Source organism: Dysosmobacter acutus, assembly GCF_018919205.1.
In the GTDB taxonomy this organism is placed as follows: domain Bacteria; phylum Bacillota; class Clostridia; order Oscillospirales; family Oscillospiraceae; genus Oscillibacter; species Oscillibacter acutus.
In genome coordinates this window covers 1,425,199-1,482,869 of the sequence record NZ_JAHLQN010000001.1, presented here as the reverse complement: position 1 = coordinate 1,482,869, position 57,671 = coordinate 1,425,199, and the positions used below count along the sequence as shown (strand labels likewise).

General features: G+C 59.9%; 47 protein-coding genes and 1 tRNA gene (2 of these 48 only partly in view). 24 read left to right on the top strand and 24 right to left on the bottom strand.

Annotated features, from left to right (window positions below):
* The 10 genes from KQI82_RS07135 to polA all read right to left on the bottom strand — a co-directional run.
* Positions 1-2,686, bottom strand: partial view of an S-layer homology domain-containing protein gene (locus KQI82_RS07135; protein ID WP_241426646.1) — the 5' portion only. It extends 581 nt beyond the left edge of the window; 2,686 of the gene's 3,267 nt are visible here — the first part of the coding sequence; its start codon is at positions 2,684-2,686; its stop codon lies beyond the left edge, outside the window.
* Between the two features lie 64 nt (positions 2,687-2,750).
* Positions 2,751-3,674, bottom strand: coding sequence for a DUF3991 domain-containing protein (locus tag KQI82_RS07130; RefSeq protein ID WP_241426645.1), 924 nt, complete (start codon positions 3,672-3,674; stop codon positions 2,751-2,753).
* Positions 3,675-3,788: 114 nt separating this feature from the next.
* A complete protein-coding gene (locus tag KQI82_RS07125; RefSeq protein WP_241426644.1) occupies positions 3,789-4,220 on the bottom strand; it encodes a translation initiation factor 2 in 432 nt (143 codons plus the stop codon).
* Between the two features lie 185 nt (positions 4,221-4,405).
* On the bottom strand, positions 4,406-4,603 hold the full coding sequence (locus tag KQI82_RS07120; RefSeq protein WP_216632155.1) for a hypothetical protein: 198 nt from the start codon (positions 4,601-4,603) through the stop codon (positions 4,406-4,408).
* Positions 4,604-4,613: 10 nt separating this feature from the next.
* A tRNA-Thr gene (locus KQI82_RS07115) sits at positions 4,614-4,689 on the bottom strand.
* A gap of 89 nt (positions 4,690-4,778) precedes the next feature.
* On the bottom strand, positions 4,779-4,997 hold the full coding sequence (locus tag KQI82_RS07110) for a hypothetical protein (protein ID WP_216632154.1): 219 nt from the start codon (positions 4,995-4,997) through the stop codon (positions 4,779-4,781).
* 430 nt (positions 4,998-5,427) lie between these two features.
* On the bottom strand, positions 5,428-6,435 hold the full coding sequence (gene tsaD / locus KQI82_RS07105; protein ID WP_216632153.1) for a tRNA (adenosine(37)-N6)-threonylcarbamoyltransferase complex transferase subunit TsaD: 1,008 nt from the start codon (positions 6,433-6,435) through the stop codon (positions 5,428-5,430).
* 13 nt (positions 6,436-6,448) lie between these two features.
* Positions 6,449-7,051: a GNAT family N-acetyltransferase gene (locus KQI82_RS07100; RefSeq protein WP_216632152.1), complete on the bottom strand. Its 603-nt coding sequence runs from the start codon at positions 7,049-7,051 to the stop codon at positions 6,449-6,451.
* Positions 6,996-7,490, bottom strand: coding sequence for a ribosomal protein S18-alanine N-acetyltransferase (rimI, locus tag KQI82_RS07095; RefSeq protein WP_216632151.1), 495 nt, complete (start codon positions 7,488-7,490; stop codon positions 6,996-6,998). The genes KQI82_RS07100 and rimI overlap by 56 nt, the downstream gene beginning before the upstream one ends.
* Positions 7,491-7,502: 12 nt before the next feature.
* Positions 7,503-10,160 (bottom strand): DNA polymerase I, encoded by a 2,658-nt coding sequence (gene polA / locus KQI82_RS07090; RefSeq protein WP_216632150.1) that lies wholly within the window; start codon positions 10,158-10,160, stop codon positions 7,503-7,505.
* Positions 10,161-10,340: 180 nt separating this feature from the next.
* Between polA and KQI82_RS07085 the strand changes: the two genes are divergently transcribed.
* Positions 10,341-10,850 (top strand): helix-turn-helix domain-containing protein, encoded by a 510-nt coding sequence (locus tag KQI82_RS07085; RefSeq protein ID WP_216632149.1) that lies wholly within the window; start codon positions 10,341-10,343, stop codon positions 10,848-10,850.
* 409 nt (positions 10,851-11,259) lie between these two features.
* Here the strand turns inward: KQI82_RS07085 and KQI82_RS07080 are convergent, their stop codons facing one another.
* From KQI82_RS07080 to KQI82_RS07070, 3 genes are all read right to left on the bottom strand, one after another.
* A complete protein-coding gene (locus tag KQI82_RS07080; RefSeq protein WP_338148958.1) occupies positions 11,260-11,736 on the bottom strand; it encodes a COG2426 family protein in 477 nt (158 codons plus the stop codon).
* A complete protein-coding gene (locus KQI82_RS07075) occupies positions 11,733-12,269 on the bottom strand; it encodes a phosphatase PAP2 family protein (protein ID WP_216632148.1) in 537 nt (178 codons plus the stop codon). Before KQI82_RS07075 ends, KQI82_RS07080 begins: the two co-directional genes overlap by 4 nt.
* A gap of 284 nt (positions 12,270-12,553) precedes the next feature.
* Positions 12,554-13,282, bottom strand: a complete 729-nt coding sequence (locus tag KQI82_RS07070) for a MerR family transcriptional regulator (protein WP_216632147.1) — start codon at positions 13,280-13,282, stop codon at positions 12,554-12,556.
* A gap of 260 nt (positions 13,283-13,542) precedes the next feature.
* Between KQI82_RS07070 and KQI82_RS15640 the strand changes: the two genes are divergently transcribed.
* From KQI82_RS15640 to KQI82_RS06985, 18 genes are all read left to right on the top strand, one after another.
* Positions 13,543-14,490, top strand: a complete 948-nt coding sequence (locus tag KQI82_RS15640; protein WP_241426643.1) for a leucine-rich repeat protein — start codon at positions 13,543-13,545, stop codon at positions 14,488-14,490.
* A 16-nt stretch (positions 14,491-14,506) separates the two neighbouring features.
* On the top strand, positions 14,507-15,853 hold the full coding sequence (locus tag KQI82_RS07065; RefSeq protein WP_241426642.1) for a vWA domain-containing protein: 1,347 nt from the start codon (positions 14,507-14,509) through the stop codon (positions 15,851-15,853).
* Between the two features lie 17 nt (positions 15,854-15,870).
* Complete coding sequence (locus KQI82_RS07060) at positions 15,871-17,379, top strand: ATP-binding protein (protein WP_216632145.1); 1,509 nt, start codon at positions 15,871-15,873, stop codon at positions 17,377-17,379.
* A gap of 256 nt (positions 17,380-17,635) precedes the next feature.
* A complete protein-coding gene (locus KQI82_RS07055) occupies positions 17,636-19,891 on the top strand; it encodes a coiled-coil domain-containing protein (RefSeq protein WP_216632144.1) in 2,256 nt (751 codons plus the stop codon).
* Between the two features lie 25 nt (positions 19,892-19,916).
* On the top strand, positions 19,917-22,019 hold the full coding sequence (locus KQI82_RS07050) for an efflux RND transporter permease subunit (RefSeq protein ID WP_216632143.1): 2,103 nt from the start codon (positions 19,917-19,919) through the stop codon (positions 22,017-22,019).
* Between the two features lie 202 nt (positions 22,020-22,221).
* The gene (gene acpP / locus KQI82_RS07045; RefSeq protein ID WP_216632142.1) at positions 22,222-22,452 is read left to right on the top strand and encodes an acyl carrier protein; all 231 of its coding nucleotides are present in this window, start codon (positions 22,222-22,224) and stop codon (positions 22,450-22,452) included.
* A 54-nt stretch (positions 22,453-22,506) separates the two neighbouring features.
* The gene (locus KQI82_RS07040) at positions 22,507-22,917 is read left to right on the top strand and encodes an acetyl-CoA carboxylase biotin carboxyl carrier protein (RefSeq protein ID WP_216632141.1); all 411 of its coding nucleotides are present in this window, start codon (positions 22,507-22,509) and stop codon (positions 22,915-22,917) included.
* 2 nt (positions 22,918-22,919) lie between these two features.
* Positions 22,920-24,308 carry an acetyl-CoA carboxylase biotin carboxylase subunit gene (gene accC / locus KQI82_RS07035; RefSeq protein ID WP_216632140.1) on the top strand — a complete coding sequence of 463 codons (1,389 nt, stop codon included), beginning with the start codon at positions 22,920-22,922 and terminating at the stop codon, positions 24,306-24,308.
* Positions 24,305-25,165: an acetyl-CoA carboxylase, carboxyltransferase subunit beta gene (gene accD / locus KQI82_RS07030; RefSeq protein WP_216632139.1), complete on the top strand. Its 861-nt coding sequence runs from the start codon at positions 24,305-24,307 to the stop codon at positions 25,163-25,165. The genes accC and accD overlap by 4 nt, the downstream gene beginning before the upstream one ends.
* Complete coding sequence (locus KQI82_RS07025; protein ID WP_216632138.1) at positions 25,162-25,977, top strand: acetyl-CoA carboxylase carboxyltransferase subunit alpha; 816 nt, start codon at positions 25,162-25,164, stop codon at positions 25,975-25,977. The genes accD and KQI82_RS07025 overlap by 4 nt, the downstream gene beginning before the upstream one ends.
* On the top strand, positions 25,974-26,921 hold the full coding sequence (locus tag KQI82_RS07020) for a beta-ketoacyl-ACP synthase 3 (protein ID WP_216632137.1): 948 nt from the start codon (positions 25,974-25,976) through the stop codon (positions 26,919-26,921). The genes KQI82_RS07025 and KQI82_RS07020 overlap by 4 nt, the downstream gene beginning before the upstream one ends.
* Positions 26,922-26,969: 48 nt before the next feature.
* Complete coding sequence (locus KQI82_RS07015) at positions 26,970-27,902, top strand: nitronate monooxygenase (protein WP_216633651.1); 933 nt, start codon at positions 26,970-26,972, stop codon at positions 27,900-27,902.
* Entirely contained in the window at positions 27,899-28,834 is a 936-nt protein-coding gene (locus KQI82_RS07010; protein ID WP_216632136.1) for an ACP S-malonyltransferase, read from the top strand. Before KQI82_RS07015 ends, KQI82_RS07010 begins: the two co-directional genes overlap by 4 nt.
* Positions 28,831-29,574, top strand: a complete 744-nt coding sequence (fabG, locus tag KQI82_RS07005) for a 3-oxoacyl-[acyl-carrier-protein] reductase (protein WP_216632135.1) — start codon at positions 28,831-28,833, stop codon at positions 29,572-29,574. Before KQI82_RS07010 ends, fabG begins: the two co-directional genes overlap by 4 nt.
* 11 nt (positions 29,575-29,585) lie before the next feature.
* The gene (gene fabF, locus KQI82_RS07000) at positions 29,586-30,827 is read left to right on the top strand and encodes a beta-ketoacyl-ACP synthase II (protein ID WP_216632134.1); all 1,242 of its coding nucleotides are present in this window, start codon (positions 29,586-29,588) and stop codon (positions 30,825-30,827) included.
* Between the two features lies 1 nt (position 30,828).
* On the top strand, positions 30,829-31,284 hold the full coding sequence (fabZ, locus tag KQI82_RS06995; RefSeq protein WP_216632133.1) for a 3-hydroxyacyl-ACP dehydratase FabZ: 456 nt from the start codon (positions 30,829-30,831) through the stop codon (positions 31,282-31,284).
* A 39-nt stretch (positions 31,285-31,323) separates the two neighbouring features.
* On the top strand, positions 31,324-31,776 hold the full coding sequence (locus KQI82_RS06990) for a MarR family winged helix-turn-helix transcriptional regulator (RefSeq protein ID WP_216632132.1): 453 nt from the start codon (positions 31,324-31,326) through the stop codon (positions 31,774-31,776).
* A gap of 141 nt (positions 31,777-31,917) precedes the next feature.
* Positions 31,918-32,610 (top strand): polysaccharide deacetylase family protein, encoded by a 693-nt coding sequence (locus tag KQI82_RS06985; protein WP_216632131.1) that lies wholly within the window; start codon positions 31,918-31,920, stop codon positions 32,608-32,610.
* 159 nt (positions 32,611-32,769) lie between these two features.
* Here the strand turns inward: KQI82_RS06985 and KQI82_RS06980 are convergent, their stop codons facing one another.
* The 4 genes from KQI82_RS06980 to KQI82_RS06965 form a co-directional block, all read right to left on the bottom strand.
* Positions 32,770-34,203 carry a recombinase family protein gene (locus tag KQI82_RS06980; RefSeq protein WP_216632130.1) on the bottom strand — a complete coding sequence of 478 codons (1,434 nt, stop codon included), beginning with the start codon at positions 34,201-34,203 and terminating at the stop codon, positions 32,770-32,772.
* Positions 34,203-34,346 (bottom strand): hypothetical protein, encoded by a 144-nt coding sequence (locus KQI82_RS06975; RefSeq protein ID WP_216632129.1) that lies wholly within the window; start codon positions 34,344-34,346, stop codon positions 34,203-34,205. The genes KQI82_RS06980 and KQI82_RS06975 overlap by 1 nt, the downstream gene beginning before the upstream one ends.
* 81 nt (positions 34,347-34,427) lie before the next feature.
* Positions 34,428-35,609 carry a YibE/F family protein gene (locus KQI82_RS06970; RefSeq protein ID WP_216632128.1) on the bottom strand — a complete coding sequence of 394 codons (1,182 nt, stop codon included), beginning with the start codon at positions 35,607-35,609 and terminating at the stop codon, positions 34,428-34,430.
* Positions 35,610-35,752: 143 nt separating this feature from the next.
* Positions 35,753-44,032: a phosphodiester glycosidase family protein gene (locus tag KQI82_RS06965; protein WP_216632127.1), complete on the bottom strand. Its 8,280-nt coding sequence runs from the start codon at positions 44,030-44,032 to the stop codon at positions 35,753-35,755.
* Positions 44,033-44,263: 231 nt separating this feature from the next.
* Here KQI82_RS06965 and KQI82_RS06960 point away from each other — a divergent pair, with 231 nt between their 5' ends.
* From KQI82_RS06960 to KQI82_RS06945, 4 genes are all read left to right on the top strand, one after another.
* Positions 44,264-44,491, top strand: coding sequence for a hypothetical protein (locus KQI82_RS06960; RefSeq protein WP_216632126.1), 228 nt, complete (start codon positions 44,264-44,266; stop codon positions 44,489-44,491).
* Between the two features lie 137 nt (positions 44,492-44,628).
* Positions 44,629-44,982 (top strand): cyclic-di-AMP receptor, encoded by a 354-nt coding sequence (locus tag KQI82_RS06955; protein WP_216632125.1) that lies wholly within the window; start codon positions 44,629-44,631, stop codon positions 44,980-44,982.
* A 219-nt stretch (positions 44,983-45,201) separates the two neighbouring features.
* Entirely contained in the window at positions 45,202-46,494 is a 1,293-nt protein-coding gene (locus tag KQI82_RS06950; protein WP_216632124.1) for a cation:proton antiporter, read from the top strand.
* 52 nt (positions 46,495-46,546) lie between these two features.
* Entirely contained in the window at positions 46,547-46,990 is a 444-nt protein-coding gene (locus KQI82_RS06945; RefSeq protein ID WP_216633650.1) for a low molecular weight protein-tyrosine-phosphatase, read from the top strand.
* Between the two features lie 56 nt (positions 46,991-47,046).
* Here KQI82_RS06945 and KQI82_RS06940 read toward each other — a convergent pair whose 3' ends face one another.
* The 5 genes from KQI82_RS06940 to KQI82_RS06920 all read right to left on the bottom strand — a co-directional run bounded on the left by KQI82_RS06940 (position 47,047) and on the right by KQI82_RS06920 (position 54,936).
* Positions 47,047-50,010: an EAL domain-containing protein gene (locus KQI82_RS06940; protein ID WP_216632123.1), complete on the bottom strand. Its 2,964-nt coding sequence runs from the start codon at positions 50,008-50,010 to the stop codon at positions 47,047-47,049.
* Between the two features lie 43 nt (positions 50,011-50,053).
* Positions 50,054-51,487: an extracellular solute-binding protein gene (locus KQI82_RS06935; RefSeq protein ID WP_216632122.1), complete on the bottom strand. Its 1,434-nt coding sequence runs from the start codon at positions 51,485-51,487 to the stop codon at positions 50,054-50,056.
* 182 nt (positions 51,488-51,669) lie between these two features.
* Positions 51,670-52,530 carry a prephenate dehydrogenase gene (locus KQI82_RS06930; protein ID WP_216632121.1) on the bottom strand — a complete coding sequence of 287 codons (861 nt, stop codon included), beginning with the start codon at positions 52,528-52,530 and terminating at the stop codon, positions 51,670-51,672.
* 264 nt (positions 52,531-52,794) lie between these two features.
* The gene (locus tag KQI82_RS06925) at positions 52,795-53,814 is read right to left on the bottom strand and encodes an ornithine cyclodeaminase family protein (protein ID WP_216632120.1); all 1,020 of its coding nucleotides are present in this window, start codon (positions 53,812-53,814) and stop codon (positions 52,795-52,797) included.
* Between the two features lie 30 nt (positions 53,815-53,844).
* Positions 53,845-54,936, bottom strand: a complete 1,092-nt coding sequence (locus tag KQI82_RS06920; protein WP_216632119.1) for an NAD/NADP-dependent octopine/nopaline dehydrogenase family protein — start codon at positions 54,934-54,936, stop codon at positions 53,845-53,847.
* Positions 54,937-55,327: 391 nt separating this feature from the next.
* Between KQI82_RS06920 and KQI82_RS06915 the strand changes: the two genes are divergently transcribed.
* The gene (locus KQI82_RS06915; protein WP_216632118.1) at positions 55,328-56,200 is read left to right on the top strand and encodes a MurR/RpiR family transcriptional regulator; all 873 of its coding nucleotides are present in this window, start codon (positions 55,328-55,330) and stop codon (positions 56,198-56,200) included.
* A gap of 183 nt (positions 56,201-56,383) precedes the next feature.
* Here KQI82_RS06915 and KQI82_RS06910 read toward each other — a convergent pair whose 3' ends face one another.
* Together KQI82_RS06910 and argB are read right to left on the bottom strand one after the other, a co-directional pair.
* Positions 56,384-57,547 (bottom strand): acetylornithine/succinylornithine family transaminase, encoded by a 1,164-nt coding sequence (locus tag KQI82_RS06910; RefSeq protein WP_216632117.1) that lies wholly within the window; start codon positions 57,545-57,547, stop codon positions 56,384-56,386.
* Positions 57,528-57,671, bottom strand: the end of a protein-coding gene (gene argB / locus KQI82_RS06905; RefSeq protein ID WP_216633649.1) for an acetylglutamate kinase. It continues 738 nt past the right edge of the window; the window shows 144 of its 882 coding nt (coding positions 739-882); the start codon falls outside the window, past its right edge; it ends in the stop codon at positions 57,528-57,530. Before argB ends, KQI82_RS06910 begins: the two co-directional genes overlap by 20 nt.

The following is a 57,671-nucleotide window of genomic DNA, read 5'->3' as shown; positions in this document are numbered from 1 at the left end:
CGCGGGTCATGCTGTGGCTGGGGCCGAAGGTGCCGTCCGTGTAGCCGACGATGTAAACGCCGTGGCGCTCGGTCTGCTCCACTTCGGGGACGGTCAGCTCACCGTTTTTGTCGGTCTTGCCTGCGGCAGACTGGCCGAGATCACCCTTGACCGTAACATTTTTGCCCTGCTGGGGAGCCTTCTTGTGGTCGGCCACGATGACCGTCACCTGATGCTTGGCGTCCAGATCTGTGCCGTCCGGCAGATTCACCGTGATATTGCCGGTCTTGCCGATGGACACTGCACTGCCGGAGATGGGGCGCTTCGTGTCCGTGCGGATGACCTTGACGGTCAGCGTCCAGCGGTCGCCGTCCGCATCCTCATAGCCAGTAGTGACCTTGCCGTCCTCGTTGGTCTTACCGCTGCCGGTGGGGACGGTGATCTGACCTGCCTTGTTCGTTTTGTCTGCGGCATAGTTGTCGTTCTTGTCCGTGACAGCGATGCTCATGTCCGGCACAGCGGACTTGTCCTTGACAAGCTGCACGGTCACGGTGGTCTGGTCATCGTAGTCCAGCAGGCGGCTATTGGGCAGGCGGATGGAGATGCTGTTATCCTTGTGGAGCGCAACGGCGGCGTTTGCCACGGGATTTTTGGTGTCGGTATCGGTGACGGTCACAAGGTATCCGCCCACAATGGCCTCACCCTTACTGTCCGTGGTGGCGCTGTTGTAGATTTTCTCAATGGGCTGCGCCTCCAGCTTTTCACCGCACACGGTACACTCCTTGTGCTTGCTGCCCTCGGAATCGGTAGTCGGCTCCTTGTCGATGATCCAGTCGCCGGGTTTATGACCGGCAGGCTCGGTATAGTCGGTCTTGGTAGTGTCGCCACAGCGGGTGCAGGTGTTGGTGGTGTAACCCATCTCGGTGCAAGTAGGGGCGGTCACTTCGGACTTGTAATCGTGTCCCAGCGCGTTTTTCAGCACTGCGCCGCAGCGGGTGCAGAGCTGGGGTTCCGTGCAGGTAGCAGGAGCGCCGGGGATGTGGCCATCCGCGGGGTCGGCATCCAGACGGTGATAGCCGCAGCGGGTGCAGCGGTATTCCATCACGCCCTCGCCGGTGCAGGTGGCGTTGGTGACAAGCGTACCCTCGTCCCAGCTATGCCCCAGCGGAGAAGTGTAATCCGTGACAAAGCTGCTGCCGCAGCCGTCACAGCGGTGGATGGTCTTGCCGCCGTTTTCGCAGGTGGCGGAAATCACATGGGATTCGTAATTGTGAGGCAGCGCCGCCGTGATGTCCTCAATGTGACGATCCCCGCAGACGGAGCACTCGCGGACGGTGTAGCCGGGATTGGTGCAGGTGGCGGCCACGGTGTAGGTCTCATAGGTATGCTCGCCCTTGGGGGTGGCAGTCTGCTTCATCTGTCCACAGCGGGCGCAAAGTTCCAGCAGTTTGCCGTCCGTTTCGCAGGTGGCGTCACGGATGACGGTGCTCTGCCATGCGTGACCCAGAGAGTCCACATAGTCACGCTTTTCGATCTTACCGCACTCCGTGCAGAGATAGCGGTCATAGCCCAGGGTGGTGCAGCCGGCTTTGGTGCTGTCCAGCAGAATATACTTGTGGTTTTCACCGCAGCCCTTGTCGGTGCAGCAATTTCCGTTGCAATGCTTGTTCTGACAGCCACAGTTGGGGTTAGAGCAGCCACAGCCGCAGTTGCCGTTTTCATCTATGGTATCATCCCGCAGCCAGACATAGGCCACACCGTTTTCCGTCATATCCACACCGTCACAGGTGTAGGTGATCTCGTAATAGACAGTGTACTGACCCTCGTCCGTATAGTTGGGTGCGGTGGTCATGGTGCAACTATCTGCGGTATTGCCGTAGCGGATGGCGGTACGGACACCGGACTCGGACAGATCCGTGACGCTGATGGTATGGGGCTGTCCGTCTACCACGCCGTAGTAGCTGGCAACAACGGCCTTGGCCGCCGTGTAGTCATAGCAGGTATAGTCGCACAGGCGGCACTTCTCCACGGCAGCGAAACGGCCATGAGCGGGCTGGGGCAGAGTCTCTGTTTCCATATCATGCCGTTCCAGCACAGAGGATTTCTCGTAATTCGTACCGTAACAGAAGCAGCAGTAGGTGCCGCCCTTGGTGACAGTGCGGTGGTACTTGCTGTCTACATATTCATGGGTAACGGTCTCCGGCAGACCCAGATAAAATTTGGCGGCGCAGTCATGCAGAACGTAGATGTTCTTGTCCCATGCGTAGGGGGCGCCGTTGGTCTCGTTACTGTTCCAGTCTCCACAGCGGCTGCATACGGATTTGGTCCAGTGGTAGCCGGTGTAATAGGCGTTCTCGCCGGGGACACCGGCATCCAGACTACCTACCGTTACTTCGTCAATACACATCCCGTTGGAATACTTGACGTTGCGGTTCAGGGCCGTCTCACCGGAGCGAGTATACTCCGGAACACGCCAGACGGTGAAATCCGTGTTTTCCCGGCAGGTGGCGCAGTAGAAGGTCTCATGGGTGACGATGGCGTTGACATCCAGTTCATTCGTCCGGTTGCTGGCCTGCTGCCAATGCTCGACGGGATCATGGTAGCTGTTCTGCTGGGCGGCTGATGCCGTGGGGATCATGCCAAGGCACAGGGCCAGTGTCAGAAGCATGGCCAGTACACGGTGAGAAAAGAAATATTTTTTATTCAAATGCGAACTTCCTCCTTATATTTTCCGAATAGGTTTCTTTGGATCTTTCTTGTTGATTACTTGGTTACCGCCCCCTCTCAGGTGTTTTTCTTTTTTGCAGATACTCATTCCAGTCCTTGCCGCTGCGGGGTTCCTCCACGGTCACGGCGTAGCCCAAGGCTGCGTATTTGTCCTGTAATTGCCGAGCCGCCTCCCGTCCCGGCCCATCTGCGTCCAGGCACAATTCGATCCGTTTGATCTGCGGATGATCTGCCAGATAGGCTTGCAGCGCGCCGTCATAAAGGCCGCAGAGGGCCAGCGCGTTCGGTGTGTTCCGGTGGAGTGTGAGATAGCTCATCAGGTCGATGGGCGCCTCGAATACGAAAACCTGATCTGAGCTGCGGTCATACGGGAGTGCGAAGCCAACGCGTTTATCGCTGCCTGCCACATCTCCGCGGAAGCCCTTGCCATCCCGGTCATAGGTTCCACGCAGAGCCGCGTATTTTGCCTGCCCCGCGCTGTTCTTTCCGACGAACACGCAGTTGTGATGCTCGGCGTCCTCATACACCAGGCCGCTGTTCAAAAACTGGCGGATCACCTGTGGGGCGATGCCGCGCTTGTGCAGGTAGGCAAACACCCTGCGGTCATCCGTATTCCGGGGCGGCAGGGTAAAGGGCTTTTGCACCTCGTCCCGCTTGACGGAAGACGCCGCTTTGGCGGGGGAGTCTCTTGCCCTGCCGTGAAAGGCCAGTAGGTACTCCACAGCCTCCGAAAAGCTCTTGCCGCAGAATTGCTGCAGGAAGGTAATGGCGTCCCCGCCGGTATTCTGCGAGTACCGAAACCACTTGCGGCGGTCCTTGATCCGCAGGCTGTCCATTTCCGCTGTGGTATGGTATCTGCCGATCCGCCGCACCTGATAGCCCAAATGGGTCAGCAGCTCCGGCAGATCCGTTTCCTTGGCGATCTGCATTTCTGTGTCTGTAAAGCGTCTTTTGATCTCGCTTGCCATGGTGATGACCTCCTTTCTGGCGAAACGCAAAAAGCCACCCAGGGCATCCGAGGTTCGGATGCCCTGGGTGGCTTTTCCCTAAATCGTGTTCTTTTGTTTGGCTTTCGTGCGGGCTTACACGGCGTTATCTTCGTTGGGGGTGTCCGTGTTCGCTGGAGCGGTCACGTCGGCCACACGGGGCGCGACAGGGGCCTCAGTGGGGGTGTTCTGCTCCGTGGCGTTCTCAGTGTCCGCTTCGTCCAGCGCCTGCGTGATCAGGTTCAGCACGAAGTCTCGCTGGGTGAGCTTTTTGCCGGTTCGGAGCGTCTCGCGCTCCAGATGACGCTTGATGCGCTGGAAGAGTTCTTCGGGGATCTGGAATGCCATGGTTCTGCCTTTTTCAGTCATTTGAATGCCGCCTTTCTGATTTTTCATCATGTTGTAATAGTCTTGGATGAGGTTGGCGATGTACTCGCTGGTGGTCTGGCCCAGCCGTTCCCGTTCTTCGCTGACCCGCTCATGCAGATCAATGGGGATCTGAGCGCACAAATTTTTGGTGGTTGCCATTCTCGGATACCTCCTTCGTATTTTTGTAACGCAAGCATACCCGAAAGGTTATGAGAAAGCTATTACCAACACCACCAAGGAATGATAGACAAACAAGGCGAAAGCAACATAAGCACCAATGTAACGAAAAAGGCCGCCGTTCTCTCCCACATGGGGAGCCGAACGGCGGCCTGCCTTCTTATGCTTTATTCTTTTTTAGCCTCGGTGTTCAAGTCACACCAGTCCATAAGAGCGCTCTGCTGCATCTCTGAAATGTCGCCTCTCGCGTGGAAAAACTGATTTTCCGAAAAACTCGTTTTTTCTAACTTTTCCGCCAGAAAAAGCCTGTAAAGATGCAAAAACACCGCACTTTCGTGCGGCGTTTTCTGTGCTGCATCTTTCATCAACACATTTTGGAGCTACTGATGTGACTCGAACACACGACCTGCTGATTACGAATCAGCTGCTCTACCAACTGAGCTACAGTAGCATATAAACTTATTCGCGGCGGAGGACGATCGGCCGTAAATCAACCGTTCTGACACAACGCAGCTTGTGCCATGGGAAAACACAACTCTATCACACGGGTGTCATCATACCATATTTTTGCTGCAACGTCAACACCTTCTCTTGGAAAGTCAAGGTATGCAATCCGCCCGTATAATACGGATTGTATTTTCGCAATCCCTCCTGCAAAACGAAATTCCAAATTCGACCGATCCTGCGGATATTCTCTGTTTTTTCTGCAGGCGCCGCATCGGCCTTTTCCCTTTTTCTTCTCCTTTTTTCGACAAACATCAAATTTCCACAACGTTTCTCTCCTTTTTTTCACTCAAACAAACTTTCTCTTTATTTTTACATAATTCTTTCCATAACTTATCACTACAAATAGTTATCCACAGTTTCCACAGTGTTTTCCACATGCTATTTTTCGTTTGTTTTCAGCAGTTTCATCGCATTTTTCCTTTTATTTACAGTTCCCAGAACTCTATTATACAGATTTCTCCCCCTTCGATATCACTTTACATAAATTTTATTTTCCCCGCACTTCTTCCCATATTATGCAAGACAAGACCGATTTATGAAGGTACACCCCCCTCCTCATTCATTTCGACAAGTTTCGTCCCTTTACAACGCTGTTTTTCTTATGGCCCAATATGCATATGGAAAAAAGAGGAAGTTTGCCGCTGTCATAAGGCAGCCCGGCAAATTTCCTCTCTGTTATCATTTATTGCGATATGTCGCGGGTCGCATAGGCATTGAGCGCCATGTCCGCCACATGTCCCGCCAGGTACTCATAGTAGCCCTGGGAGCCGATCATCGCTCCATTGTCGCCGCACCAGCGCATGGGCGGCAGGTAGAGCTTGTACCCCTCCTGCTCACAGACGCGCTCCAGATCGCCGCGGATACGGGAATTGGCGGCCACGCCGCCGGCCGCCACAATAACGTTTCGGCCCGAGCGTCTGGCGGCCTCTATGGTGCGGGGCACCAACTCACCGCTGACGGCGGCGGTAAAGTCCGCCGCCAGCGCGGCCCGGTCTATCGTTTCCCCCTTCTGGGCCGCGTTGTGGGCCAGGTTGACAACCGCGGTTTTCAGACCGGAAAAACTCATATCCAGGTCGCAGCCGCCGACTTTGGTCCTGGGCAGCGCGTATACGCCGCCGGAGGACTGCTGAGCCAGGTCGTCCATGGGCTTTCCACCGGGATAGGGCAGGTCCAGCACGCGGGCGGCTTTGTCAAAGCACTCCCCGGCGGCATCGTCCCGGGTGGCCCCCATAATCTTGAGGTCCGTGTAATCCCTGACATCCACCAGCAGCGTATTGCCTCCGGAGATGCACAGGGCCAGAAACGGGGGCTCCAGCTCCGGAAAAGCCAGATAGTTTGCAGCGATGTGTCCCCGGACGTGGTGGACGGGGATCAGAGGAACGCCCAGTGCGTAGGCCACGGACTTGGCAAAGCTTAAGCCCACCAGCACCGCACCGATGAGTCCGGGCGCATAGGTCACCGCCACCGCGTCCACCTCAGTCCGGGTGATGCCCGCCTCCTTCAGGGCCTGCTCCGCCAGGCCGGCAATGGCCTCCACGTGCTTGCGGGAGGCAATCTCCGGCACCACGCCGCCGTAGACGGCATGCATATCCGCCTGGGACAAAATGGCGTCGGACAGGACTTTGCGCCCGTTCTCCACCACCGCTACCGCGGTTTCGTCGCAGGAGCTCTCAACTGCCAGTATCTTCATGGACGCTCCCCTCTCATTTCTCCGCCCAGGGGGCGCAGGGTTTGAGGGCTTCGCCCTCAGCCAGCGGGATCTGAATATACCGCTCATAAGTTTCCGGTGTGAATTGACTGCGGTAGAGCGCCTGGTGGTAGCGGATCAGCACCGAATCCGGCAGGTTCTCCTCAGCCCAGTAGAGAGTCTTGTAGCGCACGCCGAATTCGCCGCAGTCATAGCCCGCGCAGCGTGCGTTGTTCCGCTCGTAAAATCCCAACCGCCGGTGGATCAGCCCGTCCCTGGCCGGATCCCCCGTGGGGGCCTCTGACTCCCCTAACAGCACCTGGCCGTCATAGAGCTCCAGGCAGCGGCGCAGCAGCTCCGCGCCGGCTCCCCGGTTTCTGTGCTCCTCGCACACCGCCAGATAGTCGATGAGGCCGCAGCCGTCAAAGCCGCGCAGCAACAGCAGCTCGCCCAGCCGCTGGCCGTCCTCCTCCAGGACATACACCGTATAAATACCCTTGTCCATCAGCCGTTCCATGGCGGAAAAAGGCCTGAGCTCCTCCGGCGGGAACGCCCGCTTCAGATCAGCTTCGTATAGTTCCCGCAGTTCTTCCCTGCTTGTCAAGATTCTCAGATTCATGATGAAACTCCCGTGTCATAATGAGCGCATCCTCTCTTGGATGCTCATAGTAATTTTTCCGCCTTCCGGCGCTCCGAAAGCCATGGTGCCCGTAGAGGACAATGGCCGCCGTGTTGGACGGTCGCACCTCCAGCGTCAAAAAGGCAAGCCCATTGGCCTGGGCAAAGTCCACAAACACCTGGACCAGCCGGGAGGCAACCCCCTGCTGGCGGTGATCGGGATGTACGGCGACGTTGGTGATATAGCCCTCGTCCACCACCACCTGAAGCCCGGCATAGCCGATGACGTTCTCATCGCCGTCCAACGCCACCAGAAAGGCGGCGCATGCGTTTTCAAGCTCCTCCGCCAGCATGTTCCGGGACCAGGGAGTGGAGAAGCAGATGCGCTCTAAATCCGCCACCGCGTCCAGATGGTCTGCCGTCATGGGTACAATCTTCATTTGCTCCGCTCCTTACTCTTTTGCATCCAGCCAGTTCTTCCCCGTGTGGGCCTCGGCGGTCAGCGGCACGGCCAGGTGGGCAACCGCCTCCATCTCCTCTTTCACCAGCCGCTCCACCGTCTCCGATTCCTGGACAGGACACTCCACAATCAGCTCGTCGTGTACCTGGAGCACCAGTCTGGAGCGGAGTTTCTCCCGCTTCAGGCGGCGCCAGACGGCCACCATGGCCAGCTTCATGATATCCGCTGCAGTTCCCTGGATGGGCATATTCAGCGCCACACGCTCTCCAAAAGAGCGCATGTTGTAATTGGAGGACTTGAGCTCCGGCAGAGCGCGCCGGCGGTGGTAGAGCGTCTCCACCACCCCTTTTTCCCGGGCCCTCTCCACAATCTCCTCCATATACCGCTTCACTCCGGAGTAGGTGGCAAAGTACTGTTCCATATACTCCTTCGCCTCCCACTGGGCCACGCCGATGTCCTGAGCCAGGGAAAAGGGCGAGATGCCATAGACGATGCCGAAGTTTACCGCTTTTGCCCGGCGGCGCATCTCATGGCTCACCTCCTCCGGCGCCACCCCAAACACCTGGGCCGCCGTGGCGGTGTGGATGTCGGCATGGTGGAGGAAGGCGTCCTGCATGGCCTTGTCGCCGGCAATGTGGGCCAGCAGCCGCAGCTCGATCTGGGAGTAGTCCGCGTCCACCAGGACATTCCCTTCGCCGGGAATGAACATCCGACGGATTTCGCTGCCCAAATCCGTGCGGGTCGGGATATTCTGAAGATTCGGCTCCGTGGAGGAGAGCCGTCCGGTGGCGGTGACGGTCATCTGGAAATTGGTGTGGATCCTGCCGTCCGGCCCGATGACCTTCAAGAGGCCGTCGGCATAGGTGGACTTCAGCTTGGCGTACTGGCGGTAGTCCAGCACCGCCTCCACAATGGGGTGCTGGAAACGCAGCTTCTCCAGTACGTCCGCGTTGGTGGAGTAGCCGGTCTTGGTCTTTTTCGCCGGAGGAAGCCCCAGCCGCTCAAAAAGCACCTCCCCCAACTGCTTGGGGGAATTGATGTTGAACTCCATGCCCGCCATCTGATAGATGGCCGCCTCCAGCTCCCGGATCCGCTGGTCCATGGTCTGGCCAAAGCGCTTGAGCTCGCCGCCGTCCACCCGGAAGCCGGTTTGCTCCATCTCCGCCAGCACCGGACAAAGGGGCAGTTCCGCCGTCTCAAAGAGCTCCCAAAGCCCCTCCTTCTCCAGCTGGGGCCGCAGCGTGCCGTACAGCGCGGCGACGGCGGCGGCATACCGGGAAAAGGAGGCCTTTGCCTGCTGCGTGTCTCCAAGGAGGGAGAATGCGTCCGGCTCCAGATGCAGCGCCTTGGGGAGCTCCTCATTATAATAGGTCATGCAGAGCCGGCCCAGGTCATAGCTGCCGGCGGTGGCGTCCAGAAGATAGGCGGCCAGCGCCGTGTCAAAGAGGAAGCCCTCCGTGCCCAATCCGTTTTCAAGCAGAAGGCGCATCAGATCCTTCACGTTGTGGGAGACCTTCTTCACCTCTGCGGAGAAGAGCCCCCGGAGAAAGGCGTTCCAATCACCTTCAAAGCTGCTGAAAAAGAATTCACTGACCGGCTCTCCTTCTCCGCGGCACACCGCCACGGCGGAGAGGTCCGGCAGCGTCAGCACCGCCACGTACTCCTCCCGGCGCCACAGCTCCAACAGCTCATCGGCTTTGGAGAAGTCTGTGACGGTCTCAAAGGCCACGTCGCCCTGCCGCTTCTCCCCGGCGCCGGTCTCTTCCGGCCGCAGACCCCACTTCTCGATCAGCTTGGAAAACTCCAGGCGCAGAAAAAGGTCGTACAGCTTGGGCTTGGGCGGGCGGCAGAGATTCTCCTCCGGGGCAAACTCCAGCGGCGCGTCGGTTACAATGGTGGCTAAAAACCGGGACTGCTCCGCGTCCGCTTTCCCCTCGGTCAGCTTTTTCACCACGCCCGGCTTGGCCGGCGTCTCCGGAGCCGTGAAGATCTCCGGCAGGTGAGCGTAGAGCTCGTCGATGGAGCCATACACCTGCACAAGGCCCATGGCGGTCTTCTCACCGATGCCCCGGACGCCGGGGATGTTGTCGGACGTGTCGCCCATCAGCGCCTTCAGATCGATCATGTGGACAGGCTCGAATCCATACTGCTCCCGAAACGACTCCGGAGTCATATCCTTTGTGGTGGTCTGGCCCATCCGGGTGGAGACCAGCTTCACCTTGGTGTGCTCCGTAATCAGCTGGAGCGAGTCCTTGTCCCCGGTGACCACCACGCAGTCCCAGCCCTGGCGTTCGCACCTGCGGGAGATGGTGCCCAAAAGATCGTCGGCCTCATATCCCTCCATCTCATATCGGGGGACGTTCATGTCATCCAGCACCTCTTTGAGCACCGGCATCTGCATGGCCAGCTCCTCCGGCATCCCCTTGCGGGTGGCCTTGTAGCTCTCCGCCGCCTTGTGGCGGAAGGTGGGCGCATGCATGTCAAAGGTGACGCACAGCGCGTCGGGGCGCTCCTCCTCCGTCAGGCGCTGGAGCGTGGTCAGAAAGCCGTACACCGCGTGGGTGTAGAGCCCGTCCCTGGTGGATAGGGGCCGGATGCCGTAATAGGCCCGGTTGATGATGCTGTTTCCGTCTAAAACCATGAGTTTCATGGGATTGCCTCCCGACTGCACAATAATAAAATAGTATACCCTAAAATCAGGTAAAAAAGCAAGAGCGGCCAAAGGCCGGTTCTGCGACATAAAACTTGAATGTTAATATGCGTTGCTTGTAGCAATGGGCAGTTTCCCATACAATAGTGTCAATGACTGAAAGAAAGGAGGTCATCCCCGATGTTAAACGAAAACATTAAAGCAATTAGGAAATCAAAAGGGCTTTCGCAAGAAGAGCTTGCTATCAAGCTGAATGTTGTACGACAAACAATCTCAAAATGGGAGCAAGGATTGTCAGTTCCTGATTCTGATATACTGCTCTCCATATCGGAAGTGCTTGAAACACCAGTAAACACTTTGCTTGGAGAAACTGTTGTTGAGTCGAAAGTTGATGATCTAAAAGCGATTTCCGAAAAACTGGAGGTTATAAACTTGCAGCTTGCACAAAGGAAAACCGCGAGAAGGAATATGCTTCATTGGCTGTTCATCTCAGTGAGTGTGGTAATGGTAACAATTTTTGCTGTCTTAATAGTATTAAATAGTCCTTACTTAGGTTGGGATTATAGTGAACCTGAAACTACTGTTTTCGGAGCAGCTTTTCACGCATTTGAATGGCTGTTTGTCAGGTTAGCGCCGATTATCCTTATTGGGGCAATCGTTGGATTTTCCTTGACACGGAAGAAAGTATAAAACTGCCCTGCCTTTTGGGGTACAGTTCAAACCTCAAAATCTGCGATTTGTCGGGCTGATTGAACTGCGCCTTATTGGTATAATGCGTCTTTGCAAACATTTCCATTTATTGGGGAGGCCGCGAAGATGGGCAGTGGTGGGCAAGGCCTGGCGCAAACTCCTTTGGAGACCCTGTTGGGGGCGTCACGATTTCGCCTGTTCTCACTCAACGCAAAAGAAGGACTATCGGCGGCAAGCTGATAGTCCTTCTTTCGTTATCCCGTTTCTTATTTGATGACAGCCCATCAGGGCTGTATCCTTGACTTCTAAAAATCGACTGCACTGAAAGTTATAGAGCGGTGATTTTTCGCCCTATTTTCCCATCCCAGCCACGCTGAACATCGGAGAACCCAAAGGCCGCTCCTGGCGCCTATTGAAACGCGCTGAGCGCGCCGCAGGTGATGGCGGTGACAATCGCTCCGGCGATGAGCACGCCAAGGAAGATGGCCGGCAGAGATGAACGGAGCCGGATTCCCAGCACTCCGGCCACCAGCGCCCCGGTCCAGGCCCCTGTGCCCGGCAGTGGAATGGCCACCAGGATGCACAGTCCAATCACCCGGTATTTACGCACCATCCGCCCCTTGATGTGGGCCTTGCGCTCCAGCCACCCGATCTTCGGCCCCCAGTACCTGCCTGAGCGCAGCCAGTCAAACACCCGCCGCACCAGCAAGATGATGAAGGGCACCGGCAGCATATTGCCGATCACCGCCGCCCAAAAGGCCTCTCCCGCGCCCAGTCCGCAGGCAATTCCATAGGGGATGCCGCCCCGCAGCTCGATCACAGGGACAAGGGAGATGAACGCGGTGGAGAGCAGCTTTCCAAGATGGGTTCCCAAAAACTCCGTCACGACGCCCTCCTCCCCGCCTTACGCTCCAGAAAGAGGAACAGTTTTCTGCCCAACACGCCCAGAACGGTCCCCAGGATCAGCCCCGCTATCACATCGGTGGGGTAATGGACATAGAGGTACAGCCGGGAGAAGGCAATCAGCACCGACAGCACCGCCGCCGGAATCCACAGCCTCTCCCCGCTGGCATACAGCGCCGCCGTGGAGGCAAAGGAAGCCGCCGTATGGCCGGAGGGAAAGGACCAGTCCGTGGGACGGCCCACAATCAGCTCCACAACCGGGTTTGCGTCAAAGGGCCTGACCCGGGCCACCAGGGGCTTGAGCATCAGATTACAGCACACCACGTCCAGCACCAGGGCGCAGGCAAGACACATGCCGGTGCGGCGATACCTGGGAATGCAGAGGAGGACAAGGGTCAGAAGAATCCAGATTATCCCGGAGTCTCCCAGGGCCGTGACGACTGGCATCACCGCGTCCAAAAAGCCGCAGCGGGCGGTCTGAATCCAGTCCAATATGGAAAGTTCAATGGCAGTCATGTACATGATCCCAACTCTCAGGCGATTTGCGTCCGCTCACAGCGGAAGCCGGGGGGCGCCGCGCGGCCGTTTTGATGCAAGCAGTCATCAGAATTGTGTGCCGCAGGCATATATCAGCTGTCCCGATACGCAGGGTCCGCATCAAATTCCGGCCCAATGGCAGCGGTCGGACAGCACAGCCGCTCTGCGGGTATTATACCCCGGCCCCCTCTGAAATACAATGAACATTCCATAAACTTTGCCAGTTGGCGTCGAAAAGCGGCCGGGTTTCCCCGGCCGCTCTCTCACGCTTTATTGCAGTAGGCCTCGATGGCCTGGCTCATCCGCCGGGCCGTGCCCGGTCCAAAGCGGTCTATGTTTTCCTGAAACCGTCTGTCCTCCGCATACATCCGCCCCAGGTCCGAAAGAATCTCCGGCGTGCACTCGTAGTAGTTTTCGCTGATGAACCGCCTCCACTGCTCCACCAGTTCCCGTCCCTCACGGGACTCCGGTTCCCTCAGGGCGGCAAAGCGGGCAAACAGCTCCTCCATCCGGCGCTGGAGCCCCTGCTCCTGAACATGGGTGCGTCGTTTTTCTTCACTCTGGGCATAGGCCTCCGTCTGGCCCCAGCGTTCTTTTGCCTCGGCGGCGTAACGCTCTTTTTCCGCCTGATAAGCGCTGTCATCAAAGGCGCTCAAATTCATGGTATCCTCTCCTTTCAAATTCCGCTCCAGCAGGGCGATCAGCCCCATCAGCCGCTCACACTTGAGTGTGAGAAGCCGGCGCTGCCGCTCCATGGCCCGGGCGCGGTCGTAAGCCGGTGTATCCAGCATGCGCCGGATCTCCTCCAGCGAAAAATCCAGCTCCCGGTAAAATAAAATCTCCCGCAGGCGAAGGAGGCTGGACTCGTCGTAGCAGCGGTAGCCGGACGCTCCGGTGTCCGCCGGTTTCAGCAGTCCGATCTGGTCATAATAGCGCAGCGTGCGTACGCTCACGCCGCACCGCTCCGCGGCCTGTCCGATGGAATAGCGCATCTTTCCTCACCTCATACTCAGCTTACGCCCTGACGCGGCGTCAGAGTCAAGTCTTTTTTTCAGTGTACCACTTTTTTGTTCCCGCGTGAAGAAACAGTGCACAAACGGCTCCCGACGTGGTAAAATAGCCGGGAACGGCTGTTTTATTTGATTTCATCAAGATGCTGCAGCCGCACCGCGCGTCTATCCATCACAGCCGGAAATGACCATTTTTTCATCGCGCGGCAACTTGTCCGCGCCTGTAGAGAGGAGGCTCTTTTATGAGCGGCACCATGCTGCTGCGCTGCCGCAGAGAGGAACGCGGCGTCACCATACTGCGGCTTCTCTCCTCCGCCTCCTCGGTGGTGCTGCCGGAGGAGCTCTGGGGCCTGCCGGTGACGTCCATTGCAGGACACGCCTTTGCCCCCGGCTGCGATACGGGGGATGGCGAGCTGGTGGTATTCGGCCCCCCGGCAGAGACGGACAACCGGCGCATCATTAGCGTCACGCTGCCCCGGAGCGTCCGCTCCGTGGGGGACTACGCCTTTTATAACTGCACCGCCCTCCGCTCCCTCACCCTCTCCGGGAACACGGAGCGCTGGGGAGGATGCGCCCTGATGAACTGCACGGAGCTGCGCTCCCTCCACATCCATCTATACGGGGAGTCCTCCTCCGCCATGGCCTATTTTGCCGACGAACTGCCCTGGGAGCTGGATATGACCCTCTCCTACCCCGACGGCCAGACGGCCCGGCTGATCTTTCCTGGCTACCGGGAGTCCTATGAGGAGAACTCCCCGGCCCATCACTTCGACTACTTCATCCACGGAGCCGGCTACCCCTACCACCACTGCTTCGAGGACAAGCACTTCTCCTTCTTCCGCTTTGACAGCCTCTGGCAGCCCTTTCTCCAGATGGATCACGAGCCGGACTGCGCGCTGCGGCTGGCCTGCTGCCGGCTGCGCCACCCAAAGGAGCTGTCGGAGGAGGCGGGAGCGGAGTACCTGCGCTATCTCCGCGCCCACAGCGGCGAGGCCATACGGTGGCTCATCGATCAGCGGGACACGGACGGCCTCTGCTGGGCGCTGCCGCTGCTCCAGCCGGACCGGGACGCCCTCTTGTCAGCCTCCGCCCTGGCCCGAAAAAGAGGCGCCACAGAAGCCCTTGCCCTGCTGCTTGAAGAGCATCACCGCCGCTTCAACGCGGGCAGCGAGGCCACATTCGATCTGTAGGAAAGGAGGGACCCGCTTGGAAAAGGACCTGACGGCGATCGGCCGGGAAATTCTGGAGACCGCCCGCAACGAGCTCTATGTCAACCTGCCCTATCTGGACGCGGCCCTCTGCTCCCTGGCCTTTACGCCCGGGAACGAAACCCAGTTCGTCGCCACCGATGGGCAGAAGCTGGTCTACAGCGGCGCCTATCTCAGCGACCGCTTCCTCCGGTCCCGGACGCTGGTCAACCGGACGTACCTCCATGTCATCCTGCACTGCATGCTCCGCCACCCCTGGCGCCGTGAGGGCAGGGACAGCGCTCTCTGGGACTTAAGCTGCGACATCGCGGTGGAGAGCATCCTTGACTCGCTGGACTATCCCTGCCTGGGCGCTTCCGGCTCCCTCCCCCTGCGCCAAAGCCTCTACGGCCAGCTGCGCCGCGAGATGGCGGTCCTCACCGCGGAGGGAATCTACCGCTCCCTCTCCCGGCGGACGCTCAGCGAGTACGACCAGAGCCGCCTGGCCCGGGAATTTTTCGCCGATGACCATTCCCTCTGGGATCCGCCCCGGGAGGACAGCCAAAAGCAGCGCCAGCGCTGGGAGGACATCTCCCAGCGGACCCAGACCGGGCTGGAGACCGTGCTGGCCGGGACGGCTCAGGGCGGCGAAGCCGTCTACGAGCAGGTGAAGGTGGCCAACCGGGAGAGCCCGGACTACCGTTCCTTCCTCCGCCGCTTTGCCGCTGTGCGGGAGATCGCCGCCGTGGACGGCGACGCCTTTGAGTACGGGTTTTACAGCTATGGCCTACGCCTGTACGGCAACATGCCCCTGATTGAGCCCCCGGAGACTCGGGAGGACAGGCGTATCGAGGACTTCGTCATCGCCATCGACACGTCCATGTCCACCTCCGGCGGCCTGGTCCGCCAATTTCTCTCCACCACCTACTCCATACTGAAGAGCACGGAGACCTTCACCCGGAAGATGAACCTGCGGATTTTGCAGTGCGACGACCAGCTCCGCTCCGACCGAACACTCCACACCCTGGAGGAACTGAGGGAGTATATGGAGGACTTTGAACTGGCGGGCGGCAGCGCCACGGATTTCCGCCCCGTCTTCGCCCATGTGGCCAGCCTCCAGGAGCAGGGGGTCCTGCGCCGCCTGCGGGGCCTTTTGTATTTTACCGACGGCATGGGCATCTATCCCAAAAAGCGGCCCCCCTACGACACGGCCTTCATTTTGATGGAGGAGTCGGCCATCGACGTGCCGGTTCCCCCCTGGGCCATCCGCATGGTGCTGACCGCTCCGGACCTGGAGCGCGCCGCCCGGGAGGAGGGCGTCTGGGAGGAGGACAGTCTCCCTTTGGACGACCTTCCCATCCTGTAACCGAAACGGAGGACAATATGAATATCAAAGAGGCAAAACAGGAAATCTCCAACACGCTGCGGGCCTATCTCACCCGGGACGAGTTGGGCGGCTATCTCATCCCCGCCATCCGCCAGCGGCCCATTTTGCTGATGGGCCCCCCGGGGATCGGAAAAACCCAGATCATGGAGCAGATCGCCGCCGAGACCGATGTGGGGCTGGTGTCCTACACCATCACCCACCACACCCGCCAAAGCGCCATGGGCCTGCCCTTCATCCGTCAGCGCACCTACGGCGGCCAAGAGCGCTCGGTCACCGAGTACACCATGAGCGAAATCCTGGCCTCGGTCCACGAGCTGATGGAGCGGACCGGCATCCGGGAGGGCATTCTCTTTTTGGATGAGATCAACTGCGTCTCCGAAACCCTGGCCCCCATGATGCTCCAGTTCCTCCAGTGCAAGACCTTCGGCAACCAGCCTCTGCCGGAGGGCTGGATGATCGTGGCGGCGGGCAACCCGCCGGAGTACAACAAGTCCGTCCGGGACTTTGACGTGGTGACGCTGGACCGGGTCAAGCGGATCGACGTCACCGAGGACTTCGGCGTGTGGAAGGAGTACGCCCACCGCCGCGGCCTCCACGGGGCCGTCATCTCCTACCTGGACATCAAAAAGGAAAACTTCTACCAGGTGGAAACCTCGGTGGACGGCCTTCAGTTTGCCACCGCAAGAGGCTGGGAGGACCTGAGCGAGCTGATGCAGGTCTATGAGCGCCTTGGAATCCCCGTCACCCGGGAGGTCATCGGCCAGTATATCCAGCTGCCCCGGATCGCAAAGGATTTCGCCGGCTATCTGGCCCTTTACTACAAGTACCAGCGCACCTATCACGTGGAGGAGATTCTCCGGGGCACGTATCCGGCCTCCACAGCCTCCGAGCTGCGCTCCGCGCCCTTTGACGAGCGCCTCTCTGTCATGGGGCTGATGATGTCCCGTTTGTCGGAGGCCGCCCGCAAGGTGCGGATGCAGGATCAGCTTACCCAATCGCTCCACGGTGACCTGCTGCAATTCCGGGAGCGGATCGGCGCCGAGGCGCCTGACGCGGTCCTCCGGGATTTGACCCATCGGCTCCAGGCGGAGGGCAAACGCAGGAGGGAGGCCGGGCAGGAGAACAGAGAGCTCCGCGCGCTGACGGCACGCCGGATTCAGGCCCTGGACTCCTGCCGCCAGGCGCTGGCCGGAGAGAACAGCAGTCCCATGGACGCGGTCCGCCCCCTCCTTCAAACGGAGGTGGACGAGCGGAAGGCTCTGGCGGAGGAGGCCTCCGGATTCTTTGACCACGCCTTCTCCTTCCTGGAGGATGCCTTTGGCCCCAGCCAGGAGCTGGTGATCTTTGTGACGGAGATCACCGCCGGCTACGATACCTCCTGGTTCGTGGAGACCTTTGGCTGCGACGCCTATTTCCGCCACAACAAGGAGCTGATGTTCGACTCCACCCGCCGCCGCATCCACTTGGAGATCGAGGCCGCCCGCTCCGCGGAGCAGGCGCCGTAAGCAGCGCGGCGCTCCTATAAACGTCATACTGCCCATTAACGCCATACTGCCATTTTTGTCGGGAAGAGACGCCGTGTTCGGTGTCTCTTCCCCTTTTTCAGGCCCTGTGGTTTTCGCACGCGGCGCGTCTCATTCGGACATTGGCCCCCCGGTGTCTGATTCACGGACACCAAAGGCCGTTTGTCGGTTGTTTTTCACTCCGCCCGCCGCTAAAATCAACAGCGTTGATAGAACTTCTATGGAAGGAGCATGTCCGATGAATACACAATACAAGCCCAGCCGGATACTGGCGGCAGCCACCGCCGCCGCCCTGGCCCTTTCCGTCGTACCCGCGGCCGCGGCGGAGCCCATCGGCGACGGCGTCGCCCCCACCTATGATGAGGCCTACTACGCCACGGTGGACTACTACGGGAATCTCACCAAGGGCAGCATGGTGAAAAGCTATATCACAAACGGCGTGTCCACTCTGACGGACTACGGTCAGTATGACGAGATCAAAAACCTGACCAACGATGTGGAGGCGGTGAGCCGGGACGGCAAGACCACCTTCGACTTTGGCTCCAGCGTCCCCAGCCACTTCTACTTTGAGGGCAAAACCACAGCGCCCTTCAATCAGCTCCCCTGGACGCTTACCATCAGCTACCGGCTCAACGGCGTCCCCACCCGGGCCGAGGAGCTCTGCGGCAGGACCGGCGAGGTGGAGATCAATGTGGACGCCATCCCCAACGGTTCCGCCAGCGAGTACGCCCGCAACAACTACACCCTGGAGGCCATGGCCCTTTTCAATCAGGACGACATTCTCTCCCTTGAGGCGCCCGGGGCCCAGGTACAGCTGATCGGCAATCTGCGGGCGGTGCTGTTTCTGGCCCTGCCCGGCGAGGAGCAGCACTTCACCATCCGGGTGGGCGCGGAGGACTTTTCCTTTGACGGCATGACCTTTTTGATGGTGCCCGCCACCCTTTCCCAGCTCTCTCAGATTGCGGACTTAAGCGGCAAGGCCGACGACCTGGAGGACTCCTACAACAAGCTCAACGCGGGCCTGGACACCCTGTTAGGCGCGCTGGATGGCATGAGCGGCAGCCTCTATGCCACGGCCGAGGGCCTGGATGAGCTCAATTCCGCAAGGGATGTTATCTCCTCCGGCAAGGGCCAGGTCTACGACGATTTAGACGGCGTGATCGCAAGCCTGGGAGATCTGGAAACCTCCCTCACGCCGGCCTCCGGCCACATCACCTATGCCAGGGACACGCTGAGCAAGGCAAAGGGCAGCCTTTCTGATCTGGACAAGACCATGTTGGAGGTTCAGGGGGATCTGAAGGATATCAAATCCCTGCTCAGCGACCTGAAAGGCGACTTCAGCGACGCTCAGAATCTGGCCGATGACCTAAAGACCGACCTGAACCGGCTGGACCGCAGCATCTCCAAACTGAAGACCTCCCTCAACAGCGTGGGCTCCATGGCCGATACCGCCATCGGCCAGCAGGTGGTGGAGCTACCCACCGCCGGCGGCACCGTGAAGGTGACGGTGGCGGAGCTTCAGGAGACGCTGGGCAGCGCCGCCCAGCTCTATCAGGCCTATCTCCAGGCCCAGGCCAATCCGGACGTCCCGTTCACAGGGGAATTCAGCGAATTCATCACCTACTACCTGGCCCAGAAGGCCATGGCGGAAGCCGCCGCGGCCGGTCAGGAGATCACCCTGGAGCAGGCCGTAGCCGCCGTCTCCGGCCAAAGCGCGCAGCTCTATCAGCTCTGGACCATGCGGGATGAGTTTGAGCAGGAGATGGCCTCCGCCGGAACGCTGAAGTCAGGCCTGTCCCAGATCGCCTCCGATACATCCGATCTTCTGGATAAGCTTCAGGGCTTTCGCTCCTCCTATGCCGACGACCTGCTGGAGGCTGTCTTGAAGCACGGAGAGAACGCCGCCAACCTGGGCACAACGCTGGCCGACCGGGCCGGAGCGCTCATCACCGAGGCGGATGAACTCTACAGGGTTCTGGACGAAGCCGAGCCCAGGGCCCAGGAGGCCCTCGGCGACGCCGCCGCTCTGTTGGACGCCATGACAAACAGCCTCAGCGCCATGAAGACCTTTGCCGAAGACGCCCAGGCCCTTTTGAAGCAGAGCGGCTCGTTGCTGGACGAAGGCACCCGGAAGACCCTTGAGGGACTGGCGGCCACGCTGCGAAAAGCCGCGGGCAGCGTCTCCTCCACCCGGGACATCCGCTCCGCCAAGGACAGCATCAGCGACATCATCAAGGACACCTGGAACGAATACCGGGGCGAGACCAGCAACCTCCTTCTGATGGACGCCGACGCGGAGGCAGTCTCCATGACCTCGGAGCAAAACCCAGCCCCTTCCAGCATCCAGGTGCTGATCCGCTCTCAGGAGATCAAGGAGGCGGAGCAGGAGGAGACCGAGCAGGAGGAAAAAGCCGCGAACAAGGGCACCTTCTGGAGCCGTCTGGGCCGGATGTTCAGCGACCTCTGGGTGGGCCTGACCCGGATTTTCCGCTGAACAGTGAAAGGTGAGGTGCATTCCCTTGATTGAAAAGATCGCCCATACCCTGACCCGCAAGCCCAAATTGGTGGCGCTGATCGCGGTGGCGCTGCTGGTCCCCTCCGTCCTTGGCGCCGTGGCCACCCGCATCAACTACGACATTTTGACCTACCTGCCGGAGGATCTGGAATCCACCCAGGGCGAGGCTCTGCTGGAGGACCCCTTTCACGACGCGGCCATCAGCATGCTGATCGTGGAGGATATGCCCTCCGGCTACACCGACCGCCTGATCCAGGACATCCAGAGGGTTCCCGGCGTCAGCAACGCCATATGGGTATCCAACCTGGTGGGCATTCAGATTCCCATCGACATGATCCCCGCCGATATCCGGAACATGTTCTACTCCGGGGACTCCACCATGATGATCATCCAGTATGAAAAGCCCGGCGCCTCCAAGGAGACCATGGCCGCCATCGACCAGGTCCGGTCCGTGTGCAACGAGCACTGCTTTCTGGCCGGGTTCTCCGTGGTCATCAAGGACACCAAGGACCTGGTGGACGAGGAGCTGCCCCTCTATGTGCTGTTGGCGGTGGTGCTGGCCTTTGCGGCCATGTCGCTGACCATGGATTCCTGGATTCTGCCGCTGGTGTTTCTTTCTGACATCGGCATCGCCATTCTTTACAATTTTGGCACCAACATCTTCCTGGGGGAAATCTCCTACATCACCAAGGCCATTGCCGCCGTACTCCAGCTGGGCGTAACCATGGACTATTCCATCTTCCTCTACCGCCGCTACGAGGAGGAGCGCAGCAGCTATGAGGACAACCGGGACGCCATGGCCCAGGCCATCGAGGCGGCCTTCACCTCCCTCTCCGGCAGCAGCCTCACCACGATCGCCGGCTTTCTGGCCCTGTGCTTCATGCAGCTGACGTTAGGCCGCGACATCGGCATCGTCATGGCAAAGGGCGTGGTACTGGGCGTGGCCTCCGTGATTTTGGTGCTGCCCGCTCTGCTGCTGATCTTTGACGGACCCATCAACCGCTTTCGCCACAGGGCCTTTCTCCCCCGCTTTGAAAAGGTCAACAGCCACATTGTCCGCCGCAGCAAGCGGTATGTGGCGCTGTTCCTGCTGCTGTTTATCCCCTTTGTCTACGCCCAGAACCACGCCGGCGTCTACTACAAGTTAGATGAGGCCCTGCCTCAGGACATGGCCTCCATCGTGGCTAACAACAAGCTGAAAAGCGACTACAATATGGCCTCCACCCATTTTGTGGTGCTGCGCAGCGACCTCTCCGCCACGGAGATGAACGCCCTTGAATCCCAGGTCAAGGACCTTGCCGGCATCGACGCGGTGGTCTCCTGCTCCAGTTTGCTTGGCACCGGCATCCCCGATTTTTTCATTCCCGAGGCGGTGACCGGCATGCTCAAGCAGGACGGCTATCAGCTGATGATGATCAACTCCCGCTATGCAACCGCGTCCAATCAGGTTTCCGAGCAGCTCCGGCAGTTAGGGGAGGTGGTCAAGCGCTACGACCCGGAGGCCAAAATCACCGGCGAGGCGGCCCTGACCGCCGACCTGATCTCCACCTCCAGCGTGGACTTCAAAGTCACCAGCTACATCTCCATCGCCGCCATCTTTCTCATCATCGCCGTGCTGTTCGGCTCTCTGTCCGTACCGCTTGTGCTGGTGTCCACCATTGAGCTGGCCATTTTCATCAACCAGGGCATCCCCTATTTCACCGGCTCCGTCATCCCCTTTGTCTCCCCCACCATCATCGGCTGCGTGCAGTTAGGCGCCACGGTGGATTACGCCATTTTGATGACCACCCGGTTCCGGGAGGAGCTGAACCGGGGACTGGACCGCAAGGCGGCCATCGCGGTGGCCGCCACCGCTTCCGATTCCTCCATCATCACCAGCTCCCTGGTCCTGTTCTGCGCCACCCTTGGCGTGGGGATGATCTCCAGGATCGAGATCATCAGCTCCATCTGCATCATGCTGGCCCGGGGCGCGCTGATCTCCGCCGTGGTCAGCATCTTCATCCTTCCCTCCGTGCTGTGCGTCTGTGAGCCTCTGATCGCCAAAACCAGCCTCAAATGGAGGCCCCGGTCCAAATCGGAAAAATCGGAGCTCTCCTCCGTCAGATAGCATCTGCCGCCATGTGCCCCGTCTGCTTTTTTAGGCAGACGGGGTTTTTTATGGTCCAAACGGCCTTACCGCTTACGGCATTTTCTTTGTTCTGCCTGAATTTCCACTTGACAAATAAAAATATCATGCTATTATACTTTTAAAAATTTAGTTAAATATTTTTAGCTAATATTTTTGAATACAAAGTGAAGGAGTATCTCATATGTCTTTTGAAGAAGTCCGCGGGGTAATCGTCGACACGCTGGCCTGCGACGCGGAGCAGGTGACCCTTGACGCCACGCTGATGGAGGACCTGTCGGCCGACTCGCTGTCCATTGTGGAGCTGACCATGGCGCTGGAGGAAAAGAGCGGCATCACCATCGACGACGAAGCCACGGCCAAGCTGAAAACCGTAGGCGACATTGTCCAGTACCTCAATGCCCATCAGTCCTGATGCAAAGCGGCGGCCGCTTCCGGGCGCCGCCTTCCTCACGGGAAAGGAAATCACATGACCAACCAAGAACTCTCTGAGCTGATTGCTCTTTTTGACCGCAGCACCGCATTGACCATGAAACTCTCCGAAGAGGGGTTTTCCCTGGAACTGGACCGCAGGGGAAGCGGAGAGGCGCCTGTCTCTTCTGTTCCGCAGCCCGCAGCGGCGGAGGATTCCGGGTGCGGCGGCAAGTGGGTCAGGGCGCCGCTGGTGGGCACCTTTTACGCCGCTCCCGGCCCTGACCAGCCGCCCTTTGTCCAGCCCGGCAGCCACGTCGCAAAGGGACAGACGCTCTGCCTCATTGAGGCCATGAAGATGATGAGCGAGGTCTGCGCGCCCTGCGACTTAATCGTTGAGGAGGCGGCGGCGCAAAACGGCCAGCTGCTCTCCTATGATGCGCCCATCTTCCGGTATCGGGAGGAATGAGTATGTTCAAGCGCGTTTTGATTGCCAACCGGGGTGAAATTGCCCTTCGAATCCTGCGCGCCTGCCGGGAGATGGACATTGAGACGGTTGCGGCGTACTCCCAGGCGGACGCTGAATCCCTTCCCGTCCAGCTTGCCACCGAGGCCGTGTGCATCGGCCCGGCCCGGGCATCGGAGAGCTATCTCAACCAGGACGCCCTGCTGACGGCGGCGATTGGCACCGGCTGTGATGCCATCCATCCCGGCTACGGCTTTCTCTCCGAAAGCGCCGGGTTCGCCGACCGCTGCAAGGAGGCGGGACTTGTCTTCATCGGTCCCTCCGGCGACTGCATCCGCAGAGCCGGCAGCAAGGCCTCCGCCTGCGCCCTGATGCGCCAGGCCGGCGTGCCCACGGTGCCCGGCTCCGACGGAGCGGTGGCCGATGCCGAATCGGCCCTTGCCGTGGCGGAGCAGGTGGGGTATCCGGTGCTGGTGAAAGCCTCTGCCGGAGGAGGCGGACGGGGAATCCGCCGCTGCGACAGTCCGGAGCAGCTGATCTCCGCCTTTGATGAGGCCCGGGCGGAGGCTCTTTCCTGCTTTGGCGACGGGGAGATGTACCTTGAAAAGTGCATTGTAAACCCCCGCCACATCGAAGTGCAGATCCTGGCCGACCGGGAGGGCCGTATCATCCACCTCTACGACCGGGACTGCTCCGTTCAGCGGCGAAACCAAAAGCTGATCGAAGAGGCCCCCGCCCGGTGCCTGACGGCGGAGCTGCGCCGGGAGATGGGCGCGGCGGCGGTGCGGGCGGCCAAAGCCGTGGGCTACGAGAACGCCGGAACGGTGGAATTTCTCCTGGATGAGAGCAGCCGCTTCTACTTCATGGAGATCAACACCAGAATTCAGGTGGAGCACGGCGTCACTGAGCTGATCACCGGGATCGACCTGGTGCGCCAGCAGCTGCGCATTGCCGCGGGCCTCCCCCTGCCCTGCACCCAAGAGGAGGTTCCCCTGCGGGGCCACGCCATCGAATGCCGCGTCAATGCCGAGGACCCCGGCGCGGGCTTTCGCCCCTGCCCCGGCAGGGCCGGGTTCGTCCACTTCCCCGGCGGCTGCGGCGTCCGGGTGGACTCCTGTCTGTACACCGGCTGGGTTCTGCCTCCCTACTACGATTCGCTGGCGGCAAAGCTTCTTGTCCACGCCCCCACCCGGCTGGAGGCCATCCGGCGGATGCGCCGCTGTCTGGAGGAGCTGACCATCGAAGGTTTTCCCACCAACGCGGAGCTGTCCCATCTGATACTGTATCACCCGGAGTTTCTCCGGGGCGCGTACACCACCTCGTTCTTAGAGGCGCAGCTTGACGCTCTGCTGTCCTGGGACCGCAGAGCCGGGGAATGGGAGGAAACCCTATGAACTCTGTCTTTACCAAGCGCCGCCAAAAGCTTCTGGCCATGAAGGCCCTGCGGGACAGCCACAGCCCCTCCTCAACGGCGGAGGAGCGGGCCTGCCGGCGCTGCGGAGGGCGCTTTTCCCTCCGCAAGCTCTCTGAGTGTCTGTATGTCTGTCCCCAGTGCGGCTACCACCACCCCATCGGCGCCTACTACCGGCTCAGCTTTTTGCTGGACGGCGGTTCGTTCCATGAGCTGAACGGGAAACTCACCTCCTCCGACCCCCTTGATTTTCCGGGCTATCGGGAAAAGTTGGAGGACGCCCGGCGGCGGACCGGGCTCACCGAGGCGGTTGTCACCGCCGTGGGCAGCATTGACGGACAGCGGGCGGTGTTTGCCGTGTTGGACAGCCGCTTTCTCATGGGCAGCATGAGCGCCGCCGTGGGGGAAAAGGTCACGCTGGCCATTGAATACGCGGTCAAACAGAAGCTGCCGCTCATCATATTCTCCGCCAGCGGCGGAGCCAGGATGCAGGAGGGAATTTTCTCTTTGATGCAGATGGCAAAAACCAGCGCCGCCTTGGCCCGGCTGGACGAAAAGGGCGGGCTCTTTCTCTCCGTCCTCACCGACCCCACCACCGGCGGCGTTACCGCCAGCTTTGCCTCCTTAGGAGACATCATTCTTGCGGAGCCGGGCGCTTTGATCGGCTTTGCCGGCCCCCGAGTTATTGAGCAGACCATCGGCCAGTCCCTGCCGGAGGGATTTCAGCGCTCGGAGTTCCTGGTCGAGCACGGCTTTGTGGACGCCATTGTGGAGCGGAGCGAACTGCGCCGGACGCTGAGCCGTCTCCTGTCGCTCCACGGGAGAGGAGGCCGTCCATGACCTCTTCCCTGACTCCTTCCCAGCGGCTGAGCCTGGCCCGCGCCCCGGACCGCCCCGGCACAGCGGACTACATTGGGGCCCTGTTCACCGACTTCTTCCCACAGCGGGGCGACCGGCTGTGCGGTGAGGACCCCGGCATCTTAGGCGGCATCGCCCGCTTCCACGGCCGCAGCATCACGCTCATCGGCACCCGCAAGGGCAAGACTTTGGAGGAAAATCTCAAATACAATTTCGGAATGCCCGGCCCGGAGGGCTATCGCAAGGCGCTGCGGCTCATGCGCCAGGCTGAAAAGTTCGGCCGGCCGGTCCTCACCTTCATCGATACGCCGGGAGCCTATCCCGGAGTGGAGGCGGAGTCCCGGGGCCAAGGTGAGGCCATCGCCCGGTGCCTTTTTGAGATGAGCCGCCTGCGCGTCCCGGTGATCGCCGTGGTCATCGGCGAGGGAAACAGCGGCGGGGCTTTGGCCCTGGCCGTGGCAAACCGGGTGCTGATGCTGGAAAACGCGGTTTACTCCATCCTCTCACCGGAGGGATTCGCCTCCATTTTGTGGAAGGACGCCGCACGGTCCGGCGAGGCCTGCAAGCTGATGAAGCTCACCGCCGCCGATCTGAAGGCCGCCGGCGTCGTCGACGGCGTGATCCGGGAACCGGAGGGCGGCGCCCAGGCGGACCCACGGCGCATGATGGAGCGGCTGGACCGCTGCCTTCAGGAGCATCTGGAAGCCCTTTCAAAGGAGAGCGGCGGCGCGCTGGCCGAATCGCGCCGCCAAAAGTTCAGACGGATGGGCTCCGTCCGAAAGGAGACGCCATGAATGGAATCAAAATCCGGGGCACAGGCCGCTGTGTCCCCGCCCGCATCGTCACCAACCATGACATGACCGCCATAGTGGACACGAACGAGGAGTGGATTGCCAGCCGCACCGGCATCCAGCGCCGCCGCCACCTGACCACGGAGACCCACAGGGACCTCTGCGTGGGAGCGGCCCGCCAGGCCATCGAAAACGCCGGAATCTCTCCGGAGGAGATCGGCGGGTGCATTGTAGCCACGCTGACCGCGGACACCCTGGTGCCCTCCGCCGCCTGCGCGCTTCAGCGGGACCTGGGCCTACCCCACGAGAGCGTCTGCTTTGATCTGAACGCCGCCTGCACCGGCTTTCTCTTCGCCCTGCACACCATGGAGTGCCTTCTGCGCGCCTCGTCCAGAAAATACGGTCTGGTCCTTGGAGCGGAGTGCCTGAGCAGGATCACCAACTGGGCCGACCGCTCCACCTGCATTCTTTTCGGCGACGGCGCCGGGGCGGCGGTGGTGGAATTCGACCCCGCCTATCAGTCCATCCATGCCTGTCTGGGCTGTCATGGCAACGAAGAGCTGCTCCATGTGGGCGGCGTGGGGCCGGGCAGGGAGCAGCTGATCTCCATGGAGGGGCAGAGCGTGTTCAAATTTGCCGTGGAGGCGGTGCCCTTCTGTATGGACGCGGTGCTTTCCAAGACCGGCAGGAACGTGGAGGATGTGGACTTTTTTGTGTTCCACCAGGCCAACGCCCGCATCATCGATCTGGTGGTGCGCAGGTACCGCATCCCTCCGGAAAAGTACTACAAAAACATCAGCGAATACGGCAACACCTCCGCGGCCAGCATCCCCCTTGTCATCAGCGAGCTGTGGGACCTGGGCAAGGTCCGCTCCGGAAGCCGGGTGCTGGTAGTGGGCTTTGGCGGCGGTCTCACCTGGGGCGGCGCGATGGTGGAGTTTGCCTGAACAAAGAATGGAGGAATGCCTTCCCTTCAAGGGAAGCGTTTGAACGATATGTTGCTGAATGAACTGCTGGGGACGGAGTTCCCCTTTATCCAGGGCGGCATGGCCAACATCGCCACCGGCGAGTTTGCCGCCGCCGTGTCCAACGCCGGGGCATTGGGCATGATCGCCACCGGCGGCTGGGACGGCGAACGGGTCCGCCGGGAAATCCGCCGAGCCAGGGACCTGACCGACAAGCCCTTTGGCGTCAATTTGATGCTGATGAGCCCCCATGTGGAGGAAATCGCCCGCATCCTCATCAAGGAGCGGGTACAGGTGGTCACCACCGGCGCCGGCAATCCGGGAAAGTACATCCCCGCCTGGAAAGAGGCGGGCATTAAGGTGCTGCCGGTGGTGGCCGCGGCAGTGCTGGCCAAACGGCTGGAGCGCTATGGCGTGGACGCCTTCATCGCCGAGGGGTGTGAGTCCGGCGGCCACATCGGTGAAATGAACACCATGGCCCTGGTTCCCCAGGTGGTGGACGCGGTGGGCGTGCCGGTGGTGGCGGCCGGCGGCATCGCCGACGGCCGACAGCTCACCGCCGCCTTTGCCCTTGGCGCCTGCGGCGTTCAGATGGGCACCTGCCTGTTGGTCAGCAGGGAATGCCCCATCCACCAGAATTATAAGCAGGCGCTGATAGAGGCCAAGGACAGCGACACCATGGTCACCGGCCGCTCCGGCGGCGCGCCCGTGCGGGTGCTGAAGAACAAAATGGCCAGGGCCTATCTCAGGATGGAGCGGGAAAATCTGCCCCTTGAGGAGCTGGAAAAGCTGACCCTTGGCTCTTTGCGCCGGGCCGTACTGGAGGGCGACGTGGAGGGCGGCAGCCTGATGGCCGGCCAGGTGGCAGGCATGCTTCACGAGATCCGCCCCCTGCGCCGGATCTTTGAGGAGCTGTACAGCGGCTATCAGGCCCGTCTGGATGAGCTGGTGGCGCGGCGATGAAGCTTGGATTTTTATACGCCGGCCAGGGCGTCCAGCACGTCGGCATGGGAGCGGACCTCTATGCGCTCTATCCGGAGTTCCGGACCGTGATCGATGCCTCCCGCCCGGGCTTTGACCTCAGGGCCGTCTCCTTTGATGGCCCTGAGGAGCTGCTGAACCAGACCCGGTACACCCAGCCCTGTATGGTGGCCTTTGCCGCCGGGCTCACCGCCGTGCTGCGCCGGCTGGGCATAGCGCCCTCCGTCACCGCCGGACTCTCCCTTGGAGAATACTCCGCGCTCCACGCGGCCGGAGTTCTGGACGCACAGGCCGCCGTCTCCACCGCCGCCTTCCGGGGCGCTGCCATGGCCGATGCCGCCCGGGGAGTTGAATGCGCCATGGTGGCGGTGCTGGGGCTGGACCGCTCCGGCGTGGCGGAGGCCTGCGCCCAAGCAAGCCGGCTTGGTGTGGCGGAGGCCTGCAACTTCAACTGTCCCGGTCAGGTCGTCATCAGCGGCGAGGCGGCCGCCGTGGTCCGGGCGGCGAAACTGTGCAAAGAAAAGGGCGCCAGGCGCTGCCTGCCCCTGAAGGTCAGCGGTCCCTTCCACACCTCGCTGCTGCGCGGCGCGGGGGACGCCCTGCGCTCCTATTTTGAGACCGTCCCATTCGCGCCGCCCGCCATCCCCGTGCTCTTCAACTGCCTGGGCCGGGAGATGGGGCCCGGGGACTCCATCCCCGCTCTTCTGGAGCGTCAGGTGCAAAGCCCGGTCTACCTGGAGGAATGCATCCGCCGCATGGCCCAGCTGGAGGTGGACGCCGTGGTGGAGATCGGTCCCGGTAAAACACTGGCCGGGTTTGTCCGCAAAACCGTGCCCGGCCTCCCCTGTTTCAGCGTGGAGACCGCGGAGGATGTGCCGAACCTGCCGGAACAGCTGAAAGGAGTGAGCCGATGAGCTTTGCCAATCAAACCGCCGTCGTCACCGGCGGAAGCCGGGGCATCGGCCGGGCGGTCTGCTTAACGCTGGCCCGGGGCGGCGCCAATATCGTTTTTTGCTATGCCGGGAACACGGCCGCCGCGGAGGAAACCGTTTCCGCCGTCCGCGGCCTGGGCGCTGCCTGCGCCGCCGTCCGGGGAGACGTGTCCCAAAGCATTTGCGTCAAGGAGCTGGTGGACGCCGCCATGGATTTCTTTGGACGCGTTGACATTCTGGTCAATAACGCCGGAATCACCCGGGACGGATTGCTGATGACCATGAAGGAGCCGGACTTTGACGCGGTGGTGGACACCAATCTCCGGGGGGCATTTCTCACCATGAAAGCCGTCTCCCGCATCATGCTGCGCCAGCGCTCCGGCCGCATTGTCAACGTGAGCTCCGTGGTGGGCCTCCACGGCAACGCGGGCCAGGTCAACTACGCCGCCAGCAAGGCCGGCATCATCGGCATGACCAAATCCGCCGCCAGGGAGCTTGCTTCCCGGGGGATCACCGTCAACGCGGTGGCGCCGGGTTTCATCGAAACGGACATGACCGCCTCATTGCCGGAGGATGCGAAATCCGCCCTGGCGCGCTCCATTCCCATGGGGCGCTTAGGCAGGGCGGAGGATGTGGCCGCCGCTGTGGCCTTTCTTTCCGGCAGCGAGGCCGGATACATCACTGGACAGGTGTTGGGCATCGACGGCGGCATGGGTATGTAAAGGAGGCAGCAATGGAGAAACGACGAGTTGTCATCACCGGGATCGGCGCCATCACCCCCATCGGCCACAGCGCGCCAGAGAGCTGGGACGCCGTCCGCCGGGGAGTCTGCGGAATAGGGCCGATCACAGCCTACGATCCCTCCGGCCAGAAGGTCAATCTGGCGGCGGAGGTGAAGAACTACCGGTCCGAGGACTTTTTGGACAAGAAGGAAGCAAAGCACATGGAGCGCTTTACCCAGTTTGCGCTGATCGCCGCCCGGGAAGCCCTCTCTGACAGCGCTCTGGCCAGTGAGCGGGAAGACGCGGAGCGCTGCGGAGTCATCCTCTCCAGCGGCATCGGCTCCCTCTCCAACATAGAGCGGGAGCACGACCGGGGCGTGGAGCGGGGCTTTGACAAGGTCTCCCCTTTCTACATCCCCTCCACCATCTGCAACATGGCCGCCGGACAGGTGGCCATTGACGCCGGCTTCCGCGGCATGTGCTCATGTCCGGTCACAGCCTGCGCCGGCGGCACCTATGCCGTGGGCGACGCCTTCCGCTACATTCGGGACGGCTATGCGGAGGTCATGCTCTGCGGCGGCACGGAGGCCTCCATCACGCCGTTGGCGGTGGGCGGTTTCACCTCCATGAAGGCTCTTTGCACCGGTGAAGACGTCGCCCGGGCCTCCATCCCCTTTGACGCCCAGCGCAGCGGCTTTGTGTTGGGCGAGGGCGCGGGCGTGCTGGTGCTGGAGGAGCTGAATCACGCCCTGGCGCGCAACGCCAAACCCTATGCGGAGGTGGTGGGCTACGGGGCCACCTGCGACGCCTATCACATCACGGCGCCCCGTCCCGACGGCAGCGGCGGCGCAAAAGCCATGGCAATGGCCCTTGCGGACGCCGGCGCCGCGCTGGAGGAGGTGGACTACATCAACGCCCACGGCACCTCCACGCCCTTAAACGACGCCTGTGAGACCGCGGCCATCCACTCGGTTTTCGGCAGCTGGGCCCGGCGCCTTGCCGTCAGCTCCACCAAATCCATGACAGGGCACATGTTGGGAGCGGCCGGAGCCGTGGAGGCCATTTTCTCCGCCCTTGCGCTGCGGGACGGCTTTTTGCCCGCCACCATTCACTACGCCGTACCCGATCCGCAGTGCGATCTGGACGTGGTGCCCAACAAGGGCAGGCGGGCCGCGCTGCGCTGCGCCCTGTCCAATTCCCTTGGGTTCGGCGGCCACAACGGCAGCATTTTGCTGCGGAACTGGGAGGGTTGACATGCAGCTCAATTCCAATGAAATCGCAGAGATTCTGCCCCACCGCTACCCCTTTGCCCTGGTGGACCGCATCACCGGCGGCGAGCCCGGCCGGTGGGCAAAGGGCATCAAATGCGTCAGCGCGGGAGAGGCGGTATTCTGCGGTCACTTTCCTCAAGAGCACGTGATGCCCGGCGTGCTGATCGTGGAGGCCATGGCCCAGGTGGGTGCGGTGGCCATTTTGTCAGCGCCGGAAAACAGGGGTAAAACCGCCTATTTCGGCGGCATTAAAAATGCCCGGTTCAAGGCCAGGGTCACGCCCGGGGACGTGCTGGAGCTGGAGTGCGTTCTCACGGCCCGGCGCGGCCCGGTGGGTATCGGCTCAGCCAAGGCCAGCGTAAACGGAACCCTGGTGGCCACGGCGGAGATGAGCTTTGCCATAGGAGCGAATGGGCTTGCCGTTTCCCCCGAGACTTGATATACTAAAATATATCATTCACAAAAGGGGTCGGTCTCTTTGCTCAAACAATCGTTTTTTGAAGTGTTCACCAAATTCAAGCTGCATTTTTATCAGGAGATTTTTCAGCGCTTTCAGAACCGGGAGGCCAGCCTCACCACGGTGGAGACCTTCTGCATGGAGACCATCCAGGCCTTGGGCGCGCCCACTGTCAACGAGTTCGCCGCCTTTATGCGCATCTCCTCCCCCAACGCGGCCTACAAGGTGAACAGCCTGATCCGCAAGGGCTATCTCCGAAAGCGCCAGTCCCCGGAGGACCGCCGGGAGTATCATCTTGAGGTCACCCAGAAATATACGGACTACTACAACATCAGCACCTCCTATTTGGTGGAGGTCATGGACCGCATCGCCATGCGCTTTTCCCCGGAGGAGTGTGCGCAGTTGGACGGGATCCTTCAAATCATCAGCCGCGAACTGATGCCGGAGGTGGAGCTTCCCCAAAAGGGCGGTTGATTGATGGCGCGCAAAGTGTCGAATTCTCTCCCGGAGCGATTGTCCGGGAGAGAATTTTTTGCCTTCGCCGGCCAGGGTTCCCCCTTCCGATTCATAATTGAGGCATGACAGGCATACTTCTCCTACGAGGAGGGATCTCACTTGAAAATATTTGTTGTCAAACACAAAAACGTCACCTTGCTGGCCGGATTTCTGGCTGTCTGCGCGATCTTCTATTCCGTCTCCTATCCGTCGGCCGTTGGCGCCTACGCCACCGACCGCCAGCTGCCCATCTACTGTGTGGATAAGGACCAGAAAGTCTGCTCCATCAGCTTCGACGCCGCCTGGGGCAACGAGGACACCCAGATGCTCATCGACATCCTCGAACAGTACAAGGTAAAGGCCACCTTTTTCGTGGTGGGCCAGTGGGTGGATAAGTACCCCGAGTCTGTGAAGGCCCTGTCCGATGCCGGCCACGAGGTGATGAATCACTCTGCAACCCACGCCCACTACAACCAGCTCTCCGCCGATGAGATCACGGCCGACGTCAACACCTGCAACGACAAAGTGGAGGCCGTCACCGGCGTGCGCCCCACCCTGATCCGCTGTCCCTATGGGGAATACGACGACCACGTGGTCTCCGCCATCCGCTCCATCGGCATGGAACCCATCCAGTGGGACGTGGATGTATGCGCAACAGCTGCAACTCCTGTCCGCTCAGTCCTTTCCCAACAAGAAGGAGGGGAGGTACCAAATGGTACCTCCCCTCCTTCAGCCATTGTTCCGGACAGCCTCCACAAGCACCCTGATCTTCCGGAACGCCCACTTTCCCTGCGCCCTCAGCGGTCCATTTGACGCTCCTCCGGTCGCCCGACTCTCCGCAGGCTCGTAATCGCCGTTTTCTCCGCTTCAACGGTTTTCTGATTGAATTTTCTAAAGTGCGGCGCAACCCTTTTCCCTGTCAAGCATTTTTCAGTCCAGGCTTTCTCCGCCTTTGGTCAGGTTTCCCGCGGGTCAAACCTTCCAGAGGATTTCCGCCCGGTCGCCGGAGAGGAGGATGCGGTCGATCAGCTCGGACGCCACCATTTTTTTTTCCGCCATGCTCAAACTTGAAAACTCAATGCGGGCCAAGGCTTCCCGGCCTGAGCGCCGCCTGATCTGAGCGAGTGCCCGCCGCTCCTCACCCAGCCGTGATATCTCCTCGTTGAGGTAGGCCGCCGTGATCTCCGTGCTCCCTGCATAAGCGGCCACCAGCCGTTCGATCTGCCCGTCTATCCTGCGAAGCTTCTCCGCCTCCGTGCTGTCAGAGTCTTCCTCCTCATCCGGGCACCGGGAAAGCATGGATTGAATGGACGAGCCCACCGCATCCTCCAGCTCCCTGAGATCTGCCTCTATCTTTTCTTCGCAGATTCCCAGGTTTGTATGGCCGCTGCAGTGGAGGTAATATGTATCGCCGCACCGGCTGATCTTCACCGCGTAGCCGCAGCCGCCGCACTTCAAAAGCCCGGACAGCCAGCTGTGCCTGCCCACGCCGGAGCGGTCGATCTGCCGGTTGGCGGACAGCTTTTCCTGGCACCCCAGCCAAACCTCCGGAGGGATCACGCCGGCGTGGTTTGCAAGGGACAGTCTGGCCTCCCCCTTCTCTCCAGCCGGCCGGTTCCGCTTGCCCACCAGGTGGCAGGCCATTTTCCCTGTGAAAGCCTCCGCTGGCTGTTCAATAAGGATGCCCTGGGCGGCAAAGTGGAGATAAACCTGCCGGTCCGCCATGACGTAGACCGGATTTTTCAGAATCCGGGAAATGGCCACGCTGTCCCACCCTCTGCGGCGGATGCCGCAAATCCCCTCCCGTGTCAGCTTTCTGGCCACGCCGGCAAGGGAGGCGCCCGGCTTTAGATACTCCAAGAAAATCCGCCGCACTATCTCCATGTCGGCGTTGGCTGTCAGCGTGGGCGCACTGCGTCCAGCATCATCCCGCGTCTTTGCGATGGAAAAGCCAAGAGGCGCCGGCCCCCCTGGCCAGCTGCCCAATGCAACGCGGTGGTAATAGTTGTCCTGCACCCGCTGGGCGATGGTTTCCCGCTCCAGCTGGGCAAAGGTCATGATGATATTGAGCATGGCCCGTCCGCTTGGTGTGGAGGTGTCGAACTTCTCCGTGATGCTCTCAAACTCCACGTGGTGCTGCTCAAGGAGCGCCCAGAGCTGCCCAAAATCCAGAATGGATCGGCTGAACCGATCCAGCCGGTACACCCACACCTTTGAGACCTTTCCCTGCCGGATGTCCTCCAGCATGCGCATGAACTCCGGACGGTTGGTGTTTTTGCCGGAAAATCCCCGGTCCTTGTAAACCGTATAGCCGCCGTCTATGGCCCGGGCGCAGTATTCGATCTGGGTTTCAATGGAGACGCTGTCCCGTTTATCCACCGACTGTCTGGCGTACACCGCGTCCATCAGCGGCCGCCGATCTCCCGGGCCTGCGGGGCGTCCTCACTCTTGCGCATTCGGCGCAGCTTCCTCAGGCACAGCGCGTTCTTTTGCAGGATCAGGTCCTTTGCGGGGCTGCGGCTGTTGACATACAGATGCACAATTGTCATAGCGTTCTCTCCTCCCTGCGGGATATTCGGATGGTCCACTATGACATCTATATGGCGCGGCAAGAAAAGTATGCCGCCGGGTCAGCGCTTTTTCTGTCCTTTTTCCTTTACGATGTTTGTCCGGCTACTGTCCAGGGCGCACAGGAAGGCTGTTACCGGGACGGAGACAATCACCGCCAGGCTGCCGGAAACCGCATGCACCACCTCAATGGCCGCGTAATCGGAGCTGAGGAACTGGTCCAGCCGGGTCCCATAGGAGCAGAGCACCAAAAGAGATGCAATGGAGCTGCCCACAAAGGCCAATACCAGCGTCTGGCACATGGTGCCGATCATATCGCGGCCAATGACGATCCCGGACCGGAACAGATCCCAGCCCTTCCGGTCCGGATGGACCTCATGCAGTTCGTGCAGAGAGGAGGCGATGGACATGGTGGTATCCATCACCGCGCCAAGGGAGGAGATCAGCACTCCCGCGAACAACACCTCACCGATCCGCAGACCGGTGTGCTGGGAGATCAGAATCAGCTCCTCCGCCTCGGGCTGGTTATAGCCTGAAAGGCTCAGCAGGGCGGAAAGCAGCAGGAAAAATCCCGCCGAGAACACAACGCCCGCCGCCGTGGCCGTCACGGCCGTGGCGGTTTTCCGGCTGAACCCGTTGAGCAGGATCAGGGAGAAAGCGGCGATCACCACCACTGTCAGGGACGCCGTCATCACCGGCGACCAGCCCCGATAGATGGCCGGCAGCAAAAAACCCAGGATGAAAAACAGGGAAATCCCCAGGCCCAGAACACTTTTGAGTCCTTTGCCGCGGCCCACCAAGGCCATCATGGCCACAAAAATCAGCCCCACAGCCATCAGTCCCGGTGCCCGGTCATAATTGTAGAGCGTATAGTAGGGCTCCACATGTTCCGGGCAGTCCGCCTTGACGATCACCCGCTGACCCACCCGGACATGGATGTTATGGGTGGTGGAGAGGTTGTTGGTCAGCTGGACTTCTTGGCCCTTCCAGGCGCCGCTCATGAACTCCACCCGGATTTCCTGCTCCCCCAGTTTCCAGCCCGGCATACCCGGCGCCTCCTCCAGCCGTTCGGACAGCACCGCCGTGACCCTGCCCTGCTCGTATGTGATGCTTTCTGAGCTGTACATGACGTACTTTTCAGGCGCCGTAAGATGCATCCCCACCACCAAAGACGTCAGCACCGCCAGGACGGCGACGGTGACAACGGCGTTCCGCCTTTCAATTTTTACCGCCTTTTTCTGCAATCTGAACACTCCGTTTCAATCAGTACTTCAGACTGTATTGTACCATTTCATAAGTCTGTCTTCCCTCCCGCCGGAGTAAAATTCCTGTTAAATCCAATGAGCCGCCCCGCGGGACAATTCCGCGGGGCGGCTTACAATGGTTCTTATTTGCAGAAGTTGGCAAAGCGCTGAAGCATGGTTGCCACTTGGGCGCGGGTTGCCGTGCCGCAGGGGTCCAGGCTGCCGTCGGACTTGCCGTTCAGAATCCCGCTGCCCACAGCCCAGGAAAGGGCCCCGGAAGACCACTGGGGAATGGCGGCGGAATCCGTAAAGACGCTCAGCGCACCGGTTTTGCTGACATCCTCACCCATGGCCGCAGCGTAACGGTAGAGCATGGCCGCCAGTTCCTGTCTGGTGACGCTGTTATCCGGCAGGAAGAGGCCGCTGTCTGTCCCAAGGACAATCCCCTTTTCACTGGCCCAGGCGATAGCGTCGGCGCACCAAGCATCGGCAGGGACATCGGGGAACCCAGCCGTGCCGCTCTCAGGCTCGCCCGCCATGCGGTAGAGCACCGCGGCCACCATGGCCCGGGTCATAGATGCCTCCGGGGAGAAGCGGCTGGCGCTGGTGCCCTGGAACAGGCCTTCCTCCGCCACAAATTCAATGGCGTCGTGGGCCCAGTAGCCGGCGGGCACATCGGTGAAGCGTTCTTTCTGCACAGGTGCGCCGGAGGAACCGGAACCGCCGGAATTACCCGAATCACCCGAGTCGCTGCCTTCAGAGGAGCTTATCTTCATCTCCGCCGTCAGAGACAGGAGGTCAAAGTATACATCGGAGCTGGTGGCGCGGCCGTTGTGCAGTTCCACGGCAACCGTGTTCTCTCCGGATTTCAGATTCAGCGCCTTCAGCGCGTCGCCGGCAACGGAGAAGGAAGCCGTCTTGGGATCACTCGCGTTGGAACCGCCGTACTGCAAATTGGCGTCAAATCCGTGGCCCAGCGAGTCGCCGTCCTCATTGCACGCCAGATCGTCAAAGGCCGCAACGCGCACACCGTTGACATAGAGGATCACGCCGTCGTCATAGCACACGGTTCCCTTCAGCGCCTCCACCTTGCCGGCGTCGCTCAGCGTAACGGTGGTGCGGAAGAAAAAGGCCGGGGTGTTGGGTTTGCTGGTTCCGTCCTGATACTGACGCAGCAGCGTGGCAGGCACGCATCCGCCGCCCAGGTCGGATATCTGGCCGTTCTTGGCGCCGAAGGAACCCTTGGCGCTCTTCCAGGTACCGTCGGAATCATCATACTCGGGCCGGGTCCAGCTGGTCCGGTCGCTGCTGCCAGCGGCGGGGTCCACATTGTCGTCCCGGTACTTCCACTGGGTCTGGGCCGTGGTGATCAGAGTCTGTATCTCCCTGACCGTTACGGTGCGCCTGACGGTGGCCACATTGCCGGCAGAGTCCGCGACGGTGTAGGTCAGGACATAGGTTCCGGCCTTGGCGGTATTGACCTTGCCCGTCACCTTGATATTCGCCGTCACATCGCCGTCTCTCAAGTCGCTGGCGCTGACACCCTCCATGGAGTCAAAGTCCTCGCCTTTGGCCAGTGTGATCTCACCAGGCACCGTCAGAACCGGAGGCAAAGTGTCCTTGCTGGAGTCAACGACGGCGCTCAGGGATGCAAACTCTATGAAGATGTCGGAGCTGTGGTCGTCGGTGTTATGCAGTTCTACGGCCAAAATATTGCCGCTCTCCTTCAGGTTCAGGGACCGGAGCATGCCGCCCGTCACCGTAAAGGTGCCGGAATCTGCGTTGCTGGTGGTTTGGGCATTGCTGAAGCTCATGTTCCCCGCCAGGTTTTGATCATTGTACCCCGCCACCTTGACTCCGTTGATATACACCACCGCGGCATCGTCATAATACAGCTGTCCTTCCAGGGAGGTGACGGCGCCGGGATCTGCAAGGTCAAAGGTGGTGCGGAAGAAGAAGGCCGGGGTGTTGGGTTCGCCGATCCCGTCCTGATACTGACGCAGCAGCGTGGCGGGCAAACGGCCCTCATGGGCGCCTTCCTTGATTTCACCGTCCTTGGCTCCAAAAGGCCCTTTTCCCGTCTTCCAGACCGAATCGGCATAGTCGGCGGCGGTCCAGGCCCTGGGTTCCTCCGCCGTGCCCGGGTCAGTGTTGTCATCAAGGTACTTCCATGTGGTATCCGCGGTAGAGATCAGGGTTTCCTTGGTGATGGGGTTTTCCGGCTTATCCTGGGTGCGCCGGATGGTAAAGGTGTCCACCACGTCGTCGATGGTGTTCTCCTCGCCGGTGCGGTATGTGGTAAAGGTCAGGGAGTCCTCCGTCACATCCACCTTGGTCAGGTTGGGCACGCTCTCCTGGTTGGTCACCGCGCTGTAGGGGAACTGCTTGTCGTGGATGGCATAGAACTTACTGCCGGAAGCGGAGTTGGCGGTGAGATAGAGCACCTGGCCGTATCCGGGGTCCGTGACGCTGTCTGTCACTGTGTTGGTGGTGGGCTGAGTGCCGCTCATCAGGAAGGTCCGGGTGTAGACATGGTCGTGGCCCATCAGCACCGCGTCGATCCCCAATTCGCTGAACACCACCGGCAGCTCGTTGCGGCGCTGGATGATATCCCGGTCGCTTTCATGGCTGGCTGTGGAGTACACAGAGTGATGGAAGGTTACGATCTTCCAGGCGGGCTCGCCGTACTGGGCGGTGTAGGCGGCGATGGCGCTCTTCAGGAAGGCCGTGTGCTTGGCAGTGGAGGTGTCATTGGAGTTGATGGACAGGAACAGCACGCCGTCATAGCTGTACCAGTAGTCGCCACCGTAGGCTCCGGTGAGCGTCACGGTGCCGCTGTCGCCGTTGGGCACGATGTAATGCTCGCTGTAGCTGTCCAGACCGCTGTCGTGATTGCCCACATTCACCGCCATCGGCAATGACTTGAGCTGCTCCGGCGCGGTGAATCCCAAGAACTGGGACTCATCGGCCTTATTGTCCACCTGGTCGCCGGCGCTGATGATGAATTCGGCCTCGGGGAACCACTCCTCCGCCTTGTTCATGGTGGTAATCCAGCCGGCGGTGTCGGCCGGCGTGCCGCCGCTGCCGATCTGGGGATCGCCGGCCAGCAGGAAGCTGAAGCGCTTGTCCCCCGCTGTGCCGGAGGTGAACGAGTAGGTATCGGACCATCCGTCGGTCTCATTGCCCACCCGGTAGACAAAGTCCATGTTTGAGGGAATACCGGTGAGTTTGCAGTGGTAGTAACAGCAGCCGGCCACGTATTTGCTGACGGCTCGGGTGGCCGGATAGTCGTAGAAGGTGTCGGGCTCTGCGGCAAAGGCCAGCTGCAGCTTGTCATCATTCACGGAGTCGGAGTACCAGGTGACATACCGCTCGGTTTCATCCGCGCCCACATTCATAATGATATTGCTGAACTCCGCTTTACCGGGATAAGATGCCTTCAATTCCGTAAAGTCAAGGAACACGTCGGAGCTATCTTCGCTGTCGTTGTGCAGCTCCACGGCCAAAACGTTGCCGGTGGCCTTCAAATTCAGCGCGTCCAGGGCGTCACCGGAAACCGCAAAGGTCCCCAGGGCCGCGTCGTTTGCACTCTTGCCGCCGTTAAAGCTCATATTTCCGGTGATTGCTTCGTCGTTGAAGCCGGCCACTCTGACGCCGTTGATGTAGACAATCACACCGTCGTCATAGCGCAGGCTGCCGCTCAGCGCGGAGACCTTCTCCGGATCGGACAGGCTGAATGCGGCGCGGAAGAAAAATGCCGGAGTATTGGGTTCGCCGGTTCCGTTTTGATACTGGCGCAGCAGGGTGTTGGCCGTCAGGCCGCTGTGAGCGCCCTCCACAATCTGACCGTTCTTGGCGCCGAAGGAACCCTTGGCGGAGGACCAGCCGCTGTCGTCATAGCCGGCTTTCGTCCACGCCTTGGCGTCTTCCTGGGTACCGGGGTCCGTGTTGTCGTCCAGATAGCTCCACACGGCGTTGGCGGTGGTCAGCTGATCCACCGGCTCTTCAGCCGGTGTGCCGCCGCGCATGAGGGTAAAGGTATCCACCACGTCGGTGACTTCGCTGTCTTCTCCCGTGCGGTAGGTGGTGAAGGTGATCGCATCCGCAGTGACATCCACCTTGGTGAGGTTGGGTATGCTCTCCTGGTTCTGTGCCGCCAGGAAGGGGAAGTCCACATTGGTCTTGATGGCGTAGAACTTGCTGCCGGAGGCAGAGTTGGCAGTGAGGTAGAACACTTCCCCGCTGTTTGCGGCAGCCTCATAGGACGCGTAGGCGTTGCCGCCCGCGGCGGTATAGCCGGTGGTGACCGGCGTGGTCCCCTGCATCATCAGGGAGCGGGTGTATACGTGGTCGTGGCCCATCAGCACCGCGTCGATCCCCAATTCGCTGAACACCAGCGGCAGCTCTGCGCGGCGTTGGAGGATGTCGCCGTCGTTGGTGTGGGAAGCCGTGGAGTACACAGAATGGTGGAAGGTTACGATTTTCCACAGGGGGTCCGCGCCGCCATTGGCGTCCCGATAAGCCTGGATGGCGGAATTCAGAAACGCCTTGTGCTGGGCGGTGCTTACGTTGTTGGAGTTCAGAGAGAGGAACAGCACGCCGTTATAGGAGTACCAGTAGTCCCCGCCCGCCGCCGTATCGTCCTGAGAGACGGCTTCGTTGGGCAGATCGAAATGCTCCTGGTAGTTGACGCCCTTGCTGTCGTGGTTGCCGATATTGGTGGCCAGAGTCATGGAACGCAGGGCCTCCGGCTGCAGGAAGCCGGCATACTGGGTCTCATTGTTATAGGTCTCCACCTGGTCTCCGGCGCTGAGCAGGAAGCTGACATCGTCAAACCAGCTGGCGGCCTTGTTCAAAGAGGTGGTCCAGCCGGTGACGTCGCTGCCCACATTGCCGCTGGAGCCAATCTGGGGGTCTCCGGCAAAGAGGAAACTGACGTCGCCCTCGTCAAAGCTGCCGGTGGTAAAGGCATAGGTATCAGACCAGCCGTCGCTGTTGCCCACCCGGTAGACATATTCCGTATTGGCGTCCAGGCCCGTAAGCGTGGCCTGGTTGGAGTAGTAGCCCGCCAGGCTGGATGGCTTGCCGACAGAGGCAAAGGACTCGCACTGGCCGGGGAATTCCCCGCCGGTCATGGCGGAGGCAGGGGCAAGCTGCACCTCGCCGGCATTTGTGGAATCGGTGTACCAGCTCAGGCGGCGTTCCGTCTCATCGGTGCCGACGGTCAGCGCAATGTTTTTAACGTCCGCATCTCCGGGAGCGGGGCCAGCCTCAGGCGCCGTGACCGTCTGGTCCACCTGTTTCAGAACCGGAGTCTTGGCTGCATCGTCCCAGTCAAAGACGGTGTCAAAGTCAAATCCCAGGCCCGCATAGAAGTCTCTGGAAACCATTTGCTCCGCTGTCATATCTCCGCCCTGTCCGTCGGAGGCAGTACCGCCGGCGACGGTTTTTCCATTCACTGTAACCGCGGGATTGACGTAGTTCTCCGCCAGGGTGCCCTGACCCGCGTTGTAGCACAGGCGGTAGCCCTCGCCCACACCCGCGGTCTGTACCGTGCCGGACAGGATGACGTTTCCGGTTGCGCCCGGCTGATACTTCATCCAGCCGCCCAGCAGGCCCGCCACATTGCCGCTTCCGGCGGCGGTGGTGGCATTGGTCGCGGTCACGGCCATGTTCCTGACAAGGTTGTTGGTTGTGCGCATTTTCAGCAATCCGCCGATGCCGCCGGCCTCAATGCCTGTGGACGTCACAGCTCCCTCGGCGATGCAGCTGCGCACCGCCCGGGTGGCGTCGTCGATATCGGAGTAGCCGGCGATGCCGCCCACATTGTTGACGCCCTGCACGTTTATATTGGCGTAGCAGGCCTCGATGATTCCGTCGTTGAACCCGGCGACGCCGCCCACCTGGGCGCCGGTGCCCACCACCATCGCGCCCACGGCGCAGCGGCGAATCACGCCTCCGTTTGAAAGGCTGCCCGCCACGGCGCCGGTCTTGCCGCCGCCATAGATTTTGCCGGTGACGGTGACATCTTCCACTGTACCCGCGCAGCTGCCCACCAGGGCCGCCGTATAGTCGGCGGATGCGCGGATATCCACATCCGCCAGCTTCAGATCGTGGATGCTACCGCCGGAGAGCAGCGTACCGAACAGGGCATAGCTTCCGCTCTCAGGTGCGGCGCTCAGATTGGACAGGGTATATCCGGCGCCGTCGAATTCACCGCCGAAGGTGGTGATGGAGACTGCCTTCTCCCCTTCAAAATCCAGGTCGCCGCTCAGACGGTATCTTTCCAGGGGAGCTTTGTTGAGTTCGCTCAGATCAGCGGTGGTTTTAATCAGATAATAGCCCTCGCTGTCCTGTTCCAGTTCGGAGTCCTCTCCGGAAGAAGGCGCCTTCACGCTCTGATCCACGCCGACGAGCACCGGGGTCTTGGCCGTGTCGTCCCAGTCAAAAACGGTGTCAAAATCAAAGCCCAGGCCCGCATAGAAGTCCCTGGAGGCCAATTGCTCTTCCGTCGCGTCGGCGCCGATGTTGTTGTCGTGAGTGCCGCCGGTCTCCGGCTGGCCGTTGATGGTCACTGCGGGATTGACGTAGTTATAGGATTTGTTGTTGGACTGATAGCCGATCCGGTGCGCCGTGCACTGAGCCGTGGCAATGATGGAGCCGGACTGGATCACATTACCGGTATAGGGCTGGCTTCCGTTGATCCAGGCGCCCAAAAGGCCGGTCACATTGCCGCTGCTGGTTCCGGCGGTGCTGGTGGCGTTGATGCTCATGTCGCGGACAATACAGTTGGCAACGCCGATCTTCAGCAGTCCGCCGATGCCGCCGGGTTCGATGGCACCCTGGACGGAGCCGGTGACGATGCAGTTTTTGATGTTCGCGTCATGGGTGCTGTCGGAGACCGCCCGGCCCACCAGGCCCGCCGCCATATTTCCGCCCAAAACCCGGGCATTTACATAGCAGCTGTCAATCAGGGAATTGTCGGTGCATTCTCCGACCAATCCGCCCATCCGCTCTGTCCCGGTGATGCTAACTCCGGCGGAGGAGCGCAGCAGCTGGCCGCCGTTGTCCAGATAGCTGACTATGCCGCCGACTCTCTGCTTTCCCGCGATGCTGCCGGTGACGGCGACATACTCCACTTTTCCCGCGCAGCTGCCCACCAGGGCGGCGGCGCTGCCGGAGGCGGTGATGTCCACATCCTCCAAAGAGAGGTTATGGATGCTGCCGGTAGCTGAGAGCGTGGTAAAGAGGGCGTAGCTGCCGCCGGAGTCCACGCTCAGTCCGGAAATGGTGTGGTCAGCGCCGTCAAACTCACCGCTGAACACGGAGACGGAGGGAATGCTCTCCCCATCCAGGACAATATCATTGTTCAGGCGGTAGCTGCCGTTGGCCAGCTTGTTGATCTGGATAAAGTCGGCCGCCTCTTCAATCAGGTAATATCCGTCGCTGTCCTGCTCCAGATCCACGCCCGCGGAGGTGCTGTCGGCGTCGATCACCAGCAGGGTGTTGCCCACCGGGCGCTCCGTGCCGTCGGAGGGAACGTTTTTCACCTCCAGGGCATAGGTGTCGGGGTTTTTCACCACAGCCGCGGAAGAGCCGCCGCCGTCCAAGTTCAGCGCCTCCACGGCGCCCAGGTCCTTCATATACCGGGCAAGCTCCACGAAGGTCAGTCCGGCGGAAACGCTGGAGCGGCCATCAGCCACCACCAGCAAAATGGACCCGTCCTCTTTGATGCCCACGGCGGTGCGGGGATGGCGCTGGTCCTCCACCTCCTGGACCTCGCCCTCTTTCACCAGCCACGGGCCGCCGCCCACGGCCTGCTGCAGGTCGCTTTCCACGGAGAGGAAGGTCTCCTTGTCTCCGATTACAGCAGTGCCGTCCTGCAAAACGCCGAAGAAATAGGAGCGGTTCACATTGTCCCCTTCATAGTACGGGGTCAGCAGCTCTCCGTCCTTGATGGTCACGCCCGCGGGCTGGATCATCGTGGCGTCGTTGATGTTGAAAAAATCCGCGTTGACTGCCGCCAGCACATTCTTGCCGTTCATCTGAGCGGCGGCCGCCTGAGCGGAGGTGGTCTGTGTCAGCCCCTCTTTCAGAGGTATCTCATCGTTGGGAACGCCGGTGACGACCTGCAGGGAATCGTCGCTGCCGTCCACCGTGACCACAAAGGTGTTTACATCCTGCCCATCCGTGGTCTGAATGGTCTCTTCCCCATAGGAAAGCCCTCCAAAGAGCTCCTGCAAGGAGAGATTGCTTCCGTAGTATGTGGTTTCTTGCTCTATTTCGGCAGGGAACGGTTCCTCCGCCTCTTCCGCCAGGGCTATGCCCGGCAAAAGGCCGACGGACAGTGTCAATGCCAGCAGGGCGCTCATTAGCCGCCTGCCCCACCGGTCCCGCCACTTTTTCATGTAACTGGGTACCATACTCAACCTCCTGTTATTTTCTGCTTCACACGATTTGCCTACAGGCAGATTCTATCATCTGCAATGTTTTCTTTTCCCCCGTGCTCACGCTAAATATTTGTAAAATCTCAACAGCCCGCCGCACCGTCACTTGCAGGGGTTTCCAGTGGGGATAGTCTGGACTGGAAAGAAATTCCTGCCTCCGAGATCACCCAGCGGGTCACCTCCAAGGTCCAGCCCGGCAGCATCGTTTTGTTCCACAATGCCGCCAAGCACACTCCGGAGGCCCTGCCCTCCATTTTGGAAAACCTGATCTCCCAGGGCTACACCATCCTTCCCATCTCTCAGCTCATCATCAAGGGGCAATGCGGTACCGACTATACCATCGACCACACCGGCAAGCAGCTACCTGTCCAGGCCGCGCCGGAAACCGCTCCGGAGAGCTCCGCCTCTTCCGCAAGCTCCTCCGCAAAGCAGTAGAACGCCGCGCCGCCGCGCCAATTTTTGTTAAAAAAGCGGAAATTTTCTTGACATTCCATCGCATTCCTCTAAAATAAAACTATTACAGCGCAGCGGACTACTTCCAATGGCCCATCTTATTTGCGAGGTGACATGCGATGAATGAACATGCAACTGACAAGCTGATCCTGGCGGTCTTGCAGGGAGACGACTATGCCGAAACCGTGTCGGAGCTGAACCGGAACGGGTTTTCCGCAACGCTGCTCAGTTCTACTGGCGGATTTCTGAAAAAAAAGAGCACCACTGTGATGATCGGCGTCCCAAGGGAAAAGCTGAACGAAGCACTGACAATCCTCAAGCGATGCGCGGGCCGGCGGAAGCGGACCATCTACCGGGAGGTCACGGTGCCCCACACTGGGGAGCTGAGCGCCATGCCCCTGATTCCGGTGGATGTGGAGGTCGGCGGAGCCGCGGTATTCGTACTGGACATTCAGCAGATGGAAAAATATTGATGGAAAAAGCCTGCGGGAAAATCCCGCAGGCTTTTTTTGCAGGTCGCGCCGGCATCCATACGGCACCAATGCTCCTATCATTTGTTGGCAATACTATCTAACCTTTCAATTCTATTTTTATGCAATTTAACCATTGCAAACCATGGTCAAATGACTATGATAGGAGAGGTTTGTAGATTGGAAGGCGCTTCACGTCTCCCTTCGGAAAGGGGTTTTGATATGTCGTATCACTATTTGTTGGATCTGGCTCTCATCATTCTCAGCACAAAGCTTCTGGGGTTGGTAACCCAGCGGATTCAGATGCCCCAGGTGGTGGGCGCGCTGCTGGCGGGCCTGATTTTAGGCCCCGCCTGCCTGAACATCCTGGGTGAGACCGCGTTTCTCACGCAGCTTTCGGAAATGGGCGTCATTGTCCTGATGTTCACCGCCGGCCTGGGCACGGACGTACAGGAGCTTAAGCACAGCGGAAAGGCGGGCTTCTTAGTGGCCCTGCTTGGCGTGCTGGTCCCGCTGGCGATGGGTACATGCCTTGCTTGGCTGGCCGGGCGGAGCGGGGTAATCGCTTACGGCGGGTTCCTTGAGGCTGTGTTTGTGGGCACCATCCTCACCGCCACCTCGGTGAGCATTACGGTGGAGACTCTCCGGGAACTGGGAAAGTTGGAGACCACGGTGGGCAACACCATTCTTGCGGCAGCGCTGATCGACGACGTTTTGGGACTGATCGCCCTGACTCTGGTCAGCTCTCTGGCGGGCAGCGGGGAGAGCATTGCCTTGGTCCTTGTGAAAATACTGCTGTTCTTCCTTTTCGTCGCGGTGGTCAGTCTTGTGGTACTGTGGTTCTTCCGCTGGCTGGTGTATTGCGGAAAAGGGAAAAATCTCCGCCGCTATCCGGTTTTGGCCTTTGTCCTGTGCCTTTTGATGGCCTACTGTTCCGAGGAGTTTTTCGGCGTTGCGGATATCACCGGCGCTTATGCCGCCGGGCTGATGATCTCCTGCACGCCAAAGGCCAAATACATCGAGTCCAAATTTGAGCCGCTTTCTTACCTGCTGCTCACTCCCGTCTTTTTCGCCGGCATCGGCATCAATGTGCAGCTGCCGCAGATGAGCGGTTCGATGATTTTGTTTTCCCTGCTGCTGTTGGTCGTGTCGGTCCTCTCCAAACTGGTGGGCTGCGGGCTCGGCGCCCGTTTTTGCCGGTTTGACAAGAAGGAGTCTCTGCAGGTGGGCGTGGGCATGGTCTGCCGCGGCGAGGTGGCCCTGATTGTTGCAAACCGCGGCCTTGCCCTGGGCGTTCTCAGCTCCGCCATGATGACGCCGGTGATCATCACCGTGATCGGAGGCACTATTTTGACGCCGGTGCTGCTGAAAATCGCCTTCCGGACTCCCTCCAAGCCGGAGGCCAGCTCCCTTCTGGACCACTATCAGGAGACGGAGCAGCTGGACTATGTGTCTGAACAGCTTCTGGAGGAAAACCGGAAGAGTCTGGAGAGCGGCCGCAAGCAGACCGATTAACAAGGCACGCTTTGCGGCACCATATCGTATTCATCAGAAGGGACTGATTCAACTGCACCGTATTTTATTTGTCTGCCACGGCAATATCTGCCGCTCTCCCATGGCGGAATGTCTGCTGAAGGACATGGTCCGCAACCGGTCCGGCGACTTCCTCATCTCCTCCGCCGCCACCAGCACCGAGGAGATCGGCAATCCCATCCACCCGGGCACCCGGCGGAAATTGAAGGAGATGGGCGTCCCGCTCTGCGGCCACCGGGCCGTTCAGCTCACGCCCCGGGACTATGGGCTCTATGACTGGATCTTAGGCATGGACTCCGCCAACATCCGAAACATCCTCCGCATCACCGGCGGAGACCCCAAAGAGAAGGTTCGGCGGCTGCTGGACTTTTCCAAGCGGCCAAGGGACATTGCAGACCCCTGGTATACCGGGGACTTTGACGTCACCTATGAAGACATCCGGGAGGGCTGCATCGCCCTCCTGCAGGCCTTAAAATAGCTGCTGCAACGAAAATAAAGCGGAGGCGCAGTTTGCGCCTCCGCTTGTCGTTTTTTCTACTTCCCGCTGTGAGATCGCAGCAGCTCCACCGCCGCCTGCGAGATCTGAGGTGGTACCGCCGCCGGACGGGCCAGGTAATAGCCCTGGAGCAGATCCACATCCAGATCCAGGACCTTCTTCACCTCTGCCGCGGTCTCCAGCCCCTCCGCGATGATGTACATCTCCCGCTCATGGGCATAGGCCACGATGTTGGCCACAATCTGCTGCTTGTTCCGGTCCGTGTCGATGTCCCGGATGATGGAGATGTCGACTTTGATGAACTGGGGCGTCAGCTCCAGCAAATTCTTCTCGCTGTTGTATCCGCTTCCATAATCGTCCAGAGCAAACATGCCGGACACCCCTAACATCCTCCGCTTTGCCCGGGTGGACTCCTGATCCAGATGCTCCGATTCGGTGATCTCCACCACGACCCGGGGCTGGAGCAGCAGGAACTCCTTCTTATATGCCTCCCAGTCCTCTTGGCTCATGCACTGGTTGGCAATGGAGTTGAGAAACAGCAGCGAGTCATTGGTCACCAGTTGGTTCTCCTGCAGCTTGCAGAATGCCTCGGAGGCCTTGTACCAGGTCATACGCTCGATCTCAGAGAGCTTTCCCTCCTCCCGGGCAATCCGGAGCACTGCCTCGGGGGAGCGCAGCGTGGGCAGATCCACCCGCATCAGCGCCTCGTAGGCCACCGCCCTGCCGGTTTTGGCGCTGACAATGGGTTGAAAGAAATACGTGACCAGCTCCTGCTCTATGAACTGATGGAATTCCCGCTTGTTCTGAAGCAGGAACTCCTCCCTGCTGTACACGCCCAGGTCAAAATCCGCCAGCTCTCCCTTGCGGGACTGCTTGACCTGATACATGGCAAAGTCGGCAAACTTGGTCAGCTCATTCATGCTTGTGCTGTCCTCGGGATACCATGCCACGCCGCCGGAGGCGCTGATGTGGAGCACCTCGCCGCTGGGCAGCGTCAGCGCAGTGCCGCGGATCGCCTCTCGCAGGCTGCGGATCGCCTCTCGAATCTCCTCACGGCTCTCATATCCGTGGTACAGCAGGAAAAACTCGTCTCCGGACACTCTGGCGCAGAGCGTGCCGGCCGGCGCGTTGGCGGCAAAGCACTGGCCTGCCCTGCGGATGTACTGATCTCCCCAGTCGTGCCCAAACCGGTCGTTGGTGGTTTTCAGATTGTCCAGGTCCAGCATGATCATGGCCGCGTGTTTCAGCGTCTCCGGATGGGCAAACAGCTCCGCCGCCGTGCGCTGGAAGGCCGGCCGGTTATAGAGCCCGGTCAGCAGGTCGTAGTCCCGCTCGTGTTCGATGCGCAGCCGCTCCAATGTGCTGGCCGTGACATCCTCCACCAGCCCTACGTGCCGCTCCCCCTCCCGGGTCGTCTCATAGCGCAGATAGCGCACTCCTCCCCGCGGCACGGGGATGCGGTACAGCTCGCTTCCATCCGGTGACGGATGGTGCTCCAGCGTCTGATTTCTCTCCTCCATCAGCTCCCGGAACCGCTGGACGGTCAGCTCCGGCACCAGGATGTCATCCAGGCCCATCAGCGGGAAGAAATTATCCGTCACATAGACCAGGTCCTCGTTTTGACGGAGCTCAAAGCCGCCCATCTCCACGCTGGCCATCTCCATGATCCGCAGGAATTTGGTGGAGGCGTCCAACACCTCCCGGCTCAGGTTTGTGATGGCGCCGGAAAACCGGTCGATCTCCGTGATACCGGTATGTGAAAGCTGAGGCAGGCCTCCCCGGTCCCGCTGGGCAAGAGCCACCTCTTCAGAGAGCTCCCGGATGGGGGCGGAGAGCCTCCGGCTCACCAAAACGCTGCCAAGCAGCCCCGCCGCCAGACACATCAGTACCACCGTGGTCAAAACCTCCAGCACCTGGTTGGAGAAGCTGTAGAGCTGGTCCTCCCGGACAGCGCCGATCAGCACCCAGCGCTGGTGCGCAAAGGGCGTGTTGGAATTATAGAGGTTCAGCGGCTGCATAGCCGCAAAGTAACGCTCTCCCTCCATGTCAAAATAGAGGTGCCCATCCTCCTTTTGCTCCAGAGCAAACGTCTCTCCCATTCCGTTCTGGGGAAGGATCGGCCCGGTGCTTAAGACCGTGGTATATCTGCCGTCCTCTTCCACAGCCAACAGGTAAGAGCCCTGCTTATCGTCAAAGAGCTCGGCGGAAGGCAACAGGGATTTGAGATAGTCGGTCAGCAGGTCTACCCCTAATACGCCGTAAATCGTCCCATCCTCCAAAATCAGCGGGATGGAATACGATACCGCCCACCGGTCGTCTCCTGGGAGGATGTAGGGCTCCGGGTTCCAGTATCCATAGTCCTGGGCATTGGAGACTTCCTCCGCATGAAAGGCCGCCTGAAACGGATCATAGAGGAACCTGGGATACTCCTCCTCAAAGTTGAACAGGGGCTGCCATGCGTTGTCCGTGGAGATGTTCAGTCCCTTTACCACAGCAATGGGCGCACGCTCCAGCAAAAGATCGGCATTGCGGTAAGAAGGTGTGGATGCCGGGTCCAGGTCGCGGATATAAAACCCGGTGCGGGGAGATCTGCTCTTACCGTCCAGGTCCCGGGTGTTAAACACCACAAAGATGCCTGATACCTTCTTGCTGTAAAGCGTAGTGATCAGCTCGTCGCTGATGTTCAGCACCAATTGGGCGCACTCCTCCGATTTGCTGTCCAGCGTTTCAAGGGACACCTCCCCGCTGCTCAGCATCCGCCGGGTGGTCTCGTTGATGTCGGCGGCAAGCAGGGAGAGGTCTGACCAAGTGCCCACCATGGACCCCTCCAAATATCCCCGCCTGTTTTCCGCCTGCTTACTCAGAATATCCCCGGCATTCTGATCCAGCTTATCCACAACCCCGCTGGCCCGGATACCGCCTAACAGCAGACAGGCCTCCAACAGCAGGATCAGAATCAGGGGAATCAAAATTGTGCGAAAAACCGACCTGCTTTTCTTCATTGGACGCCCCGCCCCCTTTCTGATGGATTGGTGCCGGATGGAATTACCCTTCCAACGCCTTGAGCTGGGTCAGGGTCTGGGTATACCAATGCTGGAAATACTCCTCAGAGATGAATTCTGCGCAGGCTTCCTCCAGGTCCTGCCCCGCCTCCAGCCGCTCTTCCACCGTCTGCCGGTCGGCCGCGGCCAGGTCGCTCATGGAATACTCAAGGATGCTGCGGGCCGTTGTCCCGTTGGAAAAGGCCCGGGGCGTATAGAGCATATTGTTGTTGACCGTATCCACCGCCACCGTGAGGATTCGCTCCATCACATCGTCCACCTGGGCGCCGCTGCTCACAATGGCCTCCATGTCGTTGGCGCTTTTCGTCACCGGCAGATACCCGGAATTGACGGAGAACTGGATGTTCCGCTCGTCGCTGGTAAACCACTTGAGAAATTGCACGGAAGCATAGACTTCCGCCTCGGAGGCGGTGGTCACCACCATGCCGGCGCCCTGCTGAACCGCGTAAGCTTCTCCGCCTTCAAAAGAGGGGCAGGGCAGAACCATCATCTCAATGGGATAGCTCTCAGTGTCGCTGATGATCACCTGGTTGGGGAAAAAGGTGGCGCCGGAGCAGGAGCCCACAAAGGAGACGATGTTTCCGGTCTTGATGTCGTCGCTGCGGAACCGGCCGGAGGAGGCAAAGTATCCCTTCACATAAGGCACATAAAAGTTGTCCCACAGCTTGCGCACCACATTCTCATCAAAGTGCAGCGTCATCCTGCCGTCCTCCACCGCAAAGAGCTCACAGCCAAGCTGCATGGCCCCGATGAGGAAATAGTTGGCCATGGCGTCTCTTCCAAAAAATGCCTTTCCATCGTTTTTTTCCGGCGTCTGTGCATCCGTCCACTCATAATACGCCTGGGCCGTGGCAACCAGCCCCTCCACCGTGGCCAGATCGCTGTAACTGGCTCCGGTGGCGTCTGCAAACTCCTCCCAGTCCGTCTCGTTGAGCATAAAGATTTCCGTGGACTTGGCGGTTGGAAAAATCTTCAATCCCCCGTCCTTGGAAAAGCGGCCTTCCTCCAGGTAGCTGTCCACGTACTTTGCCTGCTCCTCCTCGCTGAGGTAGGCGCTCAGGTCCGCCGCCTGTCCCATCTGGTCCAGCGCATAGGCCGTATCGGCGTAGGCGGCAAAAATATTGGGCACCTCACCGGCCCCCACCTTACCCTGGGCCGCGGCCATCACGTTGGCCTCCAGGTCGTTGACGCTGCCCTGGCTGAAGCCCTCCACATAGATGCCCTGCTCTTTGCCCTCGGTCTCATTGAATTCATCCACCAGCGCGTTGAACGAGGCCAGCTGGTCGCCGTTATAGTAGGTCCACACACTGATCGTGACAGGATTCTCCGGGTCCAGCAGCTGCTGCGTCTCATTGCCGCAGCCTCCAAGCATCAATGCCGCCAGCGCAGCAACAGCCATACGCACGTACCGTCTCATATGTAACTTCTCCTTTTTGCCTCTTTTGCCCTCCACGGGCCAGAGGCATAGTAACCAGCCGTCTGGATTTTTGCATTAAAATTGATTTATTATAACACACTTTTTCCCAGTCTTCAATGGCAATCAACTATTCCCTGCCGCAAAAGGCCGGCCGCCCCAATGGGGCGGCCGGCCTTTTGCAATTACTCAGAAGGTTCCTCACTGTTCAGCCGGTCGATCTCCTCTTTACACAGGCGCCCCTGCCGCAGCAGCTCCTCCAGTTTCACCTCGTCCCCGTCCTGCAGGGCGTCCCGCACCTCGGCGATGTGGGCGATCAGCGCGTCGGTCTCCGCAAGCAGCGCCTCCCGGTTGTAGAGGAACAGCTCCTTCCAGATCATCTCATTGAGGCAGGCAATCCGGGTCATGTCCTTATAGCTGCCGCCGGTATACCCCACGTAGTTGGCGGACACCGGACTCTTCACATAGGCGTTGGACACCACGTGGGCCAGCTGGGAGGTGTGGGCGATCATCCGGTCATGGGTCTTTTTGTCACAGACCTTGATCCGCCCAAACCCAAGGCTTTGGAACAGGGCACCCAAGTTCTCCAGGTCGCCCTCCGCCGTGGCCGCCGTCGGGACCAGAATCATGTTGGCCCCTTTATACAAATCGGCAAAGGACCGCTGGAAGCCGCCCTTTGCCAAACCAGCCATGGGGTGGCCGCCTGTGTAACGCAGGCCGTGCGCTACGGCCAGAGGCTCCACCGCGTCGATCACAGCCGTCTTGACGCCCACCAGATCCACGATCACAGCGCCTTTTTTCATCATGGGAATATTGGCGCGCAAAAACGCAATGGTGCTCCGGGGATAGAGCACGGGGATCAGCAGGTCGCACGCCGCAATGTCGCTCTCATCGGCAATGCCGTCAATCGCCCCCTCCGCCAGCGCCTGCTCCGCCACCGCCCGGGTGCGGTTCCACCCCAGGACCCGCCAGTCGGTGTGGGCCCGAAACGCCTTCGCCATGGAGCCGCCGATCAGGCCCAGCCCCGCAATGACCACTGTTTTCATATCCATTCCCCCATCTGATTTGAAAACTCCGCTAATTGACAATGCAGGTATTTTAGCACATCAAAGTGTAAAAGTCAACGACAGTCTCCTATCATAGAAGCCGAAATTCCTCCGGCCGAAATCCGGATTTTTAGTGCTTTCAGCGGTTCCGGCCGGGCCGCCCTCCGCAGCCGGCTCAAAGACAGCAAAAACCGGGGCGCAGCTGCCCCGGTCTCTGCCGTTATGAATGCCTTTTTATGTAGAACGCGAAAGAATGGAGTACTCTTATTTCTCCCAGTAGTTGACCTGGACGCCCTTGTTCTGCTCCACGGCCAGCTTATAGGCGTGGGCAACCACGCACAGGTCCTCGATGCCCATACCGACGGCGTTGAAGTAGATGATTTCATCGTCGTTCTCACGACCGGGCTTCTTACCGTTGATGATTCCGCCAAGCTCGGAATAGATGTCCTCATCCTTCAGCAGGCCCTGGCTGTACATCAGGGCGATGGGGCTGATCATGCGGTGCTTGATGCCGTCCCAGGTGTCGCAGACGATCTTACTGGCCTTGCGAACGCAGTCATAGGTCACCTCGTAGTCGGCCATCTGGACCATCAAGCAGCCCTTCTTCAGCCATTCGGCCTCCACAAAGGGCTCGTTGGCCAGTGTGACGGTGATGATGACATCGGCTTCCCGGGCGGCGGGCTCCACGGTTTCAGTAGCGGTCACCTTGACGCCGAACTTAGCGGACATCTCGTCGGCAAAGGCCTGGGCGCGATCCAGGAACAGGTCGTAGATGTACACCTGCTCAATGCCGGGGCGAACCAGCAGAGCGGCCTCCAGCTGAGTGCGGCCCTGGGCGCCGGCGCCGCAGATCAGGACGGTTTTCACGTCCTTGCGGGCCAGATACTTGATAGCCAGGCCGCCGGCCGCGCCGGTGCGCTTGGCGCTGACGGTGGTGGCGTCGGAAACCGCCAGGGGCAGCTTGGTATCCGGATCGTTGAGGATGACGGTGACGCTGGCGCGGGGCAGGCCCTTCTTATAGTTCTGAGGACCGCTGCCGATCCACTTGATGCCGGCCATGTTGACGTCGCCGCCCACATAGCCGGGCATGGCGTTGATGCGGCCGTAGACATTCTCATCCTCCGGCGTATTGCCCCAGCGCATCACGCACTTGCTGGGATTGATCACATCGCCCTTGTCAAAGATGGACAGGCACTTTTCCACATCCTCCATCACAAGGCTCATATCGTTGGCCACCAGGGAGTTGACGACCGCGTCGTTCATGAACAGGATATCGTGTTTCATTTTTTACCACCTCATATAAAAATTTTTACTTTACTTATTGCCGGTTTTGAAGTACTCGATGATCTCATCCCTGCTCAGCCCCTCCAGGCCCAGATTCTTCAGGGAGCGGCCCTCCGTGCGGAAGTCCTTTCCGTAGATGCTGCAGGCAAGGGTGATCACCGCGTCGATGTTGGGGGTCTCCACCCCGGCCGCGCGGCCCAGCGCCGCGATGGGGACCAGTCCGTTGGGCACATCCTCCGTCATGTAGCGGGCCTGGATAGTCTTGGGGGCCATGATGTCGCCGTAGGCGTCGTTGTTCTGAATCCGCTCATACAACGTGTCACCGTGGGTATCATAGCTGCGCACCAGCCACTCCATGGCGGAGAGAAGTTCAATGCCGTAGGCCTTGCCCACTGCCACGCGCTCGGCGTCTAAGCGTTCGATCAGGCCAGCCACGGAAGGGGTGATACCGTCCCAATAATAGCGGTAGCCCCGGGGATCATTTTCGATCCGTCCGATATTCAGCAGCACGGGTGTGGGATGGAACATGCTGCCGATGTTGGCCAGGCTGGTGCCCAACACGCTCTGGGCCGGAGTAAACTGGGGATAAAAGGGCCCCAGAACATCCAGAACCTCCTGGATGCGGTTGCCCGGAAAGGCGCTGATTTCCACCGAGGTCTTTACGCCGTAAATATGTACCGACGCCGGACCGGTCTTCCGGCAGGAGTAGATCAGCGTCTGGGTCTCAGAGACGATGACATCCTTCTCGCAGCCGCAGGCGCGGATGGTCTCCAAAAACTCCAGCGCGCCCGCAGTTCTGCCCGGGTTGAGCACCACGATCTGGCCGTCCTCAAGAGAGTCGGCGCAGGCCTTGGCGATCATCTTATGGGTGAATGCCGGGGTGACCACCATCACAAGCTTCGCGCCGCTGACAGCCGCCTTTACATCGGAGGTCACAAGCGCAGGCGTCACCTGCTGCTTCTTTCCCTCACAATTGAGCTCAATGCTCCCGCTCTTCTGAATCCCCTCCAAAAACTCAGGGAACAGATCGCACAGACGCACCTGGCCGCCCTGGCTGGCAATGTGGGCCGCGATGGCGGTGCCGCCGTTTCCAGCTCCGATCACTGCTACTGATGTACTCATGTTACGCGCTCCTTCTATTTTAAAATCTGAATTTATCCCGGTTTTATCGGTGCGCCAACCGCGCCGCAATATTTCCAACTCTTTTCCCTTCTGTTTGGAAGAAAATTATTGTGATTTATATTATATAGAAATAATTATATTTTTCAATACAATTTTCTATAAAATTTTTATTCTGTCCGTAGATTTTCCATGTATTTCTTTGGTGAAAACAGAGAAACATATAAAATTTCTTCCACAATTGACAAATTAATCTATTATTTTCCAATTCTACCGCAAAGATTATTTTATTTTTTCTTGCCATTGCGTTGAAAAAGGTCTAAAATGACCAACAGAAATAAAACTTTTTTAAGGGTTTATAAGAGTATCTCTTACCCTTTCAGGAGGGATGTCCGTGCAAAAGCTATTGAAACAGATCCAGCAGTCCAGCCAGGACCTTCCGCAGGCCCAGCGGGCTGTGGCGGAATATGTTCTGACCCATTATATGGACATCCCCTTTATGTCCGTCACCAGTTTGGCGCGGGCCATTGGGGTTAGCGACACCACCATCATCAAGTTCTGCATTCAGCAGGGATTTGACGGTTATTCCAGTTTTAAAAAGATGCTGGCCGACCATGTTCAGTCGGAGGTCACCATGTACAACAAGCTGGAGCAGCAGTTGGACACCATGACCGGCAACAATACGCTGGAGCAGGTACTGGCCTGCGACATCGGCAATCTGGAGGCCACGCTCAGTAACCCTATCAACCACGAGAATTTTGACCGCTTTTTGGATGCCCTGGACAAAGCGAATCATATCTATGTCCTTGGCCTGCGGACCGCCTCCATGCAGGCGGAATATCTGGCCTCCAGCCTGCGGGTACAAAACCGCAAGGTGTTCACCTTCCCCAACAACGGGCACTTCGTGGATCAGCTGTGCCAGGTCACCCCGGACGACCTGTTCATCGCCGTCACCTTCTCCCGTTACTCCACCAACACCGTCAAGGCCCTGCAGTACCTCTCCACCCGGAAGGTGCCCTGCGCCGCCATCACCGATTCCACCACCAGCCCGGCCTATGGTCTGGCCGACATCTCCTTCATCTGCGAGACCAAATCCTTCAGTTACCAGGGCTCCTATGTGGCCTGCGCGGCGCTGATCGACGCAATCATCACCGCCTCCGCCAAGCGCCGCAAGGAGGAGACCACCCAGCACCTCCACCGTCTGGAGGACGCCTTTCAGGAGTTCAACTCCTTCCTGTCTTACGACATGCACGACGGCACGCTCTGAGTATCAAAAAAGAGGACCGGTTCCGTGGAACCGGTCCTCTTTTTTGATGTCTTTTTATTGTTTTGACGCTGCTCTCAGTGCTAAAGTCAGCATTTGTCCCATGAAGACCGACCGCAGTGCCCGACGCCCCAGAGCAGAAAAAAGCCCCGCTTTTTAAGCCGCGGGGCTTTTTCCATTTTTCCGTTACGCGCCGCAGACCTCCACCAAAATGTCGATGGCCTGCTTCAGCTGTTCCATGGGAATATTCAGCGCCGGCAGCAGCCGGACCTTGCCGTGGGCATTGAGCACCAGCACACCCTTTTTTAGGCAGCCGCTGATCACCTCGGCGGCGCTCTTCTCCGTTGCCACGCCTACCATCAATCCCATGCCGCTGACGCCCAGGATGCCTTTCTTCCCCGTCAGCGACTCTTTGATGTAGGCGGACTTCTCCCGTACCTCGGCCAGGAGCTTTTCGTCAATGCGGCTGATGGTGGAGATGGCGCCAGCGCAGCAGATGGGGTTTCCGCCGAAGGTGGAGCCGTGGGTGCCGGCGGTGAGGGTGTCCTGAAGCTTCTCCCCCAGCAGCGTGGCGCCCAGGGGCAGGCCGCCGCAGAGGCCCTTGGCCGTGGACACAATGTCCGGCTTCAGGCCGAAGTTCATGTAGCCGTAGAGCTGTCCGCTGCGGCCGTTACCCAGCTGCACCTCATCCACCATCATGAGGATATCCTCTTTGGCACAGAGGTCGGCGATGCCGGCAATAAACTCCGCGTCCAGCGCATTGACGCCGCCCTCGCCCTGAACGCACTCAAAGAGGATGCCGGCAACCTTGTTTTCCGCTGCCTTCTCCTCCAGGTCCTTTAAGTCGTTGGCTTTAGCATAGACAAAGCCCGGTGTCAGGGGCTGGAAATACTGGTGGAGCTCATCCTGGCCGGTGGCGGCCAGCGTGGTGATGGTCCTGCCGTGGAAGCTGCTGGTCAGGGTGATAATGGTTTGATACTCCGGCCCCTTGTGGTCGGCGGCGTATTTCCGGGCGGCCTTGATGGCGCACTCATTGGCCTCCGCGCCGGAGTTGGAGAAGAACACCTTCTTCATCCCCGTCCGCTCACAGAGCATCTGGGCCAGTGTGGCGCAGGGCTCCGTATAGTAGAGGTTGGAGGTGTGCTGGAATTTATCCATCTGGTCGATGACCGCCTGCTTCCACGCCTCGTCACCGATGCCGAAATTGTTGACGCCGATGCCGGTGCCCAGGTCTATGTACTGCTTGCCGCTTTCATCCTCCACTACCGAGCCCTTGCCCTTGACGATCTGAAGCGGGAAGCGGTTATAGGTATTTGCCACGTAGGTCTGGTCAAGCTCTTTGATGTTCATTGTTCTTGTCCTCCACAACCATAGTTCCGGCGCCTTCGTCGGTCAGCATTTCAATCAGGATCGCATGGGGCACCCGCCCGTCTAAGATAATCACTTTTTTCACACCGTGGTTGATGGCTTCGAT

Bases quoted from the DNA above. Each gene is read 5' to 3' on its own strand.
- KQI82_RS07110 (WP_216632154.1), bottom strand. From the start codon at position 4,997: ATGTTTGTCGAAAAAAGGAGAAGAAAAAGGGAAAAGGCCGATGCGGCG.
- KQI82_RS06920 (WP_216632119.1), bottom strand. From the start codon at position 54,936: ATGAGTACATCAGTAGCAGTGATCGGAGCTGGAAACGGCGGCACCGCC.
- KQI82_RS06980 (WP_216632130.1), bottom strand. From the start codon at position 34,203: ATGGACGCGGTGTACGCCAGACAGTCGGTGGATAAACGGGACAGCGTC.
- KQI82_RS07010 (WP_216632136.1), top strand. From the start codon at position 27,899: ATGAAGCTTGGATTTTTATACGCCGGCCAGGGCGTCCAGCACGTCGGC.
- KQI82_RS07100 (WP_216632152.1), bottom strand. From the start codon at position 7,051: ATGAATCTGAGAATCTTGACAAGCAGGGAAGAACTGCGGGAACTATAC.
- KQI82_RS06925 (WP_216632120.1), bottom strand. From the start codon at position 53,814: ATGAAACACGATATCCTGTTCATGAACGACGCGGTCGTCAACTCCCTG.
- KQI82_RS07120 (WP_216632155.1), bottom strand. From the start codon at position 4,603: ATGAAAGATGCAGCACAGAAAACGCCGCACGAAAGTGCGGTGTTTTTG.
- fabZ (WP_216632133.1), top strand. From the start codon at position 30,829: ATGCAGCTCAATTCCAATGAAATCGCAGAGATTCTGCCCCACCGCTAC.
- KQI82_RS06955 (WP_216632125.1), top strand. From the start codon at position 44,629: ATGAATGAACATGCAACTGACAAGCTGATCCTGGCGGTCTTGCAGGGA.
- KQI82_RS07075 (WP_216632148.1), bottom strand. From the start codon at position 12,269: ATGACTGCCATTGAACTTTCCATATTGGACTGGATTCAGACCGCCCGC.
- KQI82_RS06935 (WP_216632122.1), bottom strand. From the start codon at position 51,487: ATGAGACGGTACGTGCGTATGGCTGTTGCTGCGCTGGCGGCATTGATG.
- fabG (WP_216632135.1), top strand. From the start codon at position 28,831: ATGAGCTTTGCCAATCAAACCGCCGTCGTCACCGGCGGAAGCCGGGGC.
- rimI (WP_216632151.1), bottom strand. From the start codon at position 7,490: ATGAAGATTGTACCCATGACGGCAGACCATCTGGACGCGGTGGCGGAT.
- KQI82_RS07025 (WP_216632138.1), top strand. From the start codon at position 25,162: ATGACCTCTTCCCTGACTCCTTCCCAGCGGCTGAGCCTGGCCCGCGCC.
- KQI82_RS07040 (WP_216632141.1), top strand. From the start codon at position 22,507: ATGACCAACCAAGAACTCTCTGAGCTGATTGCTCTTTTTGACCGCAGC.
- KQI82_RS06950 (WP_216632124.1), top strand. From the start codon at position 45,202: ATGTCGTATCACTATTTGTTGGATCTGGCTCTCATCATTCTCAGCACA.
- accD (WP_216632139.1), top strand. From the start codon at position 24,305: ATGAACTCTGTCTTTACCAAGCGCCGCCAAAAGCTTCTGGCCATGAAG.
- KQI82_RS06940 (WP_216632123.1), bottom strand. From the start codon at position 50,010: ATGAAGAAAAGCAGGTCGGTTTTTCGCACAATTTTGATTCCCCTGATT.
- KQI82_RS07125 (WP_241426644.1), bottom strand. From the start codon at position 4,220: ATGGCAACCACCAAAAATTTGTGCGCTCAGATCCCCATTGATCTGCAT.
- KQI82_RS07055 (WP_216632144.1), top strand. From the start codon at position 17,636: ATGAATACACAATACAAGCCCAGCCGGATACTGGCGGCAGCCACCGCC.
- KQI82_RS07085 (WP_216632149.1), top strand. From the start codon at position 10,341: ATGTTAAACGAAAACATTAAAGCAATTAGGAAATCAAAAGGGCTTTCG.
- KQI82_RS06975 (WP_216632129.1), bottom strand. From the start codon at position 34,346: ATGACAATTGTGCATCTGTATGTCAACAGCCGCAGCCCCGCAAAGGAC.
- KQI82_RS06965 (WP_216632127.1), bottom strand. From the start codon at position 44,032: ATGGTACCCAGTTACATGAAAAAGTGGCGGGACCGGTGGGGCAGGCGG.
- tsaD (WP_216632153.1), bottom strand. From the start codon at position 6,435: ATGAAGATACTGGCAGTTGAGAGCTCCTGCGACGAAACCGCGGTAGCG.
- fabF (WP_216632134.1), top strand. From the start codon at position 29,586: ATGGAGAAACGACGAGTTGTCATCACCGGGATCGGCGCCATCACCCCC.
- KQI82_RS07060 (WP_216632145.1), top strand. From the start codon at position 15,871: ATGAATATCAAAGAGGCAAAACAGGAAATCTCCAACACGCTGCGGGCC.
- KQI82_RS07130 (WP_241426645.1), bottom strand. From the start codon at position 3,674: ATGGCAAGCGAGATCAAAAGACGCTTTACAGACACAGAAATGCAGATC.
- KQI82_RS15640 (WP_241426643.1), top strand. From the start codon at position 13,543: ATGAGCGGCACCATGCTGCTGCGCTGCCGCAGAGAGGAACGCGGCGTC.
- KQI82_RS07020 (WP_216632137.1), top strand. From the start codon at position 25,974: ATGAATGGAATCAAAATCCGGGGCACAGGCCGCTGTGTCCCCGCCCGC.
- KQI82_RS06910 (WP_216632117.1), bottom strand. From the start codon at position 57,547: ATGAACATCAAAGAGCTTGACCAGACCTACGTGGCAAATACCTATAAC.
- polA (WP_216632150.1), bottom strand. From the start codon at position 10,160: ATGAAACTCATGGTTTTAGACGGAAACAGCATCATCAACCGGGCCTAT.
- acpP (WP_216632142.1), top strand. From the start codon at position 22,222: ATGTCTTTTGAAGAAGTCCGCGGGGTAATCGTCGACACGCTGGCCTGC.
- accC (WP_216632140.1), top strand. From the start codon at position 22,920: ATGTTCAAGCGCGTTTTGATTGCCAACCGGGGTGAAATTGCCCTTCGA.
- KQI82_RS07015 (WP_216633651.1), top strand. From the start codon at position 26,970: ATGTTGCTGAATGAACTGCTGGGGACGGAGTTCCCCTTTATCCAGGGC.
- KQI82_RS06930 (WP_216632121.1), bottom strand. From the start codon at position 52,530: ATGAAAACAGTGGTCATTGCGGGGCTGGGCCTGATCGGCGGCTCCATG.
- KQI82_RS07070 (WP_216632147.1), bottom strand. From the start codon at position 13,282: ATGCGCTATTCCATCGGACAGGCCGCGGAGCGGTGCGGCGTGAGCGTA.